The following is a 55,108-nucleotide window of genomic DNA, read 5'->3' as shown; positions in this document are numbered from 1 at the left end:
CTGGACGACCGCTTTGCGCCCGGAGCGGTCATCGTGGCCTTGAAGGCGTCAACGGTTCAGACTTCAGTAACGGGTCAACGCGCCTTCGCTTGAAAATACCAGCACCACACTGAACAATTTCGGGTACACCGAATCTATGGACCCCGGTGGTCTCGGCGGCACTTACACAGCTGGGAAACTCAAACATCCCTGAACAAAGGAGTTGCGGCCGGTGAGCAGACCGCCCTCTGGCCCTCTGATCAGGCGAAGCCTTCGAGCACCACCTTTCCGATGGTCGATCCGCTTTCGAGCTGCGCATGCGCCTTTTTGAGGCCCTCCGCGGTGATCGCACCGAGGTTCTGTGTGGCGGTCGATCGAATCCGTCCATCGTCTACGGCGGCGGACACCGCGTCGAGAATTTTGCCCTGCTCGTCCATGTCCGGCGTTTCGTAAATGGCCCGTGTGAACATGAGTTCGTGATGGATCGACACCGCCTTGCGCTTGAACTTCATGATGTCGAATCCCGACGGATCGTCAATCAGGCCGAAGCGGCCCTGCGGTGCGATCAGTTCAGCGATATCGTCGACATGCCGGGCGGTTTGCGTCGTCGAAAATACGAACGCCGGAGCGCCGATGCCCAGTGCCGCGATCTCGCCGGCAAGCGGCTTCGAGTGATCGGCCACATGGTGGGCTCCCAACGACTTGACGAAGTCCTTGGTCTCGGAACGTGAAGCCGTCGCGATAACGGTCAGGTCGGTGAATTGCCGGGCGATCTGGATAGCGATCGATCCGACCCCGCCGGCACCGCCAATGATCAGGATAGCGGCAGCAGCACCGGGAACCGGCTTCTTCACGTCTATGCGGTCGAAGAACGCCTCCCAGGCGGTCAGCGATGTAAGCGGGAGCGCCGCGGCATCGGCCCATCCGAGTTTTGACGGCTTCCTGCCGACGATACGCTCGTCGACGAGATGGAATTCGGCGTTTGCGCCCGGACGAGTGATGGAGCCTGCATACCAGACCTCGTCTCCCGCCTTGAAACCGCTGACGTCAGGCCCGACGGCGGCGACGATGCCTGCCGCGTCCCAGCCGACCACCTTCCATTCGACGCCGGCAGCCGGCGGCGTGCTCTGCCGGATTTTATAGTCGACCGGATTGACCGAAATGGCCTTCACTTCGACAAGGATGTCGCGGCCTTTCGGTTCTGGCCGTGGCAACTCGATGTCGATGAGAGAATCCGCGGCGTCGATGGGCGAAGGGGTCTTGTATCCGATGGCTTTCATGGGTGTCTCCTGTTGGCCGTTTTTCGACGTCACCTGGAAAAATTGCGAAGAACTTCTTCGCCGGCTTCCTGGTCCTGCGCCCAGCTTCCGCCGGAAATACCGATCCCGCCGATGATCGCGCCGTCTTCCATGATCGGAAAGCCGCCGGCGGCGGCCATGACGCGCGGAACATGCCTTAGGTTCGAAGCGCCACGATCTTCCAGCAGGTCGACCCACTGGGCCGTCGACAGACCGAAAGAGGCCGCGGTGTAGGCCTTGTCGATGGCAATGTTGACGGCAAGATAGGAACTGCGATCGCTGCGTTCGAACGCCTTCAGGTTGCCGGCAGCGTCGACGATCGCGATGACGGGTTCGAACCCGATGCGTTTGGAAGCGGCGATGGCCTCGGCGATGAGGCGGGTTGCGGCCTCTCCCGTGATCGAGCGGGCAGTGAAGCTGTTTGCAGACATGGTCGGTCCTATCGGCTGGTGGCGATGTTGACGGGGATCGATTGCAGCCGGCGACTGGTTCGCCCCTCAGTGGCTTCAATGTAGCGATGCGTTCTCAGGCCTGGGATACGCACAACGTTTGCCAATAGTATCCATTTGGATACCGGGCGGGCCTGCGAGGATCTCGCCCAACGCCTTGCCAGTCCAGGCTGAACCCGGTAACAAACAGATTATGTTGTACATGCGGATTTGCATGTAAATATCTGAAGGATACCGCCATGTCCAAGGCTCGCCATTCTCGCTTCGACTGCAATCCCGGCTGTTCCGTGGAAGCGGCCATCAGTCTGATCGACGGCAAGTGGAAGTGCGTGGTGCTGTTCCACCTTTTGCGCGGTACGATGCGCTTCAACGAGATACAGCGTCAGATCGGCGGCGTCACGCAGCGCACGTTGACGAACCAGTTGCGCGAGCTTGAAGAAGACGGCTTGATAGAGAGAAAGGTTTATGCGCAGGTGCCGCCGAAGGTGGAATACACCATCTCACCGCTCGGCCGCAGTCTCGAACCCATCCTCGTTGCCCTGAAGGGGTGGGGCGATGACAATATTGGTCGGTTTGGCAAACCTGTGGCGGCAAACGCCGCTTGATCCAAAATGCTGTGCAACGATTTAAAGGCTGTAATATCAGTTGGTCGCGATGCGACCGAGCCGTCGGCGTTTGCAGGCGACATGTCAAATTGCGAAGCTTCGAATATTAGAGCGGTCCTTGCCTAGTGATAAATCGGCTTGCCCTGTCGACTCTGTCCAATGCCTGTCATGGCCGGAATCGCCTCTAAGCGGCCCTTCCGCGCCAGATCAGTCGATGCTTGAAACTACCATTCGCTGCATGAAAGCGGCGTCGAGCATGGTCAGAAAGGCGCGCACCGCGGGGTTGGCGCGTCGGCTTGCCGGCCAGAGCACAGTGACGTTATTTCGCTCGACGGCGAACGTGGACAGCACGGGGACCAGATCACCGCGCTTCACATAGGGAGCCGCCATGAAGGAGGCGCCTATGCCTATCCCGCCACCGGCTGCCAGCATGATGAGCACGGCATCGCTGGCATCGGCGACCACACCGGCATTGGGCACGATCTCGATCTCGCGGTCGCCAATCCGGAAGGGCCAGCGAAAGGTCTGGCCTGTGCTCTGATACCGGAGATTGACGGTGTCGTGCCCTACCAGGTCATCGGGATGGGTCGGGGTGCCGCGTTCCTCGAGATAGGCTGGCGAGGCGAAGCAGCAAAGCCGATGGGGTGCGAGCTTGCGTGATAGCAGCCGGGTGTCAGCCAGATCACCGATGCGTATGGCGACATCGATCCCTTCCTCAATCATGTCCACTATCTGGTCACCCAGCCTGAGATCGATGACCAGGTTCGGGTGGAGCCGACGGAAAGCCGGTAAAGCCGGAGCGATCAGGTGGAGTCCGATCGGCAGCGACGCGGCCACGCGCAACGTGCCCGATGGTTCGGAGCGCGCGGTCATTGCCGTCTGCTCGATTTCCTCCGCCTCGCGTAGCAGACGCAGCGCGCGCTCATGCAGGTCGCGCCCTTCGGGCGTGAAGGTGAGCGAGCGCGTCGTACGGGTAAACAGCGACAATCCTAAATGCCGCTCGAGCCGCTGGATGCTCTTGCTGACAGCCGACGGGGAAATCGACAGCGCGCGCGCCGCTGCCGTGTAGCTGCCCAGCGATCCGGCACGCGCGAAGGCGATGATACCAGTGAGCCGATCCAAAGCGATATGTTCCACCATGGCATTACTTAAGCGCCATCTGCGCCGATTATCAACCAGCGGTGATGCCACTAGATCTGCTCCGGCGACATGATGAGCGGAGATTTGACCGATGAGCGACAAGATGAAGGCAGTCCGTCTGCATGCATTCGGTGGTCCCGAGGTGCTGGTGTACGAAGACGCGCCGAGGCCGGATGTGAAGCCCCACGAGGTGCTCGTCCGCGTCCAGGCAGCGGGGCTTAATCCGCCCGACTGGTATCTGCGGGACGGCTATCGCGCCCTGCCGCCAGAATGGCGACCCAACGCATCCTTCCCACTGATTCTCGGCACGGACGTGTCGGGCGTCATTGAAGCGGTTGGCGCCAACGTCGCTGAGTTCAGCATCGGCGACGAGGTCTATGCAATGGTTCGCTTTCCCCATGACCTAATGACGGGTAGCAATGCCTACGCGCAGTATGTCAGTGTGCCGGCAACGCAGCTTGCGTTGAAACCAGCCGGCATCGACCATATTCATGCGGCCGGCGCGCCGATGTCGCTTCTGACGGCATGGCAGTTCTTGATCGAACTTGGCCACGACGGGCCGAATCCGTTCCAGCCCTTCCGGCATGAGCCGGTGCCGCTCGACGGCGAGACGGTGCTGATCAACGGCGCCGGAGGCGGTGTCGGGCATCTGGCTGTCCAGTTGGCGAAATGGCGGGGCGCTCGCGTCATCGCGGTGGCATCGGCCAAGAACGAGGGGCTGATGCGAGATCTCGGCGTGGATCAGTTCGTCGACTACAAGACGACCGCGACCGAAGAAGTCGTCCGAGACGTCGACCTTGTCCTCGACGCGGTGGGCGGCGCGGACATGGAGCGCTTCTTCCATGTTCTGAAGCCGGGCGGCGCGCTGTTCCTGATCAACCCGCTGGGCTTCACGGGTCACGAGGAGGCAGAGAAGCTGGGAATCACGGTCTCATCCACACAGGTTCGATCCAATGGCGCGCAGTTGGCAAAAGTCGCCCGCCTGCTCGACGGCATTGTGCGTGTCGTCATCGACAGCACATTCCCGCTGGCCGAGGCATCGCGCGCGCACCAGCGCGCCGCTGACGGCAGTATTCAAGGCAAGATCGTGCTGGCCGTCTGATTTGTTGCTTTCAGCCGACCGATCGTCGGAAGTGCAGACGGTCGAGCGGGATCCACCAAGGTAAGCCATGATGCTGATTGTTACCGGCTATATGTATGTCGAGCCCTCGTCGGTCACCGAGTTTGTCCAGGATCTCCAGAACCTCGCCATAGCTACGCGGCAGCGGGACGGAAATCTTTCCTATGACGCGGCTGTGGACGATCCGCTTGCGGGCCGCCTCCTGGTCGCCGAGCGGTGGAGAGACCAGGCCGCACTCACTGCACATCTCCATGCTACCGACACGATGGCGTTCGTTGGTCGATGGGGCGACATCATTAGGGGTGAGATTCTCAAATACGACGTCCTGCGCAAACGTGGCTTGATGGACGAGTAGCAAAGTACGCCGGTGAGCGTAGAGCGGCAGTCGGATCGTCTGCATATCTGCGCTCGCAACCGGCGCAGTGGACGGCAGCTATCGGCCCCGTTCCCGCCGTTCCGAAACGAATATCCGAAGGGCCGCTTACGGCCCCCTCCTAGACCGATCGCCGGATCACGACAGCTTGGCGATAATCGCCCGCAGTGCGTCGCCGAAACGGTGCACCTCCTCCACCGTGTTGTAGTGCACCAGCGAGGCGCGGATTGCGCCGCTGTCCATCGACAGGTTGAGGCGCTTCATCAGGCGCGGGGCGTACATGTGGCCGTCGCGGATGCCGATCTGCAATTCAGCCATTTCCTCGACGATCCGCTGCGGCGACAATTTGCCGATGTTGAAACAGAAGGTCGGCACGCGTTCGTTGATGCGGGCCTCCTCGGAAACGCCGTAGATCGTTGCCCCGCAGCTCTTCAGCACAGCCAGCATCTCGCGCGCCAGCACCAGCTCGTAGTCGCGGATGGCGCCCATGCCGGCGACGATGTTTTCGCGCCGCGAGCGGTTGTTGGACGGGGCAAGGTTGCGGCCGATGAGTTCCAGATACTGGACCGCCGCATCCATGCCTGACACGTTCTCGTAGATGAAGGTGCCGGCCTCGACCTTGTAGGGCGGCTCGTCGGGGATGAAGTCCTCGCGGAAGGTCGGCAGCCGCTTCAGCGTTTCGAAGCGGCCCCACAGGAAACCCATATGCGGCGAGAAATTCTTGTAGCCGGAACAGACGAGATAGTCGCAATCCCAGGCCTGTACGTCGATCAGCCCATGCGGTCCGTAGTGCACGCAGTCGAGGAACACTTCGGCGCCGGCGGCGTGCGCGATTTTAGCCACCGAAGCCACGTCGACGATCGAGCCGATGGAATGCGCCGTCACCGTGCAGGCGACAAGCCGGGTACGATCGGAAACAAGCGGGCGCAGATCGTCGACATGCAAATTGCCGTCTTCGCGCATGCGCCACCACTTGAACTTGGCGCCGGCGGATTCGAGCGCCAGCCATGTCGCGATGTTGGCGTCATGGTCCATGTCGGTGACGACGATCTCGTCGCGCTCTCCAAGCATCTGGCCGATGCCGAGGCTGACCAGGCGGATGAACGAGGTGGCGTTCATGCCGAAGCAGATCTCGGATGGGCTGTAGGCATTGATCAGCAGTGCCACGCTTGTCCGCGCATCGGCGACCGACTGATCGACAGTGACGCTGCGGCCATAGCGGCCGCCGCGCTGCACATTGTGCGAAACCAGATGGTTGGTCACCGCGTCGAGCACGCTCTGCGGGATCTGCGCGCCGGCGGCGTTGTCCAGGAAGATGAAATCGCCTGCCCGCTGCAAGGCGGGAAACATCGCCCGGATTCTTTCAACAGGGAACGCGCCGGAAGTGCCGGTCGCATTGGCGGCTTGATGCTTGTTCATGGTCGTCTCCTGCGAAGTGCTCGGTAGATGGGAAATTGTAGGCGCGGTCAGCGCGTCTTCTCGGTTTTGAAACGGTCTTCAAGCAGGCTGACGAGGCGAACCATCGGCCACAGGAAGATGAGATAGACCAGCGCCGCGCCGATCAGCGGCGAGGGATTGGCGTAGAGCGACTGGGCATTGGTCGCTTCCTTCAGGAGTTCCGGCAGCGCCACGGTGGAGGCGAGCGAGGTGTCCTTGAACATCGAGACGCAGTTGCTGGTCATAGGCGGGATGACCACGCGCACCGCTTGCGGCAGCACCACCTTGCGCAAGGTCAAAAGGAACGGCAGGCCGAGGGCCTGCGACGCCTCGAACTGGCCGCGCGGAATGCTTTCGATGCCGGAGCGGAACACTTCCGCCGAATAGGCCGACATGATGATGGCGAAGGCCGTCACGGCGGAAGCCCAGGACGACAGGCGGATGCCGAGGAAGGGCAGCGCGTAATAGATCAGGATCAGCACCACCAGCACCGGCAGCGCGCGGAAGATGTCGGTGTAGCCGACCGCCAGCCACCTGAGCGGCTTCGGCGCATAGAGCCGCAACAGGCTGATAACCAGGCCGATGGGGATGCCGATGCCGATGCTGAGCAGCCCGAGCAGCAGCGTGTTGAGAAAGCCGCGCAGCAGCGCCGGCAGACTGGACGCGATGACGTCGGCGTTGAAGAAGGTATCGAGCAGCGACATGGGAGGCTTTCCCGAACCGTTTGGCGTCCCTGACGCCGGAGCAGAGGTCCGGAACAGCGAAAGCGGTTTTGCCGCGCCGTGCTGCTTCCGGGAGGTTGTGTATCAAACGGAACGTGCCGGCCTTTCGAGCCGGCACGTTCTCCTTGGCGGCCGCCGCTCAGGCCTTCGGCACCGGCATTTCCTTGGCGGTCGAGGAATCGGCGGGCGCGTCGCTGCCGAACCACTTCTTGTGGATCGCGGCCAGCGTGCCGTCCTTCTTCATCGCCGTCAGCGCGTCGTTCAGCTTGCCGAGCAGCGGGTGGTCCTTGGTCATCATCAGCCCGTACTGTTCGCCGGTCTTGATGCGTTCCTTGACGGTGAGATCCTTCATCTTGGTGAAGGAGTACTGCATGCCCGGAATGTCGCTGACAGCCGCGTCGATGCGCCCGGCACTGAGATCGAGCAAAAGGTTCTGCTGCGTGTCATAGCCCTTCACGTCGCTGAAGCCGTCGGCTTCCTGATGTGCCTTGACCCAGGTCTCGCCGGTCGAGCCGGACAGCACGCCGACGATCTTGCCCTTGAGGTCGGCCTCGGCCTTGATCGGGCTGTCGGTCTTGGTGGCGATGCCCATATCGGAATCATAGTAAGGCTGCGTGAACGACTGCGATTTCAGCCGCTCCGGCGTGATGGTGATCGACGAGATGGCGACATCGATGCGTTTCGAGGTGGTGGCGGCGAACAGCGCCTGGAAGCCGAGATCGGCGATGTCGGTGGTCATGCCGACGCGCTTTGCCGCTTCGTTGACGATGTCGACTTCAAAGCCCTCGAAAGTGCCGCTCTCGTTCTTGTATTCGAAGGGCGGATTGGTCGGGTAGGCGCCGACATTAAGCACATCGGCGGCATAGGCGGTTGCCGGTCCGGCGGCGATGCCGATGGCGGCCGCGAGCAGGATGAGATTGCGACGGGTCAGGCTCATTGTTGGTCCCTCTGGGGTGTTCCCTCTGGTTGTTGATCGGGCGGGCTGATGCCCGCACGGTTTCTTGCCGCCACACCTCCCAGCGGGGCGTCAATTCATGCTCCCCGCCATGCGGTCGGGCGCTGTCCGGTCGCGGCAGACGCACATGGGCGGGAAGGCGAGATTGGCGATGCTCTCGGTATGCGGATCGTGGAACTGGCGCGCGCATGCCATCGCAGGCATAGCGTGCTGGAGGATGACTGGGGGCAGCATGAACGACAAGGACTGAAACCCTTTGATCCCACCCGATGCACCACGATGGATGTCCGGCAAGCCCGTCCGGAACGGCAGTCGCATCGATCTAGGAATGCTTATCCAAACCGCGGCAGTTTTCAAGGCAAAAGTTTTAAGCTTAAAAAGTTGGGCGGCGACGGCGCCTGGAGTGCCTTTCGATAGCGCTAGCTGCGGCCGCTCCTGCCCAGTTCGGCATCCGCGCCGGCTTTTCCGGCGGCAGCGCCAGTTCCCAGAAACATCGTGTCGCTGGCCAGGATGAAGAAACTGGCGCCGAGTGCCGCCCATCCGGCGACATCCTGCGGCCTCGCGCAGAAGATCCCGGATGTCCTGCCATGCGCGATCGTCGCACCGATGATCCTGCGAATCGCTTGCGCGAGCTTGTCGGCGCCTTCCGGGCCGATCGCATCGATCGACACGGAGAGATCGCCGGGCCCGACGAAAATCACGTCGACGCCCTCGACGGCGGCGATCGCCTCGATATTGGCCAGCCCTTCCGATGTCTCGACCTGAACCGCCACGACGATGCTGTCATTGGCCTGAGCAAGATATTCGGAGATGCGGTAGCCATAGCCTGCGGCCCGTCCGGGCCCGACGCCGCGCTCGCCGGTCGGCGGATAACGCGAGGCCTTCACCGCCGCCTGCGCCTGGGCTGATGTCGAGACGCGCGGGACGAGCACGCCTTGCGCGCCGCTGTCCAATGCCGCGGCGATCGCTTCCGGTGCATGGCCGGGCACGCGCACAATGGCCGGCACGCGATGGATGTCGGCGGCGCGCACCATCGTCTCGATCATGTCGCGCGAAATCTGGGCATGTTCCCAATCGATGCAGAGAAAATCGAGACCGGACTGCGCCATCACCTCGACCGCAACCGGATGCGGAATGGCGGCAAAGGAACCGACGAGGCTTTCCCTGCCGATGCATTTGTGGCGAAACCCGCTCATCGCTCCATCCCTTTGTTGTCGTGCCGGAATTCATATCCGCAAACAGCGGCGAGGCGAAGCTATTTCAGGCTTGAAATATTTTCGCGCGGGCCTAGCGTGTCGATCTCCCGCCGCGAGTTCCGGACATGATCAAAGCGCATCCCCTGGACGGCCCAAACAGACTGAAGCTCGGCGTCTTCTCGACCAATGCCGATGGCGGCCTTGCCATATCGGATGTGCCTGAACGCTGGACGGCAAGCTGGCAGGATAATCTGACGGCGGCGCAGATCGCCGACCGTGCGGGGCTGGAATTCCTGCTGCCGATCGCGCGCTGGCGCGGCTTTGGCGGCCGCAACAAGGTGCGCGAATGGTCGTTCGAGACCTTCACCTGGGCGGCGGCGCTCAGTGTGGCCACCGAGCGGGTCGGCCTGTTCATGACCGTGCATGTGCCGCTTATGCATCCGCTCTATGCCGCCAAGGCATTGGCGACGGTCGACCATATCAGCCAGGGCCGCGCCGGCCTTAACATCGTCTGCGGCTGGAACCCGAAGGAATTCGGCATGTTCGGCACGCCGCTGGTCGAGAAGGGGTATGATCAGGCCGCCGAATGGATCGACATTCTGGAAAGGCTTTATGCGTCGGCTGAACCTCTCGACTATGAGGGCACTTATTATCGTCTCAAGGAAGCCGTGAGCCGGCCGGCCAGCCTGCAAGTGCCGCGACCGGTGACGATGAACGCGGCTTTCGGCGGTCCGGGCCGCGATTTCGCCGCCGCCCGTTGCGACTACCTGTTCACGACCTTTTCCGAGATGGCCGATGCCGGCAAACATGTCGCCGATATTAGTGAGCGGGCCGACAAGGCTGGCCGCGAGGTCGGCGTCTACACCGTGGCGCATGTCGTCTGCCGGCCGACGATGGAGGAGGCGCAGGCCTACTACACACGCTATGCCGTCGATCTGGCCGACCGCGAGGCGGTCGATGCCCATATGGCCGGCAAGAAGGAATTCTCGCGCTCGCACGACCCGCATGCCTATGACCGCTACCGCCAGCGTTTCGCCGGCGGCGCAGGCACCTACCCCTTGATCGGAACGCCCGAAACGATCGCCGCCGACATGGCCGCCATTGCCGGGCATGGCTACCAGGGCATTGCGTTGTCCTTCGTCAACTACACGCAGGAATTGCCTTATTTCTGCGATCACGTGCTGCCGCTGCTGGAGCGGGCCGGCCTTCGCGAATAGATTATTCCAGCTAGCCGAAGTCGTCATCCCAGGGAGGAGCAGGAGCCGAAGCTCCGTCGCGAAGACCCTGGGATCCATGCCGTTACATTGGACGCAGAGCGCATCGGTGCAGAATTCTGGACCGCAGCGGCGCTTTGGCTTCACGGCATGGATCCTGGGGTTTGCGCTGCGTCGCTGCGCTCCTTGCTTCGCCCCAGGATGACGAAGCGATGGACGACTATTCCAAGACAATTGGTCGGTCATTCCGGGACAACCGATAGATTATTCCGGGATGACGGCGGTGGCCTGGATCTCCACCTTGGCGCGGTCCTCGACCAGCGCCACCACCTGCATGGCGGCCATCGCCGGGAAATGCCTGCCGATCACCTCGCGATAGGCTTCTCCAATGCCCCTGAGGTTGGCCAGATATTCGCTCTTGTCAGTGAAATACCAGGTCATCGACGTGATGTGCCGCGGCTCCGCGCCGGCCTCCGCCAGAACCGCCACGATATTCTGAAGCGTCTGCCGCACCTGTCCGACGAAATCGTCGGTCTCGAACTGGCACTGCCCGTTCCAGCCGACCTGTCCGCCGACGAAGACAAGCCGCCCGCGGGCCGCTACGCCATTGGCGTAACCGACCGGCTTGGCCCAGCCATCCGGCTGCAGAATCTCGTGCATTTCAAACTCTCCGCAATATCCGCGTTCGAAACAGTCCAAACCTTGACGCGACCGGGTTCAGGCAGCGCCCATCACCTGCCGCGCGATCACCACCTTCTGCACGTCGGAAGCACCCTCGTAGATGCGCAGCGCGCGGATCTCGCGATACAGGCTTTCGACGATGTGACCCTTGCGGACGCCGTCGCCGCCATGCAGTTGCACCGCTTTGTCGATCACCTCCTGCGCCTTGTCGGTGGCGAACAGTTTGGCCATCGCCGCCTCGCGCGTCACCCGCGCCGCGCCCATGTCCTTGGTCCAGGCGGCGCGATAGACCAGGAGCGCCGCGGCATCGACGTCGAGCGCCATCTCGGCGATATGGCCCTGCACCATCTGCAGCTCGGTCATCGGCGCGCCGAACAGCTTGCGTTCGGCCACCCGCTTGATGCTTTCATCGAGTGCGCGGCGCGCAAAGCCGAGTGCCGCCGCGCCGACGGTCGAGCGGAACACGTCGAGCACCGACATAGCGATGCGAAAGCCGTCGCCCGGTTTGCCGATCAGCGCCGAGGCGGGCAGCCGGACCTGATCGAAAGACAGTCGTGCCAGCGGATGCGGCGCGATGACTTCCAGGCGCTCCGCGATGCCGAGGCCCTTGCTGTCCCCCGGCACGATGAAGGCTGATAGTCCCTTGGCGCCGGGTGCCTCGCCTGTGCGGGCAAAGACGACATAGAGATCGGCGATGCCGCCATTGGAGATCCAGGTCTTTTCGCCCGACAAGATATAGCCGCCACCATCGCGGGTCGCGGTCATCTCCATATTGGCGACATCCGATCCCGAGCGCGGTTCCGACAGCGCAAAGGCGGAAATGACCTTGCCGGCGCGCGTCTTCGAAAGCCATTGCTGCTGATCCGGCGTACCGAACAGGCTGAGCGCTCCGGTGCCGAGCCCTTGCATGGCGAAGGCGAAATCGGCGAGCCCGTCATGCCGCGCCAGCGTCTCGCGCGTGATGCACAAGGTGCGCACGTCGAGCGGCCCGGGATTGTCGGTGTCGAGCGCCGTCGGTTTCAGCCAGCCGTCGCTGCCGAGTTTTTGCACCAGCTCGCGGCAGGCGGCGTCGACGTCATGGTGATCGACAGGCAGGTTCTTCGCGCACCATGCTTCCAGGCTTTCGGCCAGCTGGCGATGGCGGTCTTCGAAGAATGGCCAGTCGAGGAAGGAGCGGTCAGGCATTTCTGCCTCCGCTATTCTCCAGAGTCCGTGCTCTAGGGCGCCCCCCTCTGTCCTGCCGGACATCTCCTCCGCCGGGGGGGAGATCAATCCTCATCTCGGCTTTCGCAAATCGCCTGCGCCGCAGGATGGCTGCCGCCGCCGAAGCTGCCAATCTCCCCCCTGGAGGGGGAGATGGCCGGCAGGCCAGAGGGGGGCGCTGTCCCGCCGGCATGTCCTTCTTGAGCGAAGAAAACATCCTCAATCCCCCTCGAACACCGGCTTTTCCTTGGCGACGAACGCCTTGTACGCCCGCTCGAAATCGCGCGTCTGCATGCAGATCGCCTGTGCCTGCGCCTCCGCCTCGATCGCCTGGTCGAGGCCCATCGACCATTCCTGGTTGAGCTGCGTCTTGGTGATGCCATGGGCGAAGGTCGGGCCGGAGACGATACGCGCCGCCATATCGAGCGCGTCAGCTTCCAAGGAAGCTGCCTCTACAAGCCTGTTGTAGAACCCCCAGCGCTCGCCTTCGGCAGCCGTCATGGTGCGGCCGGTGTAGAGCAGTTCGGCGGCGCGGCCCTGGCCGATGATGCGCGGCAGGATCGCGCAGGCGCCCATGTCGCAGCCGGCGAGGCCGACGCGGGTGAACAGGAACGCGGTCTTGGCTTCCGGCGTGGCGATGCGGATGTCGGAGCTCATGGCGATGATGGCGCCGGCACCGACCGCCACGCCATCCACCGCCGCGATGATCGGCTTGCCGCAGTTCAGCATCGCCTTGACGAAATCGCCGGTCATGCGGGTGAAGGCCAGGAGCTGCTTCATGTCCATCTTGACCAGCGGCCCGATAATGTCGTGGACATCGCCGCCGGAGCAGAAATTGCCGCCATTGGACAGGAACACAACGGCGTCGACATCGTCGGCATAGACGAGGTCGCGAAACGTATCGCGCAGTTCCGCATAGCTTTCGAAGGTCAACGGGTTCTTGCGTTCCGGCCGGTCGAGCCGGATCTTGGCGATCCGCTCTTCGACCCGCCAGAGGAAATGCTTCGGCTTGAAGCCGGCCATCTTGCTCATTCGCGTCCCTCCCAGTTGCTGCGGAACGAGGTCAGCATGCCGGTCAGCCGGCGCGCGTCATCCTCGCTTACCTTGCCCAGCAATTCGCCGACCCAGCCCTCGTGTGCGGCAGCGATGACGGCGAAGGATTTGGAGCCTTCATCCGTCAGCCGCACCATCGAGGTGCGGCGGTCGCCATTGCGGCGGGCGCGGGCGACCAGCCCCTCGGACACGAGCCGATCGACGATCCCCGTCACATTGCCGTTGGACACCAGCAGGAAGCGCGACAGGTCGCTCATCAGCATGCCTTCGGGCACGCGGTAGAGCGCGGCCATCACGTCGAAGCGCGGCAGCGTCGTGTTGAACTCCTTCTTCAGGCGCTCGCGCAGTTCGGCCTCGATCGTGCGCGAGGCGCGCAGCAGCCTGATCCACAGCCGCAAGCGGTCCTTGCCGGGTCCCGACGGCGCGGGCAGGGGGCCGGCTACCATGTTTCGCCTCCTGAGATCGAAATTGCCTGTCCGGTGATCGACGCCGCCGCATCGCCGCACAGCCACAGCACGGCTGCGGCAATTTCCTGCGGCTGGATGAAGCGGCCTTGCGGATTGGTCGAGGCAAGGCTCGCCCGCGCCTGTTCAGTCGAGCGGCCGGTTTTTTCGACGATGCGCTGGAGGGACTGCTCCAGCATTTCGGTTTCCACGAAACCCGGGCACACCGCGTTGACGGTCACGCCGGACTTCGCCGTCTCGGCGGCAAGCGCCCGCGTCAGGCCGATGACGCCATGCTTGGCCGCCACGTAAGGCGCGACGTAGGCGTAGCCCTTCAGTCCGGCGGTGGACGCGATGAAGACGATACGGCCTGCCTTGCGCGCGGCCATGCCGGCGAGCGCCGGCTTCACGGTCAGGAAGGCGCCGGTCAGGTTGACGTCCAGCGTGTGCTGCCAGTCGGCCAGCGCGGTCTTGTGCGCCGGCGTGCTGCCCGCCATGCCGGCATTGGCGACGACGATGTCGAAAGGGCCTCGCGCCGCTTCAGCCGCCTCGTAAAGCGATGCCATCGCCTCCTCATCGGTGACATCGGCAGTGATGGCGAAAATGCGTTTGCTTTCGCCAGCCACCTTGGCCAGCTCCGCCTCGCGCCGGCCGCATATGGTGACGTCGATGCCGGCACCGGCCAGCGCCAGCGCAATGGCGCGGCCGACACCGGACCCGCCGCCGGTAACAAGGGCGTGGCTGCCGGCGATCATCGCGGCGGCCGTCATACTTTCAGCCCCGCCGCGGCGTCGCGTTCGGCCAGCCGGTAGGTCTGGTCGCGCCCGGGCAGATAGGGATCCGGCCATTTCACGCCACGGTCGCCGAGCGTCACCGCCGCATGCAGCGTCCAGTAGGGATCGGCGAGATGCGGCCGTGCCAGCGCCACCAGGTCGGCGCGGCCGGCCATCAGGATCGAATTGACATGGTCCGGCTCATAGATGTTGCCGACCGCCATCGTCGCCATGCCGACTTCGTTGCGGATGCGGTCGGAAAACGGCGTCTGGAACATGCGGCCATAGACCGGCTTGGCCAACACCGAAGTCTGGCCGGCCGAGACGTCGCAAATGTCGACGCCGGCCTCGTGCAGCAGCCGCGCGATCTCCACGGCGTCGGCGGGTGTCACGCCTTCGATGCCGACCCAGTCATTGGCCGAAATGCGCATCGAGATCGGCTTCTGCGCCGGCCAGGCGGCGCGCACTGCGCGGAAGATTTCGAGGGGATAGCGCATGCGGTTTTCCAACGAACCGCCATATTCATCCGTGCGCCGGTTGGTGACCGGCGTGATGAAGGACGACAGGAGATAGCCGTGCGCGGCGTGGATCTCCAGCATGTCGAAGCCGCAACGATCGGCCATCTGCGCCGAAGCCACGAACTCGTCGCGCACCCTGTCCATGTCGGCGCGGTCCATCGCCTTCGGCACCTGATTCTCAGGTGACCACGCGACCGCCGATGCCGCCATGACGGGCCAGTTGCCAGAGGCCAGCGGCACGTCGGTGCCTTCCCAGCCAACCCGTGTCGAGCCCTTGGCGCCGGAATGGCCGATCTGCGCGCAGATCTTCGCTTCGGTCTCGGCATGGACGAAATCGACCAGCCGTTTCCACGCCACCTCATGTTCGGGCGCATAGAAGCCCGGGCAGCCGGGCGTGATCCGGCCTTCGGGGCTGACGCAGGTCATCTCGATATAGATGAGCCCGGCGCCGCCCTTGGCACGCTCGGCATAGTGCGTGAAATGCCAGTCCGTCGGGCAGCCCTCGACAGCCTTGTATTGTGCCATCGGCGAGACGACGATGCGGTTGCTGAGCCGCATGTCGCGCAGCTTGAAGGGCGCGAACATCGGGGCGCGACGGAGTCTGTTGGCGCCGGCGCCCGCCTGGCGCTGGAACCACTCCTCCGCGCTTTCAAGCCACTCCGCGTCGCGCAGCCGCAAGTTTTCGTGGCTGATGCGCTGCGAGCGGGTCAGCAACGAATAGTTGAACTGCACCGGATCGAGGCCGAGATAGCGCTCGACCTCCTCGAACCATTCGAGCGAGTTGCGCGCCGCCGATTGCAGCTTCAGCACCTCGGTGCGGCGCGCATCCTCATATTTGCGGAAGGCGGCGTCGAGGTCCGGCTCGGTTTCGACATACTCGGCCAGCGCAACCGCGCTTTCCAGCGCCAGCTTGGTGCCGGAGCCGATCGAGAAATGGGCTGAAGCCGCCGCGTCGCCCATCAGCGCCAGATTCTCGTATGACCAGCGCTCGCACAGCACGCGCGGGAAATTGATCCAGGCCGACCCCCTGATGTGGTTGGCATTGGTCATCAGCGCATGGCCGCCAAGATGTTTTTCGAAGATGCGTTCGCAGACGGCGATGGATTCCTGCTGCGTCATCGCGCCGAAGCCGAAGGCGGCCCAGGTCTGTTCGCTGCACTCGACGATGAAGGTCGCGGTGTCGCTGTCGAATTGGTAGGCGTGCGCCCACACCCAGCCATGCTGGGTCTTTTCGAAAATGAACGTAAACGCGTCGTCGAATTTCTGGTGGGTGCCGAGCCACACGAACTTGCATTTGCGCGTGTCGATGTCGGGCTTGAAGATATCGACGAAACTGTTACGCGCCCTGGAGTTCAGTCCGTCTGCGGCGACGACCAGGTCATGCGTCTCCATATAGGGTTTGGGATCGGCGATGTCGGTCTCGAACATCAGCTTGACACCGAGCTCGCGTGCGCGCCGTTGCAACAGGATCAAGAGCCGCTTGCGGCCGATGCCGCAGAAGCCGTGGCCTGAGGATACAGTGCGCACGCCGTCATGGACTACGGCGATGTCGTCCCAATACGCAAAATGCTTCTTGATCCAGACGGCGCTGACCGGATCGTTTTTGGCCAGATTCTCGAGTGTTTCGGCTGACAGAACGACGCCCCAGCCGAACGTGTCGTCGGCGCGATTACGCTCGAAAACCGTCACATCGTTCGCGGCGTCCCTCAGCTTCATCGAAATGGCGAAGTAAAGGCCGGCTGGTCCGCCGCCGAGAACCGCAACCTTCATCTGTGCGATCTCCTCTTCGCTTGCTTGGTTTCAGTATCGCGCCGGGGCCAAGATATTTCAAGCTTAAAGTTTTATGCCGAAATGATTATGCGAAATAGCGGACCGCGCGCTCGCGCATCGCCGCACGCGCGGCCCGTGGGGTCACTTTTCCGGGTTCTTCGGGCTCCACAGCACCGTCTCGGCACCCTTCTCGTAAGCCATCCCGTCGGGATAGCTGATCGCTTCCAGCTGCAAGCCCCAAGGCGCTTGGAAGTAAAGGATGGTCTGGCCGGCGGCGGGTCCTTCCTTGACCGGCAGCGGCCCCAACCTGGTCTTGACGCCCTTGGCCTCGAGATAGGCTTTCGCCGCCGCGACGTCGTCGACATAGAAGGCGATGTGAAAACCGCCAATGTCGCTGTTCTTCGGTGTCAGGTCCTTCTGGTCCGGCGCGGTGTATTTGAACAGCTCTATGTTCGAGCCATAGCCGCAGCGAACCATGGTGACCTGCTCGATGACAGCCTTCGGATCGACGCCGAGAAGATCCTGCATGAAGGTGCCCTTGTCGTCGGCGAACGGGCCGAACGACATCGCCTTCTTGCAGCCGACCACGTCGGTGAAGAAGTCGACCGCCTGCTTCATGTCGGGAACCGTGATGCCGGTGTGGTCGTGCCCGCGCATGCCGGGGATCGAGCTGGCTGCCGCCATACCGGTGCTGCCGAGGATGGCGACAGCCAGTGCTGCATTTCGAATTATTGTCTTCATGTCAGTTTCTCCTCCATTTGGCGGGGCTTTGTCATTGGCCGGTCGCACATCCGAGCCCGCTTTTCGGCGTGCGTATGCATTCATGTCGGAGCCTTGGCAGCGGAAGGAATATCCAGCCAGCCCTCGTCGATTTCGGGCAGTGGGATGGCCGCGATCAGGTCGCGCGTGTAGTTCTGTCGGGGTTTTTCGAAGAGAGCGTCCGTCGCGCTCGCTTCGACGATCCTGCCTTCGCGCATGACGATCACCTGCCGGCACAGCCGGCGGATGACCGACAGATCGTGGCTGATGAAGGCGACCGTCAGCCCCATCTCCGCCGCCAGTTTCTCCAGAAGGGTGAGGATCTGTGCCTGCGTCGAGACGTCGAGGCCGGAGACGATCTCGTCGGCCAGCACGAATTTCGGCGACAGCGCCAGCGCGCGCGCTATGCCGACGCGCTGGCGCTGGCCGCCCGACAGTTCGTGTCGGTAGCGGCCGGCGAAGCTCTGCGGCAGGCCGACGCGCTGCAATGCCTCGGCCACGCGGTCCCTCAGATTGTCGCCAAGCCCGTTCTGCTTCAGCGGCGCGGCGATGATGCTGGCAATGGTGCGGCGCGGATTGAGCGACGACATCGGGTCCTGGAAAATCATCTGCAGATCCCGGCGCAGCGGCCGCAACTTCGCCTCCGGCAGATGCGTGGTATCTATGCCGTCGAAGCTGATGCTGCCGGCGCTGGGCTCCAGCAACCGCACCAGGGCGCGGCCGAGCGTCGACTTGCCGGATCCGGATTCGCCGACAATGCCGGTCACCGATCCCCTGGGCAGGTCGAAGTCCAGGCCTTTTAGGATTTCCGCCAGCGGCGCGCGGCCGATCAGCGGCTTGCGGGTCATATCGGGCAGCGCGACTTTCAACCCGCGCACGGAAAACAGCGGCTCAGCCATGCGGGCGCTTCCAGACCTGATCGGCGGCGGCAATCTCGGCGGCAAGCCCGGCCAGCACTGCCTCGTCGACCGGCTTTAGCGAGGCGAGGGGATCGGTGTAGCGCGGCGTTGCCGCCATCAGTGCCCGCGTATAGGGATGCTGCGGTGCCGCGAAGAGAGCAGCCGTTTCGGCCTCTTCCATGACCTTGCCGGCATAGAGCACAGAGACCTTCTGACTGATCTTGGCGACGACGCCGAGGTCATGGGTGACGAACAGGATCGCCGTGCCGTGCTCGCGCTGCAACGCAGCGATCAGGCGCAGGATCTGCTTCTGCACGGTGACGTCGAGCGCCGTGGTCGGCTCGTCGGCGACGATCAGCCGTGGCTCGGCGGCGAAAGCGGCGGCGATCAGCACGCGCTGGCGCATGCCGCCGGAAAGCTCGTGCGGATAGCTTTTCAGCACCCGGTCGGGGTCGCGGATCTGCACCTCGTCCAGCAATTGCCGGATGCGGGTTTCGGCCCTCTCGCCGCCCCAGCCGAGGATGCGCACCAGCCGGTCGGTCATCTGCGGGCCGATGCGGCGCGACGGGTTGAGCGCGGTCAGCGGATCCTGCGGGATCAGTGCGGTGCGCGCGCCGATCAGCGTGCGCCGTGCCTTCGGGGTGAGCTTGCCGAGGTCCTCGCCCTCGAGCTGCATATCGCCCTCGACGACACGCACGCTCGACGGCAAGACGCCAAGCACCGCCTTGCCGATCATCGTCTTGCCGGCCCCGCTCTCGCCAACCAGCGCACGCACCTCGCCGGGCTGCACGGCAAGCGACACCGAGCGCAGCACGCGCTGGCCGTTCGGCAGAACGGCGCTCAACTCCTTGATATCGAGACAGGCGCTCATCGCAGCACCGGATCGAAACGCGTCTTCAGCGCTTCGCCGAACTGGCTGAACGACAGCACGGTCAGGATAAGCGTGATCAGCGGGAATACCAGCACCCACCAGGCCTGATGGATGGAAAGCCGGCCCTCGGCAATGATGCCGCCCCAGGTCGGGTCGTCGGTCGAGATCGACAGATTGACGAAGGACAGGATCGCCTCGACAATGACGGCAATGCCCATTTCCAGCGACAGCAGCGCCACGATCGAGGGCACGACATTGGGCAGTACTTCGCGCAGCATGATACCGACGCGGCCATGGCCGGCGATGCGGGCGTTCTCGACATAATCCATGCGCGACTGGCCCATCGCCTCGGCGCGGATGACCCGGCAGAAACGCGTCCAGTCGATGATCGCGATTGCCAGGATGACAGAGCTCAAACCCGTGCCGAGCACGGCAACCAAAAGGATGGCGAACAGCACCGGCGGGAATGCCATCCAGACATCGACGATGCGCGAGATGATGCGGTCGGCCCAGCCGCCGAAATAGCCGGCGATCAGCCCAAGGGTCGAGCCGACCAGGCATGCAGCGACGGCGGCGGCGAAGGCAACGATGAAGGCGATGCGCCCGCCGAAGATCAGGCGTGACAAGAGATCCCGGCCGAGGCTGTCGGTGCCCAGCCAATAGCCGGGCTCGGCGCCATCGAGCCAGAACGGCGGCAGCCGTTCCAGCATCAGATCCTGCGCCAACGGATCCTGCGGTGCGACCAGCGGCGCCAGGATCGCCACTAGCAGCGCCAGCAGCAGCCAGCCGCCGGCCAGCCAAAGCCTGGCGCTTGAGCCGTGTCTCGAGATGCGGCCGTCATCCATGGCGCAGCCTCGGATTGAGCAGCGCATACATCATGTCGACCGCGAGGTTGATCAGCACGAACAACAGAGCGAAGACCAGCACGATGCCCTGGATCAGCGGCAGGTCGCGGTTGATGACGGCGTCGATCGCCATGTTGCCGAGGCCCTCATAGGAAAACAGCCGCTCGACGATGACCGTGCCGCCGATCAGGAAGGTGAACTGCACGCCGACCAGCGTCAGCGTTGGCAGTGCGGCATTCTTCAGCGCCTCGCGCAGGATGACCTGCGTTTCCGAAAAACCCTTCACCCGCGCCAGCACGACATAGTCGAGGTCGAGCACTTCCTTCAGCGACTGTTTCAACAGCTGCGAGATGATCGCCGCCAACGGCAATGCCAACGCCACTGCCGGCATCAGCATGTGCTTCAGGAGATCCCACGTGAGATCGAGGCGCAGCCGAAGCAAGCTTTCGAACAGATAGAACTGGCTGACGAAGGGCAGGTCGAGCTGCGGCGAGACGCGCCCGGAAATGTCGAAGATCGGCACTAGCACGCCGAACAGCAGGATCAGCACCAGGCCCCAGAGGAAGTCGGGAATGGAAAGTGCCGCCCCGCTGGCGATGTCGATGCCGGCTTCGACCGCCGTGCCTCGTTCGCGGGCGCCGAGGATGGCCGTCGTCCCCCCGATCGCCACCGCCATGACAAGTGCGACGATGGCAAGCTCCAGCGTCGCCGGCAGCCGGTTGAAGACAAGCCCGAGCACGTCTTGCCGAAGCGAGATCGAGGTGCCGAAATCGCCTTTGACGACGCCGGACAGCCAGATGAAGAACTGCTCGATGATCGTCTTGTCGAGGCCGTAGAGCGCCCGCAGCCGGGCGATATCGGCATCGGTTGCGCCGGGCGGCAGCATCATGGCGATCGGATCGCCGGGAGCGATGCGGATCACGACAAAGACGACGACGGCCACGCCGAACAGCGTGATCAGCATCGTCAAAAGACGGATCAGGAATCGTTGCAGGAGCATGTAAATCTTTGCTGGAGCCCGGAGGCTCGTATGCCGATAGAGATGCGCGCCATCGCTGCGGACGGCGCGCGCGCAAGCCCAGGCCGATATCAGGCCGGCGTCATCAGGGCCGGCAGCAGCGCGCCGGACACGTGCTGGACGACGTTGACGCCCTTGGCGTGCACGATCGGCTGCGCATACTGCATCAGCGGCAGCACATAGGCCTGCTCGGCGATGTATTTGTCCACCGCCTTCCAGCCCGCGATGCGCTTGGCCTCGTCCTTCTCGCCCCACAGCGGGTTGATCATGTCGATCAGGTCCTGGCTGTCCCACACCGAGTGCGGGCTCGGCCCATACATGGCGAAACCGGTCGAGGTGGTCGGGTCGCCGATGGCATTGCCCCAATTGTAGAAGGCCGCCGGCGCCAGCTTGTCGGCGGCGCGCAGTTCGTAGTGCTTGGCGATCTCGTAGACCTCGATCGTGGCCTCGATGCCGACCTTGCGCCACATGCCGACGATCGCCTGGATCATCTCATAGTCCTTGGGCTTGAAGCCCTTGGTCGTCTGGATGGTGAATTTAACCGGCTTCTCCGGCGAGTAGCCGGACGCGGCCAGCAATTCCTTCGCCTTTTCCGGACTGTGCTCGACCTTGATCGACGGGTCGTAGGCCGCGTATTCGGGCGTTTCCAGCGTGGCGAGCGGCTGGCCGTAGCCGCGCAGCAGCCGCTTGACCAGAAGCTCCTTGTCGACCGCCATGACGGCTGCCTGGCGCACGTTCTTGTCCAGCATCGCCTCGATGTCGTTGAAGAAGATCATGCCGATGTCGGAAACATTCTTGATCGAGCCGGCAAGGCCGTCCTTGGCGATCAGGCGGTCATACTCCTCGTAGGGGATTTCGAGCGTCACCTGCGAGGAGCCGGATTCGATCTCGGCGACACGGCTCGCCGCGTCGGTGACGAATTTGATCGTCACGTTCTCGAATGCCGGCTTGCCGCCCCAGTATTTCGGATTGGCCTTGAGCCGCAGGAAGGCGTTGCGTTCGAACTTTTCGACCATGTAGGGGCCGGTGCCGATCGGAGCCTTTTCGAAGCCTTCGGCGCCGACCTTCTCGTAATAGGCCTTCGGCATGATGTAGCCGGTGAGGAACGACATCCACTTGAAATAGACCGGGTCGAACTGCACGACATCGCCCGTGATCTTGTTGCCGTCGATCTTGAAATTGTTGACGTTCTTCCACACGAACTGAATCGGGTTGCCGGTCTTTTCATCGCCCGCCCGCTGCAACGACCAGACCACGTCCTCGGGCGTGAACGGCGAGCCGTCATGCCAGGTTACGCCCTCGCGCACCGTCATCATGATTTTGGTGCGGTCGTCGTTCCAGCCCCATTCGGTGAGCAGGCCCGGCGCGAAGGACAGGTCCGGCTTCTGCGGGATGAACTGGTCGAACACCGACTGGTAAAGGCCCTGGATGGTTGGGTTGACCGCCGAAGGTCCGGTGGTCGGATCCCAGGACGGCAGGTTGACGTTGTAGGCAATGGTCAGTTCGCCGGCGGCCGCCCTGGCGATCTTCGGCAGGCCGATGGCTGTCGCCCCGAGTGCGGCGGCACCGTATCCGAGCAATTCGCGTCTGTTGATTGTCATGGTCGTTCCCCTTGTTGGTTTTTCTGTTTTCTGCGCACGGCTTCATCGTCTGATCAGTGGGTTCCCTGGGCGACCGCGCTTCGCCTCGCTTCACCCCAATGCGTTTCCGCTGCTACCTCCCGCCAAGCTGTTGCGCCAGCATGAAGCCCGAGGCGGCACCCGTGCCGGCGCCCGGCCATGTGCCGGCACCGGTGAGATGCAGATTGGCCACCGGCGTGTTCCAGCCGGCGTAGCCGCGTGCCGGGCGAAACAGGAAGTTCTGTGCCAAGTGGTGGCTGCCGCAAACCTGGTCGCCGCCGACGAGGTTCGGGTTCTCGCGCTCGAGGTCGATGGGCGAGAACACGGCCTGGCCAAGGATCTTGGCTCGCAGGCCGGGCGCGCAGGTTTCGATGATGTCGAGCACGCGCTCGGCATAGCGATCCTTGACCTGATCCCAATGCGCGGGCGCGATCTTGCCGGCGGCATCGCCGAGGATTTCTGCCGGCAGCATGCGCACCTGCACCCACAGCACATGCTTGCCTTGGGGCGCGCGCGACGGATCGACCGCAGTCGGTTGGCCGACGACCAGCACCGGCTCGTCCGGCAGCACGCCCGCCATCGCCTGCTGATAGGTGCGCGACATGGCGTCGAGCGACGGTGACAGATGCACATAGGCGAACTGCCGCAACTCGGCGCCGGCGCGCCAGTCCGGCAGGTCGTCCAGCGCCAGATGGATCATCATGGTGCCCGGCGCGTGGCGGAATTTCTGCATCGCCGTGTCGAAGCCGGCGTCGCCGGAACCGTTCGGCAAAAGCGTGCCGGCCAACGCCTTGGGTGCAACGCCGGCAATGACCGCCCTGGTGGCCGTGTGCGTCTCACCGGACGCGAGCCGCACACCCGTCGCCTTGCCGGCCGAAACCGTGATTTCGGCTACCTCGGCGTTGGTGAAGATCTTGCCGCCGGCCCCCGCGACCATGCCCGACAAGGCACGGATGATGGTGTCGGCGCCGCCCTTGCCCAGCACCATGCCGAAGCTCTGGTTGGCCATGGATTCCAGATAGGGGAACACGGCGCCGCCGGCGATGTCGGGCGCAAAGTCGAGATGCATGCCCCAGGTGGCGAGCGTCGCCCGCACATGGGGCGACTCGAAAGTCTCCTCCAGCCACGCGCGGGGCGAGGAAAGCAGCAGGCGCCCGGTGTCGAGCGCGCCGGCAAGGCCCTTCTTGCGCCAAAGGTTCCATGCCGTGCCGGCAAGGGCGCGGGCGCTCATCGGTGATCCCAGGAGGCGAAACAGATGCTCTGCTTCCGCCGGGAAGGCGGCGACCAGCTTGCGCCACGTGACGGCATCGGCGGCGGAGAAGGCAGCCATGCGCGCGGCCGTCTTTTCCAGATCGTTGCTGACGCCGAACCAGCGTCCGTCCGGGAAGGCGCTGGCGAAACAGTCGGCGACCGGCGCGAACTCCAAGCCGTGGGCGTTCAATTCATTTGCATATTTCCGATGGAAGGCCGAGCCGGCGAACAGGCTAAGATTCATCGCGCCGAAATCGTGCCGAAAACCCGGCAGCGTGAATTCGCGGGTCTGGACGGCGCCGCCTGTGGTTGCGCTGCGCTCGAAAACCCCGGTTTTCCAGCCTTTGAGTGCCAGATGCGCGGCGCAAGCCAGACTGTTGTGGCCCGCCCCGACAAAGATGGCGTCGAACTCGCTCACGCCCCGCACCCATTTCCTTTATGCTTAAAGATAATTGCAGATGCATATGTTTTCGTCTAGTAGGATATTAAGGGCCGAGACGAGCCTTCAGCACATCAGACAAGAGGGAACAGAGACCATGGACACGCAACAACTCCTCGGCGAAGTCGCCGGCCAGCTTCTTTCAGGCGCCATCAGGGTGGTCGACCTGTCGGCGCCGCTCGGTCCCGACACACCGCTGATCAAGCTGCCGCCGGAACTCGCCGTCGACACGCCGAAGGTCGAGATCCATAACATCTCCCGTTACGACAAGAATGGTCCCTGGTGGGCCTGGAACTGGCTGAAGCTCGGCGAACACTCGGGCACGCATTTCGACGCGCCGCAGCACTGGATCAGCGGCAAGGATTATCCGGATGGCGCCACCGACACCATTCCGGCGCAGAATTTCATCGGTCCGGTGAATGTCATCGACTGCTCCAAGGAGGCGGCCGCAGACCATGATTTCCTGCTCACCGTCGACCACATCAAGGCGTGGGAAGGCACGCATGGCGCCATCAAATCAGGCGAATGGGTGGTGATGCGCACCGACTGGTACAAGCGCAACGGCTCGGAAGCCGAGTTCCTCAACGCCAACGAGACCGGCCCGCACACGCCCGGCCCGACGGCGGAAGCAATCCAGTTCCTGATCAGCAAGGACATCAAGGGCTGGGGCTCGGAGACGATCGGCACCGATGCCGGCAAGGCCGGCGGCATGGAGCCGCCATTCCCGGCCCACACGCTGATGCACAAGGCCAACCGTTACGGCCTGGCCAGCCTGTGCAACCTCGACCAGTTGCCGCCGAAGGGCGCCATCCTGATCGCCGCGCCGCTCAAGATCGAGCACGGTACCGGCAGCCCGATCCGCGCACTGGCGCTGGTGCCGGGCAAATAGGGCGAAGTCGGTCTTCGGGAGAAGATCATGCGCGCCGAAGATGCGATAGGGAGGCAGACTGGCGGCGCTCGCGCCCGTAGAGGACTGACCTCCCAAGCTTATCCGCTGCCCACGGGGAACCGCCAATGAACGCCCCCGACCACATCATTGTCGGCAGCGGCATCAACGCGCTGGTCTGCGCGGCGATGCTGGGCGGCAAGGGCGCCAAGGTGCTGGTGCTGGAGCGCAACGACCGCATCGGCGGTTGCATGCGCACTGAGGAAATCACCGCGCCCGGCTTCATCCATGATGTGATGGCGACGACCTTCGTGCTGTTCATCACCTCGCCCGCCTTTGCATCGCTTGGCGCGGACCTTGCGCGGCACGGGCTGGAATTCTGCCATACCGCCACGCCGACTGGCGTGCTGCGTCCGGACGGCAGCCATGCCGTGCTCCGCACCGACCGGGCCGCCAACGTCGCGGCATTCAACGCGATCGCGGCAGGTGATGGCGACCGGCATGCGGACGATGTCGGCAGCGTCGAGCGCAATGCCGGTCTGCTGTTCGGCCTGCTCGGCGGCAGCCTTTGGTCCTATCCCACCGCAAAACTGCTCGCCGGCGATGCCTGGCGGCGGAGCCCGCGTGGTCTTGCCGCCTTCCTTGGCGAAGCGCTGGTGCCGGCGCGCGGCTGGCTGGAAAGCACCTACCGATCCGAAATCATCCGCGCGTTGTGGGCGCCCTGGGTGCTGCATGCCGGGCTTGGACCGGAAGATGCTTTCTCCGGCCAGATCGCCAAGGTCATCGCCTTCGCGCTCGAAGCCGCCGGCGCGCCGATCGTCAAGGGCGGCGCGAAGAACCTGCTGTCGGCCTTCGAGGCACTCATCACCGAGCGCGGCGGGGTCATCTCCACCGGAGCGGACGTTGCCGCCATCATCCAGACAGGAGGCCGCGCCACCGGCGTGCGGTTGGCCTCGGGCGAAACCGTCAATGCGAAGAAGAGCGTCATCTGCTCGGTCACGCCGACGCAGCTTTACGGCCGGCTGCTCGGCAACGACAGCCCCAGGAATGACATCGAGGCGACGCGAAAATTTCGCTACGGCAAAGGCAATTTCCAGATCCACTATGCACTCGACAAGCCGCCTTCATGGCGGGGCGAGGGGTTGGACAAGGTGGCGCTGCTGCATCTGACGCCTGGATTGGACGGTGTGTCGAAGGCCTGCAACGAGGCGGCGCGGGGCATGCTGCCCGAGGTGCCGACCATCTGTGTCGGCCAGCCGCACGCGCTCGATCCCTCGCGTTGCCCGCAAGGCAAAGCGATCCTGTGGCTGCAACTGCCCGAAGCGCCCCGTCACATCAAGGGTGATGCCGCCGGCAAGCTGCTGGCGCCGGCGGACGGGCAATGGACCGACGGCCTGCGCGAGGCCTATGCCGATCGCGCCGAAGCGATCCTTGCCAGCCATATCGATGGCTTCAAGGACAGCGTCATCGCGCGCCGCGCCTATTCGCCGGCCGATCTCGAAGCGATGAACATCAATCTGGTCGGCGGCGACCCCTATGGCGGTTCCTCGACCATCGACCAGTCCTTCCTGTGGCGGCCGTTCAAGACCAGCCGCAACCATCAGACCGGCATCAAGAACCTCTACCACATCGGCGCCTCGACCCATCCCGGCGCGGGCCTCGGCGGCGGCTCCGGCTTTCTCCTGGCCGGGAGGCTGTGATGGAGCAGAAAATCGCGGAAAAGCACCAGCGCATTTCGACCTTGGGTCAGATCGGCCTGCAGCAATTCGCGCCCTATCTGATGAACCGCATCATGGGCCGCTACAACGCCACCTTGCGCGACGATTTCCGCAAGCAGGGTCTGACCATTTCGCAGGTGCGGGCGCTTGCGGTGCTGTCGGTCACCGACGGCGTCACCGTCAACGACCTCTCGGTCTACACGGTGATCGAGCAGTCGACCTTGAGCCGCACGCTCGACACGCTTGAGGGGCAGGGGCTTGTGCGGCGCGAGCAGGGCGTTAGCGACAGTCGCATCCGCCATGTGTTCCTGACCGATGAAGGCCGTGCCGAGTTCACTCGCGCCTGGCCGGCCATGCATGACGCTTTCGAGGCCATGTTCGACGATGTCGACGATGCCGAATACGCCGCGCTGATCGCGACATTGCAGAAGATGCTGAAGAACATTCGCAAGCACGACATCTAGAGCTACGCGCCGCCGAAGCCGGGCGGCAACGGAAGGAGGCCAAAAATGGCCGAACGGTCTTTTGCCAAGGAAGTCGAAAAGCTGAGGCTCGGCGCCGGCGAGGAATTTGCCGGCGAAGGCATCCTCGCCATCACCAAGGCGCTGCTGCAATGCGGCGTCGGCTATGTCGGCGGCTACCAGGGTGCGCCGATCAGCCATCTGATGGACGTGTTGGCCGATGCGCAGGACATTCTGGGCGAGCTTGGCGTGCATTTCGAGGCGAGCGCCTCGGAGGCCACCGCCACCGCCATGCTGGCGGCCTCGGTGCATTATCCGATCCGCGGCGCGGCGACCTTCAAGTCGACGGTCGGCACCAACGTCGCCTCCGACGCGCTCGCCAACCTCGCCTCCGGCGGCGTCACCGGCGGCGCGCTGATCATCGTCGGCGAGGACTATGGCGAGGGCTCCTCGATCATGCAGGAACGCAGCCATGCCTTCGCCATGAAAAGCCAGGTCTGGCTGCTCGACCCGCGCCCGAACCTGCCCTCGATCGTCAAGGCGGTGGAGGACGGCTTCGAGCTGTCAGAGGCCTCCAACACGCCTGTCATGCTGCAGGTGCGCATTCGCTGCTGCCATGTCCACGGCCATTTCATCGCCAAGGACAACAAGCGGCCGCCGATGACGGTGGCCGATGCGCTGGAGGCGCCGCGCCGCGACACCGGCCGCATCGTGCTGCCGCCCGCTTCCTTCCTGCATGAGAAGGAGAAGGTCGCGAAGCGCTGGCCGGCGGCGGTGGATTTCATCAAGAGCCGCAAGATCAACGAGATCTTCGGTTCCGATCACGGGTCGGTCGGCATCGTCATGCAGGGCGGCATGTACAATTCCGTCATCCGCGCTTTGCAGCGGCTCGGCCTTGCCGACACCTATGGCGAGACCGACGTGCCGCTCTACGTGCTCAATGCCGTGTATCCGTTGATCGACGACGAATTCCTGTCGTTCTGTGAAGGCAAGCAGGCGGTGCTGGTCGTCGAGGAAGGCCAGCCCAACTATATCGAACAGGCCTTTGCCGCCATGCTGCACAAGGCCGGGCGTGGCACCCGCCTGGTCGGCAAGGAGCACCTGCCGATGGCCGGCGAATATACCGGCCAGGTCATGCTCGACGGCATCGGCGCCTTCCTGCGCGCCGAGGCGCCTCACCTCCTGCCCGGCGAAGTGCGGGCGCCCAACAAGGTCGGCGAGGGCGTCGACACGGCGGACCTGATCAATGTCGTTCCAGGGCGACCGCCCGGTTTCTGCATCGGCTGCCCGGAGCGGCCGATCTTTGCCGCGACAAAACTGGTCGAACAGGAACTCGGCAAGCACCACATCGCGTCCGACATCGGCTGCCACCTGTTCTCGATCATGCCGCCCTTCGAACTCGGCGCCACCACAATGGGCTATGGGCTCGGCCCGGCCTCGGCCTCGGCGTTCAATTCGCCCGACGCCAAGCGCCGCTCGATCTCTTTCGTCGGCGATGGCGGCTTCTGGCACAATGGCCTGACCTCCTCGATCGGCAATGCGGTGTTCAACAAGAACGACGGCGTCATCGTCATCGTCGACAATTTCTACTCGGCCGCGACGGGAGGGCAGGACATCCTGTCGTCACGCGCCGGCAACAAGACCAAGTCGACAAAGCATCCCATCACCGAGGCGGTGAAAGGCATGGGCGTCAAATGGCTGCGCCATGTCGACCGTACCTACGATGTCGGCAAGATGCAGGAGACTTTGCGCGAGGCGCTGACGACCGAGAAAAAGGGCCCGAAGGTCATCGTCGCCTCGTCGGAATGCATGCTCAACCGCCAGCGTCGCGAAAAGCCTCTGGTCGACAAGGCGATCAAGGGCGGGACGCGCGTCGTCAAGCCGAAGTTCGGCGTCGACGAGGACATCTGCACCGGCGACCATGCCTGCATGCGGCTGTCCGGCTGCCCGTCGCTGTCGGTGAAGTCGCTCGACGATCCGCTGCGCGACGATCCGGTGGCAAGCATCGACCAGAACTGCGTCGGCTGCGGCAATTGCGGCGAAGTCGCCGATGCGGCGGTGCTGTGCCCGTCCTTCTATCGCGCCGATGTCGTGCACAATCCGAGCCGCTGGGACCGCTTCCTCGAGAGCGCCCGGCGCACCGCTATCGGCCTTTTGCAGCGTCGCCGCGAAGGCCGCCGTCTGGTGTTCGCCGATGCTTGATCACAACGCCTCACTGCGCCCGAAGACAGGCGTCGCCGACGACGAACGCGTTATCAAACTTGCGGTGCTCGCCGTCGGCGGCCAGGGCGGCGGCGTGCTTGCCGACTGGATCACCGACGTCGCGGAGCGCAACGGTTACGTCGCACAATCGACCTCGGTGGCCGGCGTCGCCCAGCGCACCGGCGCCACGATCTACTATGTCGAGATGGCCCGTGACACCGGCCGCCTGCCGGTCTTCGCGCTGTCGCCCTCGCAAGGCGACGTCGACATATTGATCGCCGCCGAACTGATGGAAGCCGGCCGCGCCATCATCCGCGGTTTCGTCACCCCCGACCGCACGACGCTGATCACCTCCTCGCACCGCATCGCCGCCGTATCGGAAAAGATCGAGCCCGGCGACGGCAGGGCGTCGTCGTCGAAGGTGCACGCGACGGCTGAAGCCGCATCGAAGCGCTTCATCGCTTTCGACATGGAAAAGATCGCCGCCGACAGCGGCTCGATGATCTCGGCCAGTCTGCTTGGCGCGCTGGCCGGCTCCGACGCCCTGCCGTTCACGCGCGAAAGCTACCAGGAGGCGATCGGCGCCGGTGGCCGCGGCGTCAAGGCCAGCCTCGCCGCCTTCGCCGCCGCCTACGATCGCGCGCGCGGCACGGCATCATCCGCTGCGCCAAAACCGGCGGAAGCAGCTGTCGTCGGCTCCGCCCTGGCTGCTGGACAGGTGAGTGGCCCGCAAGACCTCCTGCGAGGCTGGCAGGCCCTGGCCGCCCGCATCGACGTAATGCCCGTGGCGGTGCGCGACATGGCGCTGCGCGGTCTGCGAAAGGTCGTGGACTATCAGGACATTGCCTATGGGCGTGAATATCTCGACCGCCTGGACAAAGCCGTCGTGCTGGACGGACCTGATCGAGCCTATGCCCTCTCGATCGCCGCCGCCAAGCATCTGGCGAACGCCCTATGCTACGACGACATGATCCGCGTCGCCGACCTGAAGACGCGCTCGACCCGCGACAGGCGCGTGCGCAAGGAGGTCGGCGTCAGGGATGGCTCGGTCCTGCAGGTGACCGAGTATTTCCATCCGCGCATCGAGGAGTTCTGCGGCACGCTGCCGGCGGGGCTGGGCAGCTACATCGAGAACCGGCCGAAGCTCGCCGCCTTCCTCGACCGTCGCATCAACCGGGGCCGGCGCATCCGTACCGACAGTTTTGCCGGCTTCACCGCTCTGTGGTTCATCGGCGGCCTGCGCCGCTGGCGCCGCCGCCTGCTGCGCCACAAGGTGGAAGCCGCGCATCTGGAGCGCTGGTACGCGCTGGCTCTGGGCCACGCGCGTGACGACTATGCGTTGGCCGTCGAGATCCTCAACTGCCGCCGGCTGATCAAGGGCTACAGCGACACCCATGTCCGCGCCCAGTCGAAATTCGACCGCGTGCTGTCGGCGCTCGACCTGCTCAAGGGGCGCGCCGACGCCGCCGACTGGATCAGGCGGTTGCGCGAGGCGGCGCTGAAGGACGAGAAGGGTGACATGCTCGACGGTGCCCTCAAGACGGTGGCGACGCTGGGGGCCGGGCCGACACATTGAGGCCGCGTCGCGCCGTCACTGTGTTTCGATTTGTGAATGAAGCGGCGCAGCTTGCGGGAAAAGATGCAGCAGTCCCGAATCGGCGCGGCGGCGCAGATGTGCATCCACCTCGGCCCGGTCAGCACAGCCATGGAACCTGCCGCCGCAATGATCGCGCAGCCGCACCAGATCGGACATGACGGGTGACATCGGCAGGCCGGCGGCATGGAGCCTTTGGCCGGGATAGCCACGTCAGCTCTCCTTGGTCAGGCCCAGCGCGGCGCATGAACCCGTTTTCGGCGCGAGGGCTCAGGTCGGATCGGTTACTGCGGTCGAGGGGGCCAGGCCGGTGAAGCGGCTGGCCCCGCGCACGCTTACCAGTGACGCCAGCGGTGCCAGACACGATGGGGGTGCCAGACGTGGAAGACGGGGCCGGGCCGGTAATAACGCGGATACACAACCACTCGATTGGGCACGCAGCGCCCCCAGTGGTTGGGATGCCAGCCGGGGCCGCAACCCCATGCCACATGCTCGATCAGCGCCGGGGCACTTGGCTGGGCCAGCATCGGCGTGGCGGACGCCGCCGCAACGGTTGCGGCCGTTCCGGTCAAGGCAAGCGCAGCGGCGGCCACGTATTGTGTCAGACGGTTCATGACGATACTCCAAATGGTCTCGAAGTTGAAAACCTGTTCGCACCAGGCGGTCCGGCAGGTGTGCCCTTCTTGCCTTAAACGGCGGCTTCGGCGCATTCCGTCGGTGGTTATGGCGATTTTTTTGGCGCCGGCGGCAGCCCGGCGCGTCTTGTCAGTCCCTCCGCCAGCACTGCGCGATCCTCTGCCGAACTTGCCGCGGCAAACTCGACGATGCGCTGCTCCAGCCGCATGCGCATCGTGACGTCGGCGTTGCGGGCCCGCTCGAGCGCGGCTGTCAGGGCTGCCGTGTCGAGGGTGGGCTGCCTCAGCAGGTCGGCGGCCTCGCGCCTGGCCTGCTGGCCGTCGAGGATGACCTGGTGGGATTCGCGCCGGACCTCATGCAACGCCTTGCGGAATATCCTGCGTTCCTGGTCCGGAAGCCGGCCTCCGGCCGCTTCCAGCGAATAGCCCTGGCCCGCCTTGCCACTTCTCAGCCAGACTGCGCCGCCGGCAAGGGCGCCGGCCAGGAAGACGTTGAGCGCCACGGACGCGATGAGGAGCTTGCGGCCCGTGCTCATAGGTTTTCCTCGATCGTGTCGTCGGGACCGGCATCGCCGAACGCCGTCGCATTGGCGTCCAGCACATACTGATCGGGCTGAACCTCAGGCGTGGCGACGATCACCAAAGCCGATCCGGCAACCGCGCCGGCCAGGCCGATACCGGCAAGTCCAAGCCCCAGCCACCACAAACGCTGGCGCCAGCGTTGGGCAAGATGCCGGTCGGCATCCCTCACTATGCCGACGTGCAGCGCCTTGCCGGGCGCTTCGACGCGATAGCGGTCGAGCAGGGCATCGAGCTTGCCGGCATCCCTCAGAATGGCCGCGCCCGCGTCGCTTGCGGCAAAGACCGCGCCCGCCGCGCGTTCGGCCTGTGGCCATCGCCGCAAGTCGCCGCCATACGCTGCCGCGAGCGCCGCAAAGCGTTCGGCATCCATCGTCGGTGCGTCCCTGGATCGGTCAGACATCGGTCTTTCCCTTGCCTGTTGGTCCCTTGCCCGCTGGCATCGCGTGCCCGCGCGCGGCGATCATCGGAGCCGGCCGCCAGGCGGTGTCGGCAAGGCGCGAACGCTGCGCCTTCATCGCGGCGCGGTTCTCATTCATGGACACCGTCCCTGGCCAGGATCGCCTGCAGCGCCCTGCGGCCGCGCGAAAGCAGGCTCTCCAGGGCATCGACGCTGATCTCCAGGGTCGTGGCCGCCTCGATGTTCGACATGTCCTGATAGTAGACCAGGATGATGGCTTCGCGCTGGCGCGGCGCAATGGCTTGCAAGGCCTGTTCGATCCGCTGCGTGTCTTCCCGCGGCTGGGCATCCGGAAGCGGCGCCGGGTCTATCACCTCCGGCAGATCGTCTGTCACCCATTCGCGGCGGCGGCGCAGCCGGTCGTAGCAGAGGTTCAGCGTCACCCGGTGGATCCAGCTGTCGAAGCGGGCATTGCCGCGCCGCCAGCCCGAGGCATGGCGCCAGATTCGGACGAAGGTCTCCTGCGCGACATCCTCGGCCTCCGCCGCGTCGCCCAGCATGCGCACGGCAAGCGCCAGGATACGCGGCAGTTTGCGTGCGACGAGCGTTTGCACGGCCGCCGGATCGCCGGCGCCGACACGGCGAACCAGCTCCTCGTCCGGATCCGCGCTCATCGGCTGGCGCACCGCTGATGGTCATCGCGTGCCATTCCCCCCGTTCATTGCTCCGGCTTGGGAGCGGTTTTATGGCCCGGCATTTCGTCGACGCTCAAAACGCCGTCGCCATTCTTGTCAAGCCTGGCAAAGCGCTTGGCGAAGAAGGCATCGAGTTCGGCGCGGTCGATGAAGCCGTCATGGTTCGAGTCCGCGCGCGCGAAGGACTGTGTCGGGTCGCCCTTGGTGCCGCGCTTTGCCTGGAACGCCTCCCATTCCAGCAGGCTGATCTTGCCGTCGCCATCCGTGTCGGCGGCCATGACCGCCTTCTCACGCCGCTTCTGGAACTTGGCCAGGGTGATGTCGGGCCTGGTCTTTGAGGTGGCTGGCGCGGCAGCGGGGGGCGGTGCAGAAGGTGGCGTCGCGGCCGGAGGCTGTGTCGCCGTCTGGGCGAACGCCGTGGCGGTCAGCAGGCTCAAGGCAGCGGCAAGGATCGAACGGCGTATCATGCTGGCGTCTCCGGTTGGCGCGCTGCCACGTTGTGCCGTGGCGACGCTTCTCCCGTTAAACGCAGCGGCGGGAAAAATCCGTCGGTGACTTTTGTGCCGGCAGGCGAATGCCGCAACAATGCGCCCGATAGGGCGCTGCTTGCGCCATATTCGAACCCTTCAGCCGAAGGGCAGGAACTGGAGCAATTCCAGGAAAAGTGTGTACGGTTTTCCCGGGAAAAGCGCGTAGCGCTTTCCCTTGGGAATTGCGCAAGAACAAAGAGATAGAGCGTTTCGGCGTTTCCGCGAAGCGGTGAACCGCTCTATGTCGATTGGTCCGCCATCACCAGCTGGTCCGGCTTGAAGCCGGCATGCTGCGGGGTCCACACATCGCCCTCGCGGTTGAACCAATGGCACATATATGTGCCGGAGGCGGCACCGTCGCTTATCGTCATCTTCGGGCCTCCGGACTTCAGCCTGACGACGTCGCCGGTCTTGAAACTGTTGGGCATTTTTGCCTCCCATGCTGACGCCGGGAGTTTCACATCAAACCTCGGTCTCGACAATGGCGGATGCGTTCGGCCAGCATTGCGATCCACAGTGCCAGGCGGCGTTGGGGCCGGGCCCGGTCGGGTTGTAGACCCGGCCGCATATGCAGCAATGTCTCTTGCCTTGGTTGTCGAAATTGGATGTTGAAATTTCCGTTCGGCTGGCCGAGATTGGCATCTGCCGAGTATTGAGTGCGGCTATCGCTTCTGCGATGCTGCCGATCTGGTGCCATGAGTTTCGAAAGGGGTCTTATCGCGCTGTGATCAGAAGCAGAAAACTATAGCAACCCGCATGCATTCTCATGACGAATACAGTAGAGTTGCGACATTGAGTGAAAGGGAATTGAAGCGTCTGGGGAAAAGCGAAGGGTCCCATCGGAGCGCCGGAGGAAATGATTCGTCGCGTCATGGTTGCTGCCTCTCCCAATGATCAGGCCGCTGATCAACGACGGCTGGCAGGGAGAGTACATGCCCGGGAAGCATTGAGAGGAGGCCAGTTTGGCGAAGGCCAAGGGGATCGCTCTGGAGATTGCAGAGCATAGCGCAGCGAATCCCGATGCACGGAAGCCGCTGCGCAAGCGCTTGTTCGATCACCCGCTTCTCGTGGTTAAGCGGAAACTGTTATATCGCCTGCTGCACCCCCAGGCGCCACGGCACCCTGTGCCGCTTACAAAGCCGGTCCTCGTCGTAGGCTCCGCGCCTGTCTCAAACCCGCCGGTGGGTTTTCAGCGCGATGCTTTCACACTCTTTACCGTGAATGGCTCGCAGACCGTCACGGCCCGCTGGGAGATGGGGACCCCTGACGCGACATTTCTTTACGTCAACCAGCTTGACGCGACCAAGCCCAACGCTTTGGCCGTGCGCTCCGTCTTGACCGGCCAGGAAACCGATCTGCTCTGGATTGTGCGCGCACACCGCACGATGGAGGAATTGCGCTGCAACATCGCGGCTTTCAACTACCGCTGCCGCGACCTGCGCACGATGACCCGTCACCAGCGCATGGCGCTCTACGAAGCAGTGATGGGTGTGCCCAATTTCGAGATGCATCTGGAGGAGAAGTTCTCGACCGGGATCACGGCGGTCCTCTACGCCTTGCATAACGGCGCGCCGGCCGTGATCATCACGGGTATTGACCCGGGTTCGCACGGCCATGTGTACAACAAACTGAACATCGACCGGATGCACATCAGTTCCGACCGTGCCACCCTGCTGGCGCTGTTGGCGCTCGGTTTCCCCCTTTATACGAGCGATCCGCACGTGGCGGACTCGCTCGGTCTGCCACTCTGGACAGGCCAGGTCGGGAGATGTGAGGTCCAATAACCGGCTCGCCGCCATCATGATCGAGCTGCGCCGTCTCGAGCAAACCTGGTTACATCTTTCGTCTCCAGCGAGACCTTCGGGCGATAATGCCGGTCGCTCGGGAAACGTATGGTTGAAACGCTCCTGCCAACGCCAGACACACGGTATTGGCAAATGTACTCGGGTCTTCCGCTTGCAGTGCTGCCATGCTAGCTTCGGGTAAATTCACGCCAGAATCGCCACATGATACCAATCTACATTGGCTATGATCCGCGCGAATCGCGAGTTCTAGACGTAGCGCGATGGAGCGCCTACCGGCGGACAAGCACGCCGTTGCAGATACAGCCGCTCGTGCTCAAGGACCTTGTCGCCCAAGGAATCATGACGCGACCGATGGAAGTACGGGACGGTAAGCTCTGGTGCCCGATTTCCGAGGCGCCGATGGCGACCGAGTTTGCCATATCGCGCTTTGCCGTTCCGTTCATGAGGCAGAGCGGCTGGGCCATGTTCTGCGATTGCGACGTCCTGTTCCTGAAGGATCCGGTCAAGCTGCTCGATCTACTCGATCCCTCCTACGCGATCATGGCGGTCAAGCACCAGCAACGCGAGTCCGAAGCGGTCAAGATGGATGGGCAAACCCAGACGTTCTATCGCCGCAAAAACTGGTCGTCGGTGGTTTTGTGGAATCTGGATCATCCCGCCAACAAGCGGCTGACCAACGAGATGCTCAATACGTGGCCCGGACGTGACCTCCACGCCTTCAAATGGCTTGAGGACCACGAGATCGGCGAATTGCCGCTGGCATGGAACTACCTCGTCGGGGCTTCGGCTTCCGAACTCGACCCCGCCGATGTCTCGCTGGCGCACTACACGCTCGGCGGCCCTTGGTTCGCGGGCTGGTCCGGGACCACGCAATGGGACGAATTGTGGAGCCGGGAAGAGAGCATCCTGCGCGCGTTTGAGGAACAGGCGGTTCAGATCCCCGGATGAAAACTCCGCTTTCGGATCTCTTGCCAGCCTTCTCAAAGCCAATTCTTCGCCTGCCCAGGACCACGGGTCCCGCCTTGGTGATGGGATCGGCGCCGAATTTTCGCCTCCCGCAGGGACATGACGCCGATTGGGCACTTGTGACCGTCAATGCTTCCCAGCTTTTGGCGGAAACCGTCGGCCTCCCCGTTCCCGATATCGCCGTGATCCGCCGCGGCATTTTCGTCGATGCCAGCGAGCAGGATTTCTACAAGCGTGATCTGTTGAGAGGACGGCAGGCAAAGCATCTGATCATCCCAGTTTGGCCTGGCGTGGAGGACAAGCTGAAAGCCGGTTGTCGCACCTTCGACTATCGTTATGAAACCTTGCAGGCGCTTACCAAATGGCAGCTTGCCAACGTCGTCTGGCAGCTTAGCGGCAAGTATCATATGTTCCGCGGCTGGCACCGGAAAATCTCCACCGGAGCCTTCGCGATCATACTGGCGCGTTTCGCCGGTTTCGCCCCTGTGGTGGTCAGCGGGTTTTCCCTGTCCCAGGCCGGGCATGGATACGACACCCGAAATGCCTTTCGATACCACGCCGACGAAGATGCGGCCCTGCTTCGACGGGTGGTGAGAAGAGGCGAACCGATCTACGCGGAGGACAAAGACTTCGCTGCCGAAACTGGATTGCCCTTGTGGCAGGGACAGATGCCATGACGGCGACAGCGGACGGGGAAGTGGTGCCGCTTGCGTGACTCGAACACGCGACCCCATCATTACGAATGATGTGCTCTACCAACTGAGCTAAAGCGGCCCGGGAAGCGCTAGGCCTCCAAGATGGGCTGGGTGATAGACTCAACCGACGGCGAATTCAAGATGGGCGATTGCGAATTCAGGATGCGGCCCCGGCAATTCGTGTTGCGCGTCGTTCCGCCCGACACATCGCCGACAAAGCCCACTGCCACGCCCTTTACCGATCGGCCGGGACATGGCCCTGCCCGTGCCTATGTGCCGGCAAAGATCGATGAAGCATGTTGATTTCGTTGCCGGAATACCGCCAAGATGGACTTTGGACACTCCAACGAGGCAGAATGCGGACGCTCGCCCGTTGATTGATTGGTCGGCTGCGGCTAACGATCATGGCGAGGTTTGGGCAACGCACAGAGGGATCTCGCTTGGACGCAATCGAAAAAGCGATCCGGAACGCCCTCGAAAGAGGCAATGCCGAGGACCGCGCGTACCGCGAGAAGGTCTATCGCTCGGCTTTCGCCGCGCTCGACCGTGCGCTCCAGGCCAATCCCGGCGTGACGGTGGAACTCGCCATCAAGCGCCGCAAGGCGATACAGGCCAAGATCACCGAAATCGAATCCGAATTCCTGCCGGCGGTGCCGGATGTCGCTCCCCAGGCTGAGTCCGATGCACCGGCGGTCGAGCTTCCGGCGAGCCCGGTCGCACCCGCCGTAACCGGCGAGAGCGCCGCACCTCCCGCAGTTTCCCTCGACGAACCTGCACAGCCGGCTGCCGATGCGCCGCGCTCGCGCGTCTTGCCGGTCGTTCCAGACATCATGCCCGATGCGACCCTTCCCGGCGTGCCGTCCATCGATATGTCGGCTCCTGCTTCGTCCGAAGCCACGGCTGAAGTGGCGCCCGATCGCGACGAGAGGCGCATCAGGGGCCGGCGCCTGCCACTGACCGCCATCTTCCTAACCGTGACGCTGCTCGCCGCGGTCGGCATCGGCCTGTTTTTCGCCATGCAGACCGGCGTGTTCAAGACCCAGGCCCAGCTCGACACCGCGCCGCCCGAAGCGCCCCCGACCGTCGAGGACGACGATTTCACGCCGGCGGATGGCGAGACCGGGCCGGAAAAGCCTGGCGCTGCCGATCAGGCGCGCAACTGGATCAACGTGTTTTCGCCCACCGACCCGGCGCATGTCAGCGCTCCGTCGGATGCCAAGGCGGAAGCGATGAAGGACGATTCCGGGCCATTCCTGCGCATCCAGTCCGGCGCCTCCGGTTCGGCGATCAGCTTCGATGTCGGCCAAGGCGTGCTGGAGAAGCTCGCCGGCAAGCATGCCGTGTTCGATATCGTCGCCCGCGCCGAGGACGGCAAGGACACGCAGATCTCCATCGACTGCAATTTCGGCGAGCTCGGTGATTGCGGCCGCAAACGCTATGCGGTCGGCCAGCAGCGCAACGAATATCTGTTCGACGTGAAATTCCCCGACAAGCGGCCCGGCTCGGCCGGAACGATCGCCATCAACTCCGATTTCGACAAGCAGGGCAAGGCGGTCAACATCTACGAGATCCGCGTCTCCATCGAGCCTTGAGCGCCGGCACCGGAGAGGGTGCGATCAACGATCGAGCAGCGCCTGCAGCGTTTCGATGCGGTCGGCCTCGTTGGCGGGCTTGTCCCAGCGCAGCCGCGAGATGCGGGGGAAACGCATGGCGACGCCGGATTTGTGGCGCGTCGAACGGTTGAGCCCTTCGAAGGCGACTTCCAGCACCAGCCCGTTGTCACGGTCGGCGCGCACCGAGCGCACAGGCCCGAAACGCTCGATCGTGTTGTCGCGGACATATTTGTCGATCTGCCTCAATTCCTCGTCGGTGAAGCCGAAATAGGCCTTGCCGACCGGCACCAGTTCCTCCTCGCCTTCCGCTCCGGACCAGACGCCGAACGTGTAGTCGGAGTAGAAGCTCGAGCGCTTGCCGTGGCCGCGCTGGGCGTACATGAGCACGGCGTCCACCGTGTGCGGGTCGCGTTTCCATTTGAACCACGGGCCCTTCGGCCGGCCGGCGACATAGGGCGAATCCCAGCGCTTCAGCATCACGCCTTCGATGATCGGGTGCGGCGGCGCCCGGCGCAGTTCCTCCAGCGTCTGCCAGTCCGAGAACGCGACGAATGGCGAAAGATCGAAGCGGCTCGGGTCGAGCGTTTTCACGAAGCTTTCGAGGCGGCCGCGCCGCTCCCGGAAGGACAACCCCCGCAAATCCTCCGCGCCGACCTGCAAAAGGTCGTAGCAACGCATGAAAGCCGGATATTGCTGCTGCATCTTCAGTGACACCGTCTTGCGGTTCAGCCGCTGCTGGAGGTCCGAGAACGTCCCTGTCGCTTCCCGGGGATCGCCGACCAGCAATTCCCCGTCGAGCGTGGCCGAGAAAACCATCGCCTCGGCGAGGTCGGGAAAGGCGCCGGAGACGTCGTCGCCGGTGCGCGAATAGAGCCGGCGGATGCCGCCTTCCGACACCGCCTGGACGCGGATGCCGTCCCATTTCCACTCGGCCGCGTAGTCGGCGGGGTCGAGCCTGTCGAGATCGCCGTCACCGACCGGGTTGGACAGCATCACCGGCCGGAACAGTGCCCGCGCGGCCCTCTCGGGCTTTGCGGCCTTGCCTTCCAGCCATGCGAACAAGGCTGTGTACGGCGGCGACAGCCCGTGCCAGAGTTCCTCGATCTCGGCGACGTCGACTTTGCCGAAATCCGCCAGCGCCTGCTTGGCCAGCCGCGCTGACACGCCGATGCGCAACCCGCCAGTGACCAGCTTGATGATGGCGAAGCGGGCCGAGATGCCGGCACTGTCGAGCAGGTTTGACAGCACTTTCGGGCCGTCGGAGCGGCTCGCCGCCTGCAGCTTCGCGACCACCTCACGGAGCGTCGGCTCACGGTTCGGTATGGTTCCGGGCGTCTGCGGCCAGACCAGCGACACGGTCTCGGCGAGATCGCCGACATAGTCGTAGGAATAGCCGAACAGCACCGGGTCCATGCGTTCGGTCACCAGCATGCGCAGCATCGCCGGCTTGATCGCGGCGATGTTGAGATCGCCGGTGATGGCAGCCAGCGCCAGCCCGCGATCAGGATCCTCGACGCTGCGGAAATAATCGGTCAGCAGCGTCAGCTTGCCGTTGCGCGACGGCGTCAGCACAAGGCGGTCGAGCAGTTCGGCGAAGCGATTCATGCCATCAATCGCCCTCGTCCTCATACCCCACCAGATGCAGTGGCCGCGCCGCGATGCCTTCGAGTTCGCACCAGCGCACCAGCGCCTCCTCGCGGCCATGTGTCACCCAGATTTCCCCGGCCCCGGTTTCCTTGATCGTGGCGGTCAGTTCGTCCCAGTCGGCATGATCCGAAATGATCAGCGGCAGCTCGACGCCGCCCTGCTTGGCGCGCTGGCGGATGCGCATCCAGCCCGAGGCGAAGCAGGAGATCGGATCGGGAAAGCGCCGCGCCCAGCGATCGGCGAAGGCGGCCGGCGGGCCGACGACGATGGCGCCGGTGAAATCATCCTTGCTGGCGCTCTCCACCGTCGCCGGCTCGAGCGTGCCGAGATCGATGCCCTGGCGCTGATAATAGTCGCTGAGCTTGGCCAGCGCCCCGTGAATATAGATCGGCCTGTCGTAGCCGGTGTCGCGCAACAGCCGCATCACCCGTTGCGCCTTGCCCAGCGCGTAGGCGCCGATGAGATGCGAGCGTTCGGGGAACTGCGCCGCCGATTTCAGGAGCCGCGCGATCTCTTCCTCGTCCGGCGGGTGGCGAAACACCGGCAGGCCGAAGGTCGCCTCGGTGATGAACACGTCGCACGCGATCGGTTCGAACGGCAGGCATGTCGCGTCCTGCTGCCGCTTGTAGTCGCCGGAGGCGACGATGCGTATGCCCTGATGCACGACCGCGATCTGTGCCGAGCCCAGCACATGGCCGGCCGGATGAAAGCTGATGTCGACGCCGTTGAAGGCAATTCGCTCGCCCAGTCTAGCCGCCTGTGTCGTGCCTGCAAAACCCTCGCCATAGCGAAGCCCCATAATGTCCAGCGTCTGCTGCGTCGCCAGCACCGAGCCGTGGCCGGAGCGTGCGTGGTCGGAATGGCCATGCGTGATCAGCGCCCGGTTGACCGGCCGCACCGGGTCGATGAAGAAGTCGCCCGGCGGGCAGTAAAGGCCCTCGGGCCGGGGGTGGAGCAGGTCGCTGGCGCGCATTGTTCCAAGATAGTGGCTAATTCGGGCGCGGGAAGCCTGTTGCAAGGGACTGTTGACTCGTCCTACAGCCAACCCCCGGGCAGCAGTCAGGCAACGCACTCTGAGGCCTGCGGATGCTTCTGCTGCGAAAAAGCCCCAATCGCATGCCGGATTATGTCGGGGCAGTGTCGTACGGAGGGATTTTCCATGCGCTGGAACATGATGGCCTTGGCATCTTGCCTCGTTATGGCGGGCTGTGTCGGCAACTCCATGTCCGAGCGCCAGGACGAAAACGTCCAGTCCTCATTGCAATATGACAGCGTGCCATGCGGCCAGTTGCTGGCGCAACGCAACGCCCTGGCGCAGCAATACAATCTGTCGCAGCAGGCCAAGCCGACATTCTCCAACCCGGCGATGGGCTTCGGCCCGTTCATTCCGGATATCCGCTCCAAGACCAAGCGCGATGCCGACAAGGCAAGCGGCGAGATCGACGCCATGAACCGGTCCATTGAGCGCCGCGATTGCGGCAAGCCGGACAAGCAGAAGAAGTTCGCTCTGCCGGGCTGACGCATGTCGCCTGAGGCGGTCCCAATGACCATATTACAACGGTCTAATATCCCGCTTTGCGGTCCACCAGGTTCTCCAGCTTTTCGCCCCGCTCGAAGGCGTCCATCTGGCGCAGCATGATCGGCGCCAGGTGGACGGGATCGGATGTGGCCGCGGCATGCGGCGTCACGAATACTTTCGGATGGGCCCATAGCGGACTGGTCTTCGGCAGCGGTTCGACCTCGAACACGTCGAGGCTCGCTTCCTTCAGCGTGCCGTCGTCCAGCGCGCGCACAATGTCGGCGTCCTTCTGCAGGCGGCCGCGACCGGCATTGATCAGCACCGAGCCGCCAAGACCGTTGCGCTTGCGCAATTCCTTCAGCACGCCGTAATTGATGATACCCTTGGTATCCGGCGTCAGCGGCAGCAGCACGACCAGTATGTCTGTGGCATTGAGGAACGGGATAAGCCCGGCCTCGCCGCAGTAGGTCGCGACACCTTCCATCGGCCGGTCGGTGCGCGACCAGCCATTGACCGCAAAGCCGAGCGACAGCAGCGCCGACGCCGCCGCGCGGCCGAGACTGCCGAGCCCCATGATGCCGACAGAGATATCTTCAGCGGTGCGCTGCGCCGGCTCGTGCCATATCTTCTTCGGCTGCTGCGACCGGTACAGCAGGCCCTGGCGGTGATGATCGAGCACCCGCCAGACGACATATTCGGTCATGTGCTGGGCCAGGTTGCCGGCGACGACCTTGACGATCGGCACGTCCGGCAGGCTGGGATCGGAGAAGATGTGGTCGACGCCGGCGCCGATCGAGAAGATGGCGCGCAGATTGGGCAGCGATCCCAACAGGTTCGGCCGCTGCTTCCACACCACCGCATAGGTGATCGAAGGATCGCTGGCGCCGTCCGGCTCGAGCACCACCTCGCGCTCTGCGGACAGCAGTTCACGCCAGCGCTGCGGGTGAAAGCCGGTGACGGCAAGCAGGATTTTGCCTTTTTCCATTTATGGATTTTGTCCTGTTGTTCGGTTTGGAGCAATTGCGGGAGGGGTGCGCGGCGGCTTTCCGGCCGGAATTGCGAAGGAAGGAGTCACTCGCTGACGACCCCCGTCGGGGCGGTCTCTATCTTGAAGGCGGCCGAGATCAGCGCCCGAGTATAGTCGGTTTGCGGCTTTTCAAAAATCTGTTCGGAAGGACCGGCTTCGACGATCTGGCCATTGCGCATGACGATGACATCGTTGGCCAGCGCCCGGATGACCTTGAGATCATGGCTGATGAAGAGATAGGCGAGGCCATGCTTGGCCTGCAGGCTGCGCAGGAGGTCGACCACCTGCGCCTGCACGCTCATGTCGAGGGCCGAGGTCGGCTCGTCCAGCATGACGAAGCGCGGGTTGAGCACCATGGCGCGAGCAATGGCGACGCGCTGGCGCTGGCCGCCGGAGAATTCGTGCGGATAGCGGTTGCGCGTGGCCGGATCGAGCCCGACTTCCTTCAGCACGTCGACCACCTTGTCGTCGCGCTCGTCGAGGGACAGCTTCGGCTCGTGGATCTTCAAGCCTTCTTCGATGATCTCGGCGATGGACATGCGGGGGCTGAGCGAGCCGAAAGGATCCTGGAAGACGATCTGCAGTTCGCGCCTGAGCGGGCGCATGGCGTTGAACGAGAGCTGGTTGATGTCGCGCCCGTTGAATCGGATGGTTCCGCTAGACGAGATCATTCGCGCCAGCGCCAGGCCGAGCGTGGTCTTGCCCGACCCGGATTCACCAACCACGCCCAGCGTCTGGCCGGCCCGCACGGTGACGTCGATGCCGTCGACCGCCTTCACATGGTCGACGGTGCGCTGAAAGAAGCCCTGCTTGATCGGAAACCAGACTTTGATGTCCTTGCCGGTCATCACGGGTGCCGCGGCGCTGTTGGCCGCGGGTGGCTTGCCCTTGGGCTCGGCCGCAAGGAGATGGCGCGTATAGGCGTGCTGCGGATTGGCGAAGATGTCCTTGGTAGGCCCCATCTCGACGATCTTGCCCTTGGTCATCACGCACACCCGGTCGGCGATCTTGCGCACAATGCCGAGATCGTGGGTGATGAACAGCATCGACATGCCCTTGCGGCTTTTCAAGCCGGCCAGCAGCTCGAGGATCTGCGCCTGCACGGTGACGTCGAGCGCCGTCGTCGGCTCGTCGGCGATCAGGAGTTCCGGCTCGTTGGCCAGCGCCATGGCGATCATGACACGCTGGCGCTGGCCGCCGGACAACTGGTGCGGATAGGCGTCGAGGCGCTTCTGCGGCTCGCGGATGCCGACCTCGTTGAGCAGAGCCAGCGTGCGCGCCTTGGCCGCGCGGTCCGCCATGCCCTGGTGCAGCTTCAGGATCTCGACGATCTGCTGCTCGATCGTGTGCAGCGGATTGAGCGAGGTCATCGGCTCCTGGAAGATCATGGTGATCTTGTTGCCGCGCACCTGCCGCAGTTGCTTCTCGCTCATGGCGAGCAGGTCGGTGCCCTGGAACAGGATTTTGCCGGAGGGGTGGCTGGCGCTGGGATAGGGCAAGAGCTTCAGCACTGACAGCGCCGAAACCGATTTGCCGGAGCCGGATTCGCCGACCAGCGCCACGGTCTCGCCCTTGGCGATGTCGAAGGAGATGTGGTCGACCGCCATCGACTGCTGTCCGCCTTGCGCGAAGGCGACGGAGAGGTCCTGGACCGAGAGCAGTGGGGCTTCGCTCATCTGAATGTCTTGCGCGGATCGAAGGCGTCGCGGGTTGCCTCGCCGACAAAGACCAGCAGCGACAGCATCAGCGAGATGACGACGAAGCCTGATATCCCGAGCCACGGTGCGTTGAGGTTGCGTTGCGCCTGCTTGAGCAGTTCGCCGAGCGAGGCCGAGCCCGGCGGCAGGCCGAAACCGAGATAGTCGAGCGAGGTCAGCGTCGAGATCGAGCCTGAGAGCAGGAAGGGCAGAAAGGTCAGCGTCGCCACCATGGCGTTGGGCAACAGGTGCCGGAACATGATGGTGCGGTTGCGCACGCCGAGCGCGCGCGCCGCGTTGACATACTCGAAATTGCGCGCGCGCAGGAATTCGGCCCGCACCACCCCGACCAGCGCCACCCAGGAGAACAGCAGCATCAGCCCGAGCAGGATGAAGAAGCCCGGCGGCAATATGGCGGCGACGATGAGCAGGAGGTAGAGCACGGGAATAGCCGACCAGATCTCGATGAAGCGCTGGAACAGCAGGTCCGTCCAGCCGCCGAAATAGCCCTGCAAGGCACCCGCGCCGACGCCGATCAAAGCCGAGCCGGCGGTCAGGATCAGTCCGAACAGCACCGAGATGCGGAAGCCGTAGATGACCCGCGCCAGCACGTCGCGCGCCTGGTCGTCGGTGCCCAGCCAGTTCCAGTTACCGACACTGCAGGCCGGATCATCAGCCCCTTGCGGGTACTGGTTGCAGCGCGTCTTGGCGTCATACTGCCAGGACGGCTTGGCCGGGGCTGCTTCGGGAATGGCATTGTTGACGGTCTGGTAGGAATAGCGGATCGGCGGCCAGATCATCCAGCCATTGGCGTTGATCTCGTCCTGGATGACCGGGTCGCGATAGTCGGTGACGGCATAGAAGCCGCCGAACTTCTCCTCGGGATAGGCGACCAGCACCGGAAACAGGATCTCGCCCTTGTAGGAGGCGATGATCGGCTTGTCGTTGGCGATGAATTCGGCGAACAGCGACAGCACGAACAGGACAAGGAAGATCCACAGCGACCAGTAGCCGCGCCGGTTGGCCTTGAAATTCTCCAGGCGGCGCTTGTTGAGCGGCGAGAGAAACGGCCGCGGCATCCGCTCCGGCACGACCCCGGCGGTAACACTTGCCTCCGACATCAGACGTCTCTCCGCTCGAAATCGATGCGCGGATCGACCCAGGTGTAGATGAGGTCGGACAGCAATCCGACGAACAGGCCGAGAAGCGAGAAGATGTAGAGGTTGGCGAACACCACGGGATAGTCGCGTTCGACCACCGACCGGAAGCCGAGCAGGCCGAGCCCATCGAGCGAGAAGATGTTTTCGATCAGCAGCGAACCGGTGAAGAAGGCCGAGATGAAGGCGCCGGGGAAACCGGCGATGACGATCAGCATGGCGTTGCGGAAGACATGGCCATAGAGCACCTGTCGTTCCGAGAGGCCCTTTGCGCGGGCAGTCACCACATACTGCTTGCGGATTTCCTCCAGGAAGGAATTCTTGGTCAGCAGCGTCGTCGTGGCGAAGGCCGACAGCACCAGCGCCGTCAGCGGCAAGGTCATGTGCCAGAGATAGTCCGCGATCTTGGCCGGCCATGACAACTGGTCCCAATTGTCCGAGACGATGCCGCGCAGCGGGAACCAGTCCCAGAACGAGCCGCCGGCAAACAGCACCATCAGCATGATGCCGAACAGGAAGCCCGGAATGGCATAGCCGACGATGACGACGCCGCTGGTCCAGATATCGAAGGGGCTGCCGTCCTTCACCGCCTTGCGGATCCCGAGCGGGATCGAGATCAGGTAGGACAGAAGCGTGATCCACAGCCCGATCGAGATCGACACCGGCATCTTTTCCAGGATCAGGTTGAGCACCGAAATGTCGCGGAAATAACTGTCGCCGAAATCGAACCGGATATAATTCCACAGCATCAGGCCGAAGCGCTCGAGCGGCGGCTTGTCGAAGCCGAACTGCTTCTCCAGCTTCTTGATGAATTCCGGATCGAGCCCCTGCGCGCCGCGATATTTTGAACCGACGTCGCCGGCCGCATCGAAATTGCCGCCGCCCGCATCGCCGCCGCCACCGCCCAGACGGTCGCTGCCGCCCTGGTTCGTCAGCTTGGCGATGACCTGCTCGACCGGGCCGCCGGGTGCAAACTGGATGACGGCGAACGAGATCGCCATGATGCCGAACAGGGTCGGGATCATCAAAAGGATGCGGCGCAGGATATAGGCGCCCATCAGATGGTGCCCTCCCGACGCATGTGATTGGCGAAACCGTCGATGAACGCGCCTCTTTCCCCGTCACGATACGGCGAGAGGATGCCGGCAGGCCGGTGAGGGGCGGTGCTTACGCCCGCAAGAAATTCAGCCTTTGCCAATTTTTGCCGCCTTGCCCTTGTCGAACCACCACAGCGTCTCGACCGGAAAGCCGAAATCGGGCTTTTGCTCGACGAAGCCGAACATGTCCCAATAGGCGACGCGGTGATTCGCCAGATAGTATGTTGGAATCCAGTCCAGCCGCGCGCGCAAGACCCGATCGAGCGCTCTGAGCGCGGTGACGAGTTCGGACCGGCTTTGCGCCTTGCCGGCTGCCGCGATCAACGCGTCGATGGCCCTACTTTCCGTCCCGGGATAGTTGCGCTGCCCCGGGGTTTTGGCCATTCGGGAGGCATAGAGCATTTCCAGGCCGTCGTCTGTCGGCGTCGCCCCGATCGACCAATGGAGCAGGGTCAGATCAAAGTCGAAATCGTTCTGCCGCTGTTCATATTGCGCCGAATCGACCTGTCGGATCGAAGCGTCGATCCCGATCGCCTTCATATTCTCCGACCATGGGGTAAAGATGCGGACGATGCCATCCTCTTGCGCCAGCATCTCGACCCGCAGTCGCTCGCCCTTGTCGTTGACGACGAAATTGCCCGCCCGCGTCCAGCCGGCTTCCGCGAGCAGCCTCGAAGCCTCGCCAAGCAGCTTGCGGTCATGGCCCGAGCCGTCGGACGCACGCTGCATCACCGGCTCGCCAAACGCCTCCGGCGGCAACTCGGCCCGAAACGGCTCCAACAGGGCCAATTCCGCAGGCGAAGGCAGGCCTTCGGCCTTGTACTGGGACCGTTCGAAGTTCGATTGCGAGCGCTCATAGGAGCCGTAGAAGAGGGCCCGCTTCATCCATTCGAAATCGAAGCATCTGGCGATCGCCAGCCGCACCCGCTCGTCGCGGAATTGCGCACGACGCTGGTTCAGCGCGACAGCCTGCATGTCCGGCGACTTCTCGCCGGGAAATTCCCGCTTGACGACCTTGCCGTCCTTGAGCGCGGGAAAATCGTAGCCGGTCGCCCAGACCCGCGCGGTAAACTCCTCGCGAAAATGGGTGTCGCCTTTCTTGAAGGCTTCGAACGCCGCCTGTCGGTCGAGATAGAAGTCGATGCGGATACGGTCGAAATTGTACTGGCCGCGGTTCACCGGGAGATCGCGGCCCCAATAATCGGGCACGCGCTCATATTCGACTGTCTGTCCGGCGGCCACTCGCCCCATTTTGTATGGTCCGGAGCCGAGCGGCGGCGTCATCGTCGAGGCATTGAAATCATTGACCGCATAAAAGGCCTTGGACACGATCGGCATCGCCACGATCCTGAGGATGTTTTGCGCGGACTGTTCGCCGTTGAAGGTAAGGTTGAGGGTGAGCGGATCCACCGCGACCGCGTCGGTCATATACCGCAACGCTTGGGAAAGGTTCGGATGCCCTTGCTCTTTGTAGAGCTTCAACGCGAAGACGACGTCTTCGGCGGTCAGCGGCGAGCCGTCGTGGAAACGCGCTTGCGGTCGAAGCGCGAAGCGGAAGCCGTTGCGGTCTTGCGACAAGGTGACGGACTCGGCAAGCAGGCCGTAGACCGCATCCGGCTCGTCGAGCGCGCTTGCCATCAATGAATCGAAACAGAGTTCGGTGCGCGGCGGCGCATCTCCTTTCAACACCAGGGAGTTCAATGTGTTGAAGGTCAGGAAGCTTTGGTTGAGCGTAGCGTTCGGCGGCGCGAAATTCATCTGGCCGCCCTTGGGTGCGTCCGGATTGACGTAGTCGAAATGGGCGAAATCCGGTTTGTATTTGAGGTCGCCGTAGGCGGACAAGCCGTGCAGTTTGGTGCCGGTCGCAAGATTGGCAAAGGCTTTTCCGGGCAACAGGGCGGCGACAGCGGCGGCACTGCCCAGGGCCAGGAAATCGCGACGGGGCAGCACCGCCATCAATTGTTGCCCTTGTACTTGGCCGCCAGCGCCTTTTCCTTCTCCGGATCGATCCACCAGGAGTTCTGGTCGGCGCCGATATAGCTCGGCTGTTTGGCGGGAATGCCGAATTTGTTCCAGTAAGCCAGCCAGACCACGGCTCGATAGTACTGCGGCACGACGTAGTAATTCCACAGCAGCACGCGGTCGAGTGCATGGGTGGCGGCAACCAGATCCTCGCGGTCGGTGGCGAAGATGATGCGGTCGACCAGGGCATCGACGACCGGGTTCTTGATGCCGGCGTAGTTGCGCGACCCCGGCCGGTCGGCTGCTTTGGAACTCCAGAAGTCGCGCTGCTCATTGCCAGGCGATTCCGACTGGCCGAGTTGCCCGATAATGACATCGTAGTCGAAATTGTTGACCCGGTTGACATATTGGGTCTGGTCGATGATGCGCAACGTAGCGTCGACGCCGATCTTGCGCAGATTGGCGATATAGGGGCTGGAGATGACCTGGTCGGTGTCGTTCCAGCCGAGTATCTCGAACTTGAACGGCTCGCCGGTCTTGGCATTGACCATCTTACCGCCCTTGATCACCCATCCAGCCTTGGCGAAGAGGTCGACTGCCTGCTTCAGGTATTTCCGCTCGGCCTGCGGCGCATCGTAGACCGGCAGCTTGAATTCCTGGGTGAACAGCTCGGGCGGCAGCTTGTCGCGATACTGTTCCAGAATTTCCAGCTCCTTGCCTTGCGGCAAGCCGCTGGAGGCCAGTTCAGTTCCCTGGAAATAGCTGCTGGTGCGGGTGTTGAAGCCGTAGAACAGCGTACGGTTCATTGTCTCGAAGTCAAAAGGATAGGTCAGCGCGGCCCGCACCAGGCGGTCTTGGAACAGCGGGCGCCTCTGGTTGAGCATGAAAGCCTGCATCGGCTCTGGCGAGGTGGTCTTGAATTCCTGCTTGATGACATCGCCGGCCTTGACCGCCGGGAAATCATAGAATGTCTTCCAGCGCTTCGAACTGTTTTCCGGTTTGATGTCGTCAAGGCCCCCCTTGGTGAAGGCCTGCCAGGCGGCGTTGTCATCAAGGATGTAGGTGAAACGCTGCCTGTCGAAATTCTCGCGGCCGATCTTCACCGGCAGCTTGGCGCCCCAATAATCCGGCACGCGCTGCCAGACGATTTCCGAGCCCGGCTTGAAGCTGGCGATCTTGTAGGCGGCGGAGCCGAGCGGCGGCTCCAGCGTCGGCCTGGTGACGTCGCGCTTCTTGCCGTTGGCGTCGGTGCCTTCCCACCAGTGTTTCGGCAGCACGGCGAGATCACCCAGGATTTTAGGCAGCTCGCGGTTGCCCTTCTGGCTGAAATGAAACTCGACTTCGCGATCCGAGACGGCCACGGCATCCGTGACGTTCTCGAAATAGCGGCTGTACATCGGGCTGTTCGCCTTCAGCACCTGGAACGACCAGATCACGTCGTCGACGGTAATCGGCTGGCCGTCATGCCATTTCGCGCGCGGATCGAGCCGATAGGTCGCCGAGGAAAAGTCGGCCGGGTATTTGTAAGCGTCGGCGATCAGCGGATGGCTGACACTGCCCTCGTCGGTCGCCTGCTCCATCAGCGTGTCGTAGAGCAGGCCGCCGCCGAAGCCGACCAGGCCGGCGGCCGGCGAACCCTGCACGATATAGGGATTGAAGCTGTCGAACGTGCCCAGCACCACCGAATTCAGCGTGCCGCCTTTGGGCGCACTCGGATTGACGTAATCATAGTGCTGGAAATTGTCGCCGTATTTGGATTGGCCGATCAGCGATGATGTGGTGCGCCATTCATCGGCCAGGGCCGCCTGCAACCCCGCGGCCAGCAGGACCGCCGCCAGCAACGATTTGAGAAGCACTCGGCCAAGCGTCATCCACTGTCCTCTTCGCGATGCGTGCCATCATCCAGAAAGGCAATCTAGATGATTTGCCGCGCGTGAAAACCGCCATGCGCGGCTTTGTCGCCGCATATGCGGTTTCCTAACGAAAAAGCCGGGCTGAACCCGGCTTTTTCAAGGTCGTCGAGACGATATCCGGTTTATTGAGCAGGCGCCGGTGCCGGGGCGGCCGGAGCCGGTGCGGCGGGAGCCGCAGGCGCCGCCGGCTTGGCAGGAGCTGCGCCTTCGGCCGGCTTGGCCGGTGCGGCCCCTTCGGCGGGCTTGGCGGGGGCGGATGCATCGGCGGCAGCGCCCGGTGCTGGCAGCGGCTTGGGATTGTCCGAAAGCGTGCGCAGATAGGCGATGACGTTGGCCCGGTCCTCATCCTTGGGTAGGCCGGCGAAGCCCATAGCCGTGCCCTTCACGAATTTCTTTGGCGAGGTGATGAAGTGGTTGATGTTGTCGTAGGTCCACTTTTCCGTGCCGCCCTTGGAAAATTCCTTCATGCCGGCCGAATAGGCGAAGCCTTCATGCTCCGCGACGGGACGATCGATGAGATCCCACAGATCCGGGCCGACCTTGTTGGGGCCGCCCTTTTCGCCGGAATGGCAGGCCTGGCATTTCTTGAACACGGCGGCACCTGCCTCGACATTGGCGGTGGCCAGCAGATCGGCGATCGGCTTGGCTGCGGCGGCCGGCGCGGCAGGGCCGCCTTCGGCCGGTTCGGCGGCTTCGATGGCGAAGCCTGGCTTTTCCGGAGCGGGCGAGGCAAACAGCGCGTCCGACACGATGCCGACCGAGAAGACCACGAAAACGGTTCCGAGCAATCCGGCGAGCAGCTTGTTGACTTCGTTGGAATCCATACGCCCCTTGCTCCCTTTTCCGGCGGACCGAACCGTCCACTCCGTCCGTCGGTATCGAGACCTGCCCTCCAGAGCCGGTCAAATCGCGCGGAAACTAGGTCTTTTGCTCCGGCGTTGCAACACCTATAAGGGCGCTTCCAGTGAGACCTTTTGCCACTTTCCCCTCCTCGTTTTCGAACGCCCGCCAAACCGATGTCCACCTTGATCCTGATCCCCGCCCGCATGGCCTCGACCCGGCTCCCGGGCAAGCCGCTGGCCGACATTGCCGGCGTCCCGATGATCGTCCATGTCGCGCGCCGCGCCGCCGAGGCCGGGCTTGGCCGTGTCGTGGTGGCGACCGACACGCAAGGCGTGGCGGAAGCCGTGCGCGCGCACGGTTTCGAGGCGGTGATGACGCGATCGGACCACGAATCGGGTTCGGACCGGATATTCGAGGCCCTGACGGTGCTGGATCCGGCAAACAAGGTCGAAACCGTCGTCAATGTGCAGGGAGACCTGCCGACCATCGATCCCGCGATCATCGTGGCCTCGCTCAGGCCGTTCGAGGACAAGGCGGTGGACATCGCAACGCTCGGCGTCGAGATCGAGCGCGACGAGGAAAAGACTAATCCCAACGTCGTCAAGATCGTTGGCTCGCCACTGTCGGCCACCAGGCTGAGGGCGCTTTATTTCACCCGGGCCACCGCGCCCTGGGGCGAGGGCGCGCTCTATCATCACATCGGCCTCTATGCCTATCGCCGCTCGGCACTCGAGCGCTTCGTGGCGCTCAAGCCGTCGCCGCTGGAACGCCGCGAGCGGCTGGAGCAGTTGCGGGCGCTGGAGGCCGGCATGCGCATCGACGCCGAGATCGTGCGGTCGCTGCCGCTCGGCGTCGACACGCCGCAAGACCTGGAAAGGGCCAGGACGATCCTTTCAAACTGAGAGCCGAACCGGCACTCCCTCAACCGAGAATTGGCCATGCCTGAAAAGACCAACAGAATATCCTTCCAGGGCGAACCCGGCGCCAATTCCGACACCGCCTGCCGCAACGTCTATCCCTCGATGCAGCCGCTGCCGTGCCCGACCTTCGAGGACGCGTTCAACGCGGTCGAAACCGGCAAGGCCGATCTCGCCATGATCCCGATCGAGAACACCATCGCCGGCCGGGTCGCCGACATTCACCATCTGCTGCCGGAATCGAGGCTGCACATCGTCGGCGAGTATTTCCTGCCCATCCATTTCCAGCTGATGGTGCTGCCAGGTGTGAGGCGTGACGAGATCAAGACCGTGCACAGCCACATCCATGCGCTCGGCCAGTGCCGCAAATATGTCCGCAAGAATGGCTGGAAGGCGGTTGTCGCCGGCGACACGGCGGGCGCGGCCAAGATGGTCTCCGAGGTCAAGGACCGTACCATGGCCGCCCTGTCCCCGGCATTGGCAGCAGCGCTCTATGGGCTCGACATCATCGAGGAGAATGTCGAGGATACCGATTCCAACGTCACGCGCTTCGTCGTCCTGACCAAGAACAAGCAGTGGGCCGAACGCCCGTCGCCTGACGCCAAGATGATGACGACCTTCATCTTCCGCGTTCGCAACGTGCCGGCCGCGCTCTACAAGGCGATGGGCGGTTTCGCCACCAACGGCATCAACATGACCAAGCTCGAGAGCTACCAGCTCGGCGCCTTCACGGCGACATTGTTCTACGCCGACATCGAGGGCCACCCCGACGATCCGCTGGTCAAGCTGGCGCTGGACGAGCTTCGCTTCTTCTCGCGCGAGGTGCGGATCCTCGGCGTCTATCCGGCAAGTGAGTCACGCGAGCAGTGGAAGGTGGCGGATTAGACTCTTGGCCGCAGGCGCCAGCAGGCGACTTCAGCGGACTATCGCACACGTCTGGATTGGCCGAGCCTCCCCAGCCTCGTCATCCTAGAGCAATTCCAGGAAAAGTGCGTAGCGGTTTTCCGTCCGGAATTGCGTAAAAACAAGGAGTTAGAGCGGGTCGGCGATTCCATCAAACGCTGAACCGCTCAAGGGCGAAGCAGGAGCGCAGCTCCGTCGCGAAGACCCTAGGATCCATGCCGTAAACTGCAAGTGTCACGGCGGTGCAGAATTCTTTGAGTGAGCGTGTAAAGCGCCATTCTCAGCCGCCGATTTTTTCGGCTGACTTCATGGCATGGATCCTAGGGTCTTCGCGACGCCGCTTCGCGGCTGCTCCGCCTACGATGACGAAATTCATAGGGCCTTGCCAATCGCAGATGGTGTAGCCGTTGGAAGCCCAGCCATTGCGTTCATCCAATCTCAGCCCCAGCCAAGGGGCACATAGTCGATCTCCATGAAGGTCGCGACTTCGGGGATCCAGCGGTCGCGCACGAAGGCGACATGGTCGGGATGGTCGTTGTACCTGGTATAGGCGGCCTGGTCGGCGAATTCCATGGAGAAGCCGAACTGGTAGTCGTTCTTGGGGCTGACCTGACGCAGCTGTTCGAAATGGGTGACGCCCCTGATCGCCGAAAGGATTTTCTTGGCGTCGACCAGGAACCTTTTTTCCTCCAGCGAGTGCGGCGGATGCTTCAGCGTGAACACGACGGTATGGCGGATCATTTCCCTCTCCTGATTTCCATTATTCGCTGTCGACCCAGGCGCGGATCAGGTGGTGCGCGATGGCTCCCTTCGGCGGCGTGATCAGATTGCCCGGATGCTCCCTGGCCAACATCAGGCGCACCTCGTCGCGCAGGAACCAGCGGCAGTCTTCCAGCTCGTTGAGGTCGGCTTGGATGTCTTCATTGAGCGGCTCGCCGAAACAGCCGATCATCAGCGAATAGGGGAATGGCCAGGGCTGGCTTGCGTGGTAGACGACGCGGCCGAGCCGGATGCCCG

The 55,108-nt window shown here is 63.6% G+C and carries 55 protein-coding genes and 1 tRNA gene (1 of these 56 only partly in view); 16 read left to right on the top strand and 40 right to left on the bottom strand.

Annotated features, from left to right (window positions below; translation table 11 throughout):
- Positions 1–239 precede the first annotated feature (239 nt).
- On the bottom strand, positions 240–1,259 hold the full coding sequence (locus LB533_RS21370; RefSeq protein WP_224678190.1) for a zinc-binding alcohol dehydrogenase family protein: 1,020 nt from the start codon (positions 1,257–1,259) through the stop codon (positions 240–242).
- Between the two features lie 29 nt (positions 1,260–1,288).
- Positions 1,289–1,708 (bottom strand): GlcG/HbpS family heme-binding protein, encoded by a 420-nt coding sequence (locus tag LB533_RS21365; protein WP_224678189.1) that lies wholly within the window; start codon positions 1,706–1,708, stop codon positions 1,289–1,291.
- A 257-nt stretch (positions 1,709–1,965) separates the two neighbouring features.
- On the opposite strand from LB533_RS21365, the gene LB533_RS21360 reads away from it, so the two are divergent.
- A complete protein-coding gene (locus LB533_RS21360; protein ID WP_224678188.1) occupies positions 1,966–2,331 on the top strand; it encodes a winged helix-turn-helix transcriptional regulator in 366 nt (121 codons plus the stop codon).
- Between the two features lie 207 nt (positions 2,332–2,538).
- Here LB533_RS21360 and LB533_RS21355 read toward each other — a convergent pair whose 3' ends face one another.
- Positions 2,539–3,471 (bottom strand): LysR family transcriptional regulator, encoded by a 933-nt coding sequence (locus LB533_RS21355; RefSeq protein ID WP_224678197.1) that lies wholly within the window; start codon positions 3,469–3,471, stop codon positions 2,539–2,541.
- 91 nt (positions 3,472–3,562) lie between these two features.
- On the opposite strand from LB533_RS21355, the gene LB533_RS21350 reads away from it, so the two are divergent.
- A complete protein-coding gene (locus LB533_RS21350; protein ID WP_224678187.1) occupies positions 3,563–4,573 on the top strand; it encodes an NADP-dependent oxidoreductase in 1,011 nt (336 codons plus the stop codon).
- A gap of 67 nt (positions 4,574–4,640) precedes the next feature.
- Positions 4,641–4,946 (top strand): putative quinol monooxygenase, encoded by a 306-nt coding sequence (locus LB533_RS21345; RefSeq protein ID WP_140640056.1) that lies wholly within the window; start codon positions 4,641–4,643, stop codon positions 4,944–4,946.
- Between the two features lie 156 nt (positions 4,947–5,102).
- Here LB533_RS21345 and LB533_RS21340 read toward each other — a convergent pair whose 3' ends face one another.
- The 4 genes from LB533_RS21340 to LB533_RS21325 form a co-directional block, all read right to left on the bottom strand.
- Positions 5,103–6,383 carry a cysteine desulfurase-like protein gene (locus tag LB533_RS21340; RefSeq protein WP_224678186.1) on the bottom strand — a complete coding sequence of 427 codons (1,281 nt, stop codon included), beginning with the start codon at positions 6,381–6,383 and terminating at the stop codon, positions 5,103–5,105.
- A gap of 47 nt (positions 6,384–6,430) precedes the next feature.
- Positions 6,431–7,105, bottom strand: a complete 675-nt coding sequence (locus LB533_RS21335) for an amino acid ABC transporter permease (RefSeq protein ID WP_140496993.1) — start codon at positions 7,103–7,105, stop codon at positions 6,431–6,433.
- 157 nt (positions 7,106–7,262) lie between these two features.
- Complete coding sequence (locus LB533_RS21330; RefSeq protein ID WP_140640052.1) at positions 7,263–8,060, bottom strand: ABC transporter substrate-binding protein; 798 nt, start codon at positions 8,058–8,060, stop codon at positions 7,263–7,265.
- Between the two features lie 437 nt (positions 8,061–8,497).
- Positions 8,498–9,274: an HpcH/HpaI aldolase family protein gene (locus tag LB533_RS21325; RefSeq protein ID WP_140640050.1), complete on the bottom strand. Its 777-nt coding sequence runs from the start codon at positions 9,272–9,274 to the stop codon at positions 8,498–8,500.
- A gap of 125 nt (positions 9,275–9,399) precedes the next feature.
- Here LB533_RS21325 and LB533_RS21320 point away from each other — a divergent pair, with 125 nt between their 5' ends.
- Positions 9,400–10,491, top strand: a complete 1,092-nt coding sequence (locus LB533_RS21320; RefSeq protein ID WP_140640048.1) for an LLM class flavin-dependent oxidoreductase — start codon at positions 9,400–9,402, stop codon at positions 10,489–10,491.
- 261 nt (positions 10,492–10,752) lie between these two features.
- Here the strand turns inward: LB533_RS21320 and LB533_RS21315 are convergent, their stop codons facing one another.
- The 13 genes from LB533_RS21315 to LB533_RS21255 all read right to left on the bottom strand — a co-directional run bounded on the left by LB533_RS21315 (position 10,753) and on the right by LB533_RS21255 (position 24,609).
- On the bottom strand, positions 10,753–11,148 hold the full coding sequence (locus tag LB533_RS21315; RefSeq protein ID WP_140640046.1) for a RidA family protein: 396 nt from the start codon (positions 11,146–11,148) through the stop codon (positions 10,753–10,755).
- Between the two features lie 57 nt (positions 11,149–11,205).
- Positions 11,206–12,354, bottom strand: a complete 1,149-nt coding sequence (locus LB533_RS21310) for an acyl-CoA dehydrogenase family protein (RefSeq protein ID WP_224678185.1) — start codon at positions 12,352–12,354, stop codon at positions 11,206–11,208.
- Between the two features lie 237 nt (positions 12,355–12,591).
- Entirely contained in the window at positions 12,592–13,404 is an 813-nt protein-coding gene (locus tag LB533_RS21305) for an enoyl-CoA hydratase family protein (protein WP_140640042.1), read from the bottom strand.
- The gene (locus LB533_RS21300; protein WP_224678184.1) at positions 13,401–13,871 is read right to left on the bottom strand and encodes a MarR family winged helix-turn-helix transcriptional regulator; all 471 of its coding nucleotides are present in this window, start codon (positions 13,869–13,871) and stop codon (positions 13,401–13,403) included. Before LB533_RS21300 ends, LB533_RS21305 begins: the two co-directional genes overlap by 4 nt.
- Positions 13,865–14,638, bottom strand: a complete 774-nt coding sequence (locus LB533_RS21295) for an SDR family NAD(P)-dependent oxidoreductase (protein ID WP_224678183.1) — start codon at positions 14,636–14,638, stop codon at positions 13,865–13,867. The genes LB533_RS21300 and LB533_RS21295 overlap by 7 nt, the downstream gene beginning before the upstream one ends.
- Positions 14,635–16,929 (bottom strand): bifunctional salicylyl-CoA 5-hydroxylase/oxidoreductase, encoded by a 2,295-nt coding sequence (locus tag LB533_RS21290; RefSeq protein WP_224678182.1) that lies wholly within the window; start codon positions 16,927–16,929, stop codon positions 14,635–14,637. The genes LB533_RS21295 and LB533_RS21290 overlap by 4 nt, the downstream gene beginning before the upstream one ends.
- 141 nt (positions 16,930–17,070) lie before the next feature.
- Positions 17,071–17,670, bottom strand: a complete 600-nt coding sequence (locus tag LB533_RS21285) for a VOC family protein (protein ID WP_224678181.1) — start codon at positions 17,668–17,670, stop codon at positions 17,071–17,073.
- 80 nt (positions 17,671–17,750) lie between these two features.
- Entirely contained in the window at positions 17,751–18,587 is an 837-nt protein-coding gene (locus LB533_RS21280) for an ATP-binding cassette domain-containing protein (RefSeq protein ID WP_224678180.1), read from the bottom strand.
- Entirely contained in the window at positions 18,580–19,458 is an 879-nt protein-coding gene (locus tag LB533_RS21275) for an ABC transporter ATP-binding protein (protein WP_224678179.1), read from the bottom strand. The genes LB533_RS21280 and LB533_RS21275 overlap by 8 nt, the downstream gene beginning before the upstream one ends.
- The gene (locus tag LB533_RS21270) at positions 19,455–20,303 is read right to left on the bottom strand and encodes an ABC transporter permease (RefSeq protein ID WP_140640029.1); all 849 of its coding nucleotides are present in this window, start codon (positions 20,301–20,303) and stop codon (positions 19,455–19,457) included. Before LB533_RS21270 ends, LB533_RS21275 begins: the two co-directional genes overlap by 4 nt.
- Entirely contained in the window at positions 20,296–21,303 is a 1,008-nt protein-coding gene (locus tag LB533_RS21265) for an ABC transporter permease (protein ID WP_140640027.1), read from the bottom strand. The genes LB533_RS21270 and LB533_RS21265 overlap by 8 nt, the downstream gene beginning before the upstream one ends.
- 89 nt (positions 21,304–21,392) lie before the next feature.
- Positions 21,393–22,922 (bottom strand): ABC transporter substrate-binding protein, encoded by a 1,530-nt coding sequence (locus LB533_RS21260; RefSeq protein WP_224678178.1) that lies wholly within the window; start codon positions 22,920–22,922, stop codon positions 21,393–21,395.
- Positions 22,923–23,034: 112 nt separating this feature from the next.
- A complete protein-coding gene (locus LB533_RS21255; protein ID WP_224678177.1) occupies positions 23,035–24,609 on the bottom strand; it encodes a phytoene desaturase family protein in 1,575 nt (524 codons plus the stop codon).
- A 118-nt stretch (positions 24,610–24,727) separates the two neighbouring features.
- On the opposite strand from LB533_RS21255, the gene LB533_RS21250 reads away from it, so the two are divergent.
- The 5 genes from LB533_RS21250 to LB533_RS21230 all read left to right on the top strand — a co-directional run bounded on the left by LB533_RS21250 (position 24,728) and on the right by LB533_RS21230 (position 31,473).
- A complete protein-coding gene (locus LB533_RS21250; RefSeq protein WP_224678176.1) occupies positions 24,728–25,519 on the top strand; it encodes a cyclase family protein in 792 nt (263 codons plus the stop codon).
- Between the two features lie 125 nt (positions 25,520–25,644).
- Entirely contained in the window at positions 25,645–27,216 is a 1,572-nt protein-coding gene (locus tag LB533_RS21245; RefSeq protein WP_224678175.1) for a phytoene desaturase family protein, read from the top strand.
- The gene (locus LB533_RS21240; RefSeq protein WP_224678174.1) at positions 27,216–27,698 is read left to right on the top strand and encodes a MarR family winged helix-turn-helix transcriptional regulator; all 483 of its coding nucleotides are present in this window, start codon (positions 27,216–27,218) and stop codon (positions 27,696–27,698) included. Before LB533_RS21245 ends, LB533_RS21240 begins: the two co-directional genes overlap by 1 nt.
- Before the next feature lie 45 nt (positions 27,699–27,743).
- Complete coding sequence (locus tag LB533_RS21235) at positions 27,744–29,897, top strand: indolepyruvate ferredoxin oxidoreductase subunit alpha (protein WP_224678173.1); 2,154 nt, start codon at positions 27,744–27,746, stop codon at positions 29,895–29,897.
- Positions 29,890–31,473 (top strand): indolepyruvate oxidoreductase subunit beta family protein, encoded by a 1,584-nt coding sequence (locus LB533_RS21230; RefSeq protein WP_224678172.1) that lies wholly within the window; start codon positions 29,890–29,892, stop codon positions 31,471–31,473. The genes LB533_RS21235 and LB533_RS21230 overlap by 8 nt, the downstream gene beginning before the upstream one ends.
- A 15-nt stretch (positions 31,474–31,488) precedes the next feature.
- Here LB533_RS21230 and LB533_RS21225 read toward each other — a convergent pair whose 3' ends face one another.
- The 8 genes from LB533_RS21225 to LB533_RS21190 all read right to left on the bottom strand — a co-directional run bounded on the left by LB533_RS21225 (position 31,489) and on the right by LB533_RS21190 (position 34,758).
- On the bottom strand, positions 31,489–31,650 hold the full coding sequence (locus LB533_RS21225; protein WP_224556971.1) for a hypothetical protein: 162 nt from the start codon (positions 31,648–31,650) through the stop codon (positions 31,489–31,491).
- A 176-nt stretch (positions 31,651–31,826) separates the two neighbouring features.
- Positions 31,827–32,105, bottom strand: a complete 279-nt coding sequence (locus tag LB533_RS21220; RefSeq protein ID WP_224678171.1) for a GCG_CRPN prefix-to-repeats domain-containing protein — start codon at positions 32,103–32,105, stop codon at positions 31,827–31,829.
- Between the two features lie 107 nt (positions 32,106–32,212).
- Complete coding sequence (locus tag LB533_RS21215; protein ID WP_224678170.1) at positions 32,213–32,662, bottom strand: periplasmic heavy metal sensor; 450 nt, start codon at positions 32,660–32,662, stop codon at positions 32,213–32,215.
- Positions 32,659–33,108, bottom strand: coding sequence for a hypothetical protein (locus tag LB533_RS21210; RefSeq protein WP_224678169.1), 450 nt, complete (start codon positions 33,106–33,108; stop codon positions 32,659–32,661). Before LB533_RS21210 ends, LB533_RS21215 begins: the two co-directional genes overlap by 4 nt.
- Entirely contained in the window at positions 33,101–33,244 is a 144-nt protein-coding gene (locus tag LB533_RS21205; protein ID WP_224678168.1) for a hypothetical protein, read from the bottom strand. The genes LB533_RS21210 and LB533_RS21205 overlap by 8 nt, the downstream gene beginning before the upstream one ends.
- Complete coding sequence (locus LB533_RS21200) at positions 33,237–33,779, bottom strand: RNA polymerase sigma factor (protein ID WP_224678167.1); 543 nt, start codon at positions 33,777–33,779, stop codon at positions 33,237–33,239. The genes LB533_RS21205 and LB533_RS21200 overlap by 8 nt, the downstream gene beginning before the upstream one ends.
- 44 nt (positions 33,780–33,823) lie before the next feature.
- Positions 33,824–34,267 (bottom strand): EF-hand domain-containing protein, encoded by a 444-nt coding sequence (locus LB533_RS21195; RefSeq protein WP_224678166.1) that lies wholly within the window; start codon positions 34,265–34,267, stop codon positions 33,824–33,826.
- Between the two features lie 302 nt (positions 34,268–34,569).
- Positions 34,570–34,758, bottom strand: coding sequence for a YodC family protein (locus tag LB533_RS21190; RefSeq protein WP_224678165.1), 189 nt, complete (start codon positions 34,756–34,758; stop codon positions 34,570–34,572).
- 534 nt (positions 34,759–35,292) lie between these two features.
- Here LB533_RS21190 and LB533_RS21185 point away from each other — a divergent pair.
- The 3 genes from LB533_RS21185 to LB533_RS21175 all read left to right on the top strand — a co-directional run bounded on the left by LB533_RS21185 (position 35,293) and on the right by LB533_RS21175 (position 37,778).
- Entirely contained in the window at positions 35,293–36,114 is an 822-nt protein-coding gene (locus LB533_RS21185; RefSeq protein ID WP_224678164.1) for a membrane-anchored protein, read from the top strand.
- A gap of 222 nt (positions 36,115–36,336) precedes the next feature.
- Positions 36,337–37,083 (top strand): hypothetical protein, encoded by a 747-nt coding sequence (locus LB533_RS21180; protein WP_140640005.1) that lies wholly within the window; start codon positions 36,337–36,339, stop codon positions 37,081–37,083.
- Positions 37,080–37,778, top strand: coding sequence for a hypothetical protein (locus LB533_RS21175; RefSeq protein WP_224678163.1), 699 nt, complete (start codon positions 37,080–37,082; stop codon positions 37,776–37,778). The genes LB533_RS21180 and LB533_RS21175 overlap by 4 nt, the downstream gene beginning before the upstream one ends.
- Positions 37,779–37,799: 21 nt before the next feature.
- Here LB533_RS21175 and LB533_RS21170 read toward each other — a convergent pair.
- A tRNA-Thr gene (locus LB533_RS21170) sits at positions 37,800–37,875 on the bottom strand.
- Positions 37,876–38,236: 361 nt separating this feature from the next.
- Here LB533_RS21170 and LB533_RS21165 point away from each other — a divergent pair.
- Entirely contained in the window at positions 38,237–39,388 is a 1,152-nt protein-coding gene (locus LB533_RS21165) for a hypothetical protein (RefSeq protein WP_224678162.1), read from the top strand.
- Positions 39,389–39,412: 24 nt separating this feature from the next.
- On the opposite strand, the gene LB533_RS21160 is transcribed toward LB533_RS21165, so the two are convergent.
- Both LB533_RS21160 and LB533_RS21155 read right to left on the bottom strand, forming a co-directional pair.
- Positions 39,413–41,014: a cisplatin damage response ATP-dependent DNA ligase gene (locus tag LB533_RS21160; protein WP_224678161.1), complete on the bottom strand. Its 1,602-nt coding sequence runs from the start codon at positions 41,012–41,014 to the stop codon at positions 39,413–39,415.
- A 4-nt stretch (positions 41,015–41,018) separates the two neighbouring features.
- Positions 41,019–42,029: a ligase-associated DNA damage response exonuclease gene (locus tag LB533_RS21155; protein WP_224678160.1), complete on the bottom strand. Its 1,011-nt coding sequence runs from the start codon at positions 42,027–42,029 to the stop codon at positions 41,019–41,021.
- 249 nt (positions 42,030–42,278) lie between these two features.
- Here LB533_RS21155 and LB533_RS21150 point away from each other — a divergent pair, with 249 nt between their 5' ends.
- A complete protein-coding gene (locus LB533_RS21150) occupies positions 42,279–42,575 on the top strand; it encodes a hypothetical protein (RefSeq protein WP_224556966.1) in 297 nt (98 codons plus the stop codon).
- A gap of 43 nt (positions 42,576–42,618) precedes the next feature.
- On the opposite strand, the gene LB533_RS21145 is transcribed toward LB533_RS21150, so the two are convergent.
- The 7 genes from LB533_RS21145 to LB533_RS21115 all read right to left on the bottom strand — a co-directional run bounded on the left by LB533_RS21145 (position 42,619) and on the right by LB533_RS21115 (position 52,252).
- Positions 42,619–43,560, bottom strand: coding sequence for a 2-hydroxyacid dehydrogenase (locus tag LB533_RS21145; protein ID WP_224678159.1), 942 nt, complete (start codon positions 43,558–43,560; stop codon positions 42,619–42,621).
- Between the two features lie 86 nt (positions 43,561–43,646).
- Complete coding sequence (locus LB533_RS21140) at positions 43,647–45,278, bottom strand: ABC transporter ATP-binding protein (protein WP_224678158.1); 1,632 nt, start codon at positions 45,276–45,278, stop codon at positions 43,647–43,649.
- Positions 45,275–46,420 (bottom strand): ABC transporter permease, encoded by a 1,146-nt coding sequence (locus LB533_RS21135; RefSeq protein ID WP_140639997.1) that lies wholly within the window; start codon positions 46,418–46,420, stop codon positions 45,275–45,277. Before LB533_RS21135 ends, LB533_RS21140 begins: the two co-directional genes overlap by 4 nt.
- Positions 46,420–47,514: a microcin C ABC transporter permease YejB gene (locus LB533_RS21130; protein ID WP_140550129.1), complete on the bottom strand. Its 1,095-nt coding sequence runs from the start codon at positions 47,512–47,514 to the stop codon at positions 46,420–46,422. The genes LB533_RS21135 and LB533_RS21130 overlap by 1 nt, the downstream gene beginning before the upstream one ends.
- A gap of 126 nt (positions 47,515–47,640) precedes the next feature.
- Positions 47,641–49,509: an extracellular solute-binding protein gene (locus tag LB533_RS21125; protein WP_224678157.1), complete on the bottom strand. Its 1,869-nt coding sequence runs from the start codon at positions 49,507–49,509 to the stop codon at positions 47,641–47,643.
- Positions 49,509–51,386, bottom strand: a complete 1,878-nt coding sequence (locus LB533_RS21120; RefSeq protein WP_224678156.1) for an extracellular solute-binding protein — start codon at positions 51,384–51,386, stop codon at positions 49,509–49,511. Before LB533_RS21120 ends, LB533_RS21125 begins: the two co-directional genes overlap by 1 nt.
- A gap of 164 nt (positions 51,387–51,550) precedes the next feature.
- A complete protein-coding gene (locus LB533_RS21115) occupies positions 51,551–52,252 on the bottom strand; it encodes a c-type cytochrome (protein ID WP_140639994.1) in 702 nt (233 codons plus the stop codon).
- 192 nt (positions 52,253–52,444) lie between these two features.
- On the opposite strand from LB533_RS21115, the gene LB533_RS21110 reads away from it, so the two are divergent.
- Positions 52,445–53,173, top strand: a complete 729-nt coding sequence (locus tag LB533_RS21110) for a 3-deoxy-manno-octulosonate cytidylyltransferase (RefSeq protein ID WP_140639993.1) — start codon at positions 52,445–52,447, stop codon at positions 53,171–53,173.
- 36 nt (positions 53,174–53,209) lie between these two features.
- A complete protein-coding gene (locus tag LB533_RS21105; RefSeq protein ID WP_140639992.1) occupies positions 53,210–54,073 on the top strand; it encodes a prephenate dehydratase in 864 nt (287 codons plus the stop codon).
- A gap of 456 nt (positions 54,074–54,529) precedes the next feature.
- Here the strand turns inward: LB533_RS21105 and LB533_RS21100 are convergent, their stop codons facing one another.
- Together LB533_RS21100 and nudC are read right to left on the bottom strand one after the other, a co-directional pair.
- Positions 54,530–54,832 (bottom strand): Dabb family protein, encoded by a 303-nt coding sequence (locus LB533_RS21100; protein ID WP_140639991.1) that lies wholly within the window; start codon positions 54,830–54,832, stop codon positions 54,530–54,532.
- A 19-nt stretch (positions 54,833–54,851) separates the two neighbouring features.
- Positions 54,852–55,108, bottom strand: partial view of an NAD(+) diphosphatase gene (gene nudC / locus LB533_RS21095; protein ID WP_140639990.1) — the end only. It continues 685 nt past the right edge of the window; only the last 257 of its 942 coding nucleotides appear in the window; its start codon lies off the right edge, out of view — the gene reads right to left on this strand; it ends in the stop codon at positions 54,852–54,854.

It is taken from the genome of Mesorhizobium sp. BR1-1-13, assembly GCF_020165515.1.
Classification (GTDB): Bacteria; Pseudomonadota; Alphaproteobacteria; order Rhizobiales; family Rhizobiaceae; genus Mesorhizobium.
This window is presented reverse-complemented; position numbering and strand designations above follow the sequence as displayed.

Excerpts from the sequence above, each read along its gene's own strand:
- LB533_RS21370 (WP_224678190.1), bottom strand. The coding sequence starts at position 1,259 with ATGAAAGCCATCGGATACAAGACCCCTTCGCCCATCGACGCCGCGGAT.
- LB533_RS21365 (WP_224678189.1), bottom strand. The coding sequence starts at position 1,708 with ATGTCTGCAAACAGCTTCACTGCCCGCTCGATCACGGGAGAGGCCGCA.
- LB533_RS21360 (WP_224678188.1), top strand. The coding sequence starts at position 1,966 with ATGTCCAAGGCTCGCCATTCTCGCTTCGACTGCAATCCCGGCTGTTCC.
- LB533_RS21355 (WP_224678197.1), bottom strand. The coding sequence starts at position 3,471 with ATGGTGGAACATATCGCTTTGGATCGGCTCACTGGTATCATCGCCTTC.
- LB533_RS21350 (WP_224678187.1), top strand. The coding sequence starts at position 3,563 with ATGAGCGACAAGATGAAGGCAGTCCGTCTGCATGCATTCGGTGGTCCC.
- LB533_RS21345 (WP_140640056.1), top strand. The coding sequence starts at position 4,641 with ATGATGCTGATTGTTACCGGCTATATGTATGTCGAGCCCTCGTCGGTC.
- LB533_RS21340 (WP_224678186.1), bottom strand. The coding sequence starts at position 6,383 with ATGAACAAGCATCAAGCCGCCAATGCGACCGGCACTTCCGGCGCGTTC.
- LB533_RS21335 (WP_140496993.1), bottom strand. The coding sequence starts at position 7,105 with ATGTCGCTGCTCGATACCTTCTTCAACGCCGACGTCATCGCGTCCAGT.
- LB533_RS21330 (WP_140640052.1), bottom strand. The coding sequence starts at position 8,060 with ATGAGCCTGACCCGTCGCAATCTCATCCTGCTCGCGGCCGCCATCGGC.
- LB533_RS21325 (WP_140640050.1), bottom strand. The coding sequence starts at position 9,274 with ATGAGCGGGTTTCGCCACAAATGCATCGGCAGGGAAAGCCTCGTCGGT.
- LB533_RS21320 (WP_140640048.1), top strand. The coding sequence starts at position 9,400 with ATGATCAAAGCGCATCCCCTGGACGGCCCAAACAGACTGAAGCTCGGC.
- LB533_RS21315 (WP_140640046.1), bottom strand. The coding sequence starts at position 11,148 with ATGCACGAGATTCTGCAGCCGGATGGCTGGGCCAAGCCGGTCGGTTAC.
- LB533_RS21310 (WP_224678185.1), bottom strand. The coding sequence starts at position 12,354 with ATGCCTGACCGCTCCTTCCTCGACTGGCCATTCTTCGAAGACCGCCAT.
- LB533_RS21305 (WP_140640042.1), bottom strand. The coding sequence starts at position 13,404 with ATGAGCAAGATGGCCGGCTTCAAGCCGAAGCATTTCCTCTGGCGGGTC.
- LB533_RS21300 (WP_224678184.1), bottom strand. The coding sequence starts at position 13,871 with ATGGTAGCCGGCCCCCTGCCCGCGCCGTCGGGACCCGGCAAGGACCGC.
- LB533_RS21295 (WP_224678183.1), bottom strand. The coding sequence starts at position 14,638 with ATGACGGCCGCCGCGATGATCGCCGGCAGCCACGCCCTTGTTACCGGC.
- LB533_RS21290 (WP_224678182.1), bottom strand. The coding sequence starts at position 16,929 with ATGAAGGTTGCGGTTCTCGGCGGCGGACCAGCCGGCCTTTACTTCGCC.
- LB533_RS21285 (WP_224678181.1), bottom strand. The coding sequence starts at position 17,670 with ATGAAGACAATAATTCGAAATGCAGCACTGGCTGTCGCCATCCTCGGC.
- LB533_RS21280 (WP_224678180.1), bottom strand. The coding sequence starts at position 18,587 with ATGGCTGAGCCGCTGTTTTCCGTGCGCGGGTTGAAAGTCGCGCTGCCC.
- LB533_RS21275 (WP_224678179.1), bottom strand. The coding sequence starts at position 19,458 with ATGAGCGCCTGTCTCGATATCAAGGAGTTGAGCGCCGTTCTGCCGAAC.
- LB533_RS21270 (WP_140640029.1), bottom strand. The coding sequence starts at position 20,303 with ATGGATGACGGCCGCATCTCGAGACACGGCTCAAGCGCCAGGCTTTGG.
- LB533_RS21265 (WP_140640027.1), bottom strand. The coding sequence starts at position 21,303 with ATGCTCCTGCAACGATTCCTGATCCGTCTTTTGACGATGCTGATCACG.
- LB533_RS21260 (WP_224678178.1), bottom strand. The coding sequence starts at position 22,922 with ATGACAATCAACAGACGCGAATTGCTCGGATACGGTGCCGCCGCACTC.
- LB533_RS21250 (WP_224678176.1), top strand. The coding sequence starts at position 24,728 with ATGGACACGCAACAACTCCTCGGCGAAGTCGCCGGCCAGCTTCTTTCA.
- LB533_RS21245 (WP_224678175.1), top strand. The coding sequence starts at position 25,645 with ATGAACGCCCCCGACCACATCATTGTCGGCAGCGGCATCAACGCGCTG.
- LB533_RS21240 (WP_224678174.1), top strand. The coding sequence starts at position 27,216 with ATGGAGCAGAAAATCGCGGAAAAGCACCAGCGCATTTCGACCTTGGGT.
- LB533_RS21235 (WP_224678173.1), top strand. The coding sequence starts at position 27,744 with ATGGCCGAACGGTCTTTTGCCAAGGAAGTCGAAAAGCTGAGGCTCGGC.
- LB533_RS21230 (WP_224678172.1), top strand. The coding sequence starts at position 29,890 with ATGCTTGATCACAACGCCTCACTGCGCCCGAAGACAGGCGTCGCCGAC.
- LB533_RS21225 (WP_224556971.1), bottom strand. The coding sequence starts at position 31,650 with ATGTCCGATCTGGTGCGGCTGCGCGATCATTGCGGCGGCAGGTTCCAT.
- LB533_RS21220 (WP_224678171.1), bottom strand. The coding sequence starts at position 32,105 with ATGAACCGTCTGACACAATACGTGGCCGCCGCTGCGCTTGCCTTGACC.
- LB533_RS21215 (WP_224678170.1), bottom strand. The coding sequence starts at position 32,662 with ATGAGCACGGGCCGCAAGCTCCTCATCGCGTCCGTGGCGCTCAACGTC.
- LB533_RS21210 (WP_224678169.1), bottom strand. The coding sequence starts at position 33,108 with ATGTCTGACCGATCCAGGGACGCACCGACGATGGATGCCGAACGCTTT.
- LB533_RS21205 (WP_224678168.1), bottom strand. The coding sequence starts at position 33,244 with ATGAATGAGAACCGCGCCGCGATGAAGGCGCAGCGTTCGCGCCTTGCC.
- LB533_RS21200 (WP_224678167.1), bottom strand. The coding sequence starts at position 33,779 with ATGAGCGCGGATCCGGACGAGGAGCTGGTTCGCCGTGTCGGCGCCGGC.
- LB533_RS21195 (WP_224678166.1), bottom strand. The coding sequence starts at position 34,267 with ATGATACGCCGTTCGATCCTTGCCGCTGCCTTGAGCCTGCTGACCGCC.
- LB533_RS21190 (WP_224678165.1), bottom strand. The coding sequence starts at position 34,758 with ATGCCCAACAGTTTCAAGACCGGCGACGTCGTCAGGCTGAAGTCCGGA.
- LB533_RS21180 (WP_140640005.1), top strand. The coding sequence starts at position 36,337 with ATGATACCAATCTACATTGGCTATGATCCGCGCGAATCGCGAGTTCTA.
- LB533_RS21175 (WP_224678163.1), top strand. The coding sequence starts at position 37,080 with ATGAAAACTCCGCTTTCGGATCTCTTGCCAGCCTTCTCAAAGCCAATT.
- LB533_RS21160 (WP_224678161.1), bottom strand. The coding sequence starts at position 41,014 with ATGAATCGCTTCGCCGAACTGCTCGACCGCCTTGTGCTGACGCCGTCG.
- LB533_RS21155 (WP_224678160.1), bottom strand. The coding sequence starts at position 42,029 with ATGCGCGCCAGCGACCTGCTCCACCCCCGGCCCGAGGGCCTTTACTGC.
- LB533_RS21150 (WP_224556966.1), top strand. The coding sequence starts at position 42,279 with ATGTCCGAGCGCCAGGACGAAAACGTCCAGTCCTCATTGCAATATGAC.
- LB533_RS21145 (WP_224678159.1), bottom strand. The coding sequence starts at position 43,560 with ATGGAAAAAGGCAAAATCCTGCTTGCCGTCACCGGCTTTCACCCGCAG.
- LB533_RS21140 (WP_224678158.1), bottom strand. The coding sequence starts at position 45,278 with ATGAGCGAAGCCCCACTGCTCTCGGTCCAGGACCTCTCCGTCGCCTTC.
- LB533_RS21135 (WP_140639997.1), bottom strand. The coding sequence starts at position 46,420 with ATGTCGGAGGCAAGTGTTACCGCCGGGGTCGTGCCGGAGCGGATGCCG.
- LB533_RS21130 (WP_140550129.1), bottom strand. The coding sequence starts at position 47,514 with ATGGGCGCCTATATCCTGCGCCGCATCCTTTTGATGATCCCGACCCTG.
- LB533_RS21125 (WP_224678157.1), bottom strand. The coding sequence starts at position 49,509 with ATGGCGGTGCTGCCCCGTCGCGATTTCCTGGCCCTGGGCAGTGCCGCC.
- LB533_RS21120 (WP_224678156.1), bottom strand. The coding sequence starts at position 51,386 with ATGACGCTTGGCCGAGTGCTTCTCAAATCGTTGCTGGCGGCGGTCCTG.
- LB533_RS21115 (WP_140639994.1), bottom strand. The coding sequence starts at position 52,252 with ATGGATTCCAACGAAGTCAACAAGCTGCTCGCCGGATTGCTCGGAACC.
- LB533_RS21110 (WP_140639993.1), top strand. The coding sequence starts at position 52,445 with ATGTCCACCTTGATCCTGATCCCCGCCCGCATGGCCTCGACCCGGCTC.
- LB533_RS21105 (WP_140639992.1), top strand. The coding sequence starts at position 53,210 with ATGCCTGAAAAGACCAACAGAATATCCTTCCAGGGCGAACCCGGCGCC.
- LB533_RS21100 (WP_140639991.1), bottom strand. The coding sequence starts at position 54,832 with ATGATCCGCCATACCGTCGTGTTCACGCTGAAGCATCCGCCGCACTCG.